Genomic DNA, 57,671 nt, shown 5'->3' with positions numbered 1-57,671 from the left:
CCGCACCCTCAAGCTCCCCACCGCGATTCTGGGCATTCGCGGCACGGCGGTCTATCTGGAGGTGGTCCCGGAGCGGGATTATGTCTGTCTCTGTTATGGACGGCTCGAGATCCGCATGCGCGATGCGCCGGAGATCACCGAAACCTACGAGGCGCGTCACCACTCGGCGCGCACCCTGACCGCCGGCTCGCCGATCCGCAAGGCGCCGGGCGTCAACCACACCGATGAGGAGCTGTTCATGCTCGAGGCCCTGGTCAACCGGCGTCCCCCCTTCGAGGAGGGAGCGTACGCGGACCATTGAGGTTGTTTCCTGCCGCGTTTTTCCTGATCCGTATCGTGGAACTCCCGCCAGGGAGGTCCACGGTCGAGGCGTTCTCCCCCCATCCTTTGGTCGTTTTCGGCCCATCCCCCACGCCGTCGCGATGATGGCTTGTCAAGCGGCAATCGTCCGTGCCAGAATCCACTTCGAAACAGGCGTACTTTCAGAGGCGGTTCGGTTTGTCGAGCCCTGCCTGTCTGGCGGGGACCGGCACGGGGTGGTTGACCGGCCTGCCTGTCTTGTGACTTATCGTAAGGAAATGGCCATGCGCAACACGCCCGACAGTGATTCCCACTGGAGATCCACGACCAGGGAGAGGATCGGAAAAACCAGAAAACCCACCAACAATCGCCGGCATGAGCGTTATGGCATGCGCTTTCCGGTCACGCTCCTGTTTGACGACGGGGAGGAGGTGAAAGGGTTTTCCGAGGATGTCAGCCTGAGCGGGTTCTTCGTGTCCACCGCTTATTCAACCAGCATGGTGCTGGATCGCCTCGGCAAGGGGACCATTCAGCTCGGTCAGGACTCCTACACCTTCCATTGCCGGGTCTCGCGGTTGATGCCCAACGGCATCGGCGTCACCCTCAATCAGGATTACGCCATGCTTGGCCTGGCGATCACCAACCATGTCTTCCAGGAGTTGGCGACGGTGAAGCTCGCGAAGTGAACATCACCGCGTCGGGTGGGGAGAGAGTCCTCATTCCGAGTCGATCCGCCGCGCCACCCTTTGACGCGGATACCCGCATCCGATACACTTGGTGACAGTTTTTGACTTGGAATGCTCGCCGGAGGGCTCCAAGGTCGGGGGTGCGGGGGGCTTTCCCCATCATGCACGGTTCTCAATTGTGATCGCGGACTCGGCACGGCACGCCGTTCAAAGAAATTCCGAGGGTGGAGAGATTCATGCGTGGCGCACGCAACATGCGGCTCATCGCCTTGGCGGGCTTTCTTGTGGCCGTGCTCCTGTTGGGATCTCTCACCCTGTTCCATCGACAGGTGATGGTTGCCCAGATACGGGATCTGGGTGAAAAAAATCATCAACTCCTCGCGCGACAACTCACCAACACCCTCTGGAACGAGCTGGCCCCGCTCATCGACCTGCGTCCGGGTCAAAACGCCGCCTTGCTCTCCAGTCCTGAAATCGTCCGTCTCTCCGGCCAGCTCCAACCGTACATCGCCGAACTGTCCGTCCTCGATTTCACCATCCACAATCGACACGGCGTCACCATCTTCTCCATCCATCGACCCAAGGTCGGCGAGGATCGTTCCTCGGATGCGAAAGTGCGCGCCGTGCTCTCCGGTGGTCAAAAGGAGAGTCAGATCCGCGAAGAGACGGGTCCGGTGCTGATGAAGCCGGATGAACCGGTCACCCGCACCGTTCTGGAAAGTCGTCTGCCCATGATCCACGGCGCGGAACGGCAGATCATGGGGGTGATGGAGATCCGTCAGGACATCTCCCTTTTCAAGCAACAGGTGGAGGGGGCCCAGTGGAAGCAGCTTCTCATCACCGTTCTGCTCGTGGGTGTCGTATCCGTGCTGTGCGCGCTGGTGATCCGACGCCTGTGGAGGGAGATCTGTACCTACGAGGAGGATCGCCACACGTTCATCCAGCAGATCCAGTTGGACAAGGAGGAGCTGGAAAAACGGATTCTGGAGCGTACCAGGGAGTTGACCCGCATCAACAACGCCCTGCAAATCGAGGTCGAGGTGCGGCGCCAGACCGATGTGGAGCTGTGCCTGGCGGCCAGTGTCTACCAGAACACCACCGAGGGGATCGTGGTCACCGATGCCCAGGGGATCATCGAATCGGTCAACCCGGCCTTCACCACCATCACCGGCTATTCCGAGGAGGATGCGATCCATAAGCCGATGCTGATGCTCTTCTCCTCCCAGCACGACGAGGCGTTCTATCGCCAGCTGGATCAGGAGTTGGTCACCCACGGGCGTTGGCGTGGCGAGATGTGGAGTCAGCGTCGGGATGGTTCGGTCTATCCGGAGTTCGCCAACATCAACGCCATCCGCGATGGCGATGGGGTGGTCCGTCAGTATGTGAAGGTCTTCTCCGATCTCTCCGGCATCAAGCGCTCCGAACAGCAGCTCCATTTTCTGGTCCATCACGACGCCCTGACCGGATTGCCCAACCGTTTGCTGCTCAAGGACCGCATGCGCCAGGCCTTCTCCTATGCGGCCCGTTTCAACCAGATCGTCGGCGTGTTGTTTCTGGGGATCGACCGTTTCACGGTGATCAACGACGCCCTGGGACGCGAGGTTGGGGATCGGTTGTTGCGCGATGTGGCGGTGCGCCTGGCCCACTGTCTGCGTGACGAGGATTCGTTGGCACGGGTCGGGGGGGACGAGTTCGTGGTGCTGGCCACCGGTCTCCAGCAGGGCGGCAACGCCGGACGCATTGCCCGCAAGCTCCTTTCCACCTTGAGCGAACCCTTTTCGGTGGAGTCGGAACGTTACTATCTCACCGCCAGCATCGGCATTACCCTCTATCCCCTGGACGAGGGGGACGAGGACGGCCATCTCAAGAAGGCCGAGTCGGCCATGCGGCGTGCCAAGGAGCAGGGTGGCAACGTCATCCATTTCTTCACCAAGGAGATCGACGCCGTTTCGGTGAAACGCATGACCATCGAGAATGGTTTGCGTCTGGCCCTGGAGCGGGATGAGCTGTTTCTGCTCTACCAGCCTCAGATGGATGTGGCCTCGGGTCGCCTGATGGGGGTCGAGGCGCTGATCCGTTGGAAGAGCCCGGAGATGGGATTGGTCTCTCCGGTCAACTTCATCCCCATCGCCGAGGAGAGCGATCTGATCGTCTCGATCGGCGAATGGGTGTTGCGCACCGCCTGCCGGCAGAATCGACAGTGGCAGGATCAGGGCTTCGACCCGATCCGCATGGCGGTGAATCTGTCGGCGCGCCAGTTTCAGAATCGCGATCTGCCCAACAAGGTGGCCCACATCCTGGAAGATACCGGCCTGGATGCCCGCTATCTGGAACTGGAGTTGACCGAGGGGATGTTCATGCGCGACGCCAACGAGACGGTCTCGACGTTGCAGACGTTGCGCACGATGAATCTGCAACTCTCCATCGACGATTTCGGGACCGGCTACTCTTCGTTGAGCTATCTGAAGCGCTTCCCGATCCATACCCTGAAGATCGACCGCGCGTTCGTGCGGGATGTGATCACCGATCCGGACGATGCCGCGATCACCAAGACGATCCTGTCGATGGCCAAGAACCTGAACCTCCAGGTGGTCGCCGAAGGGGTGTCCGATCCCGACCAGCTGGAGTTTCTGCGCTCCCTGGGGTGCGATCTGGTGCAGGGTTTTCTGTTCAGTCCACCCGTACCTCCCGAGGAGATCGCGCAATTTCTCGAGGAGGACCGGCTTTATCGCGAAAAGCCGGCCTTTGCCCCCAAGTTGCACTCCGGTGGCGGGTCGGTGATCATCTTTCCCGAGATCGATCGCTCCACCAGGAGCCTGCATCACCCCTGATCCCACGCAACGCCCGGAGAACGGACCGCGTCTTGGGGTGATCGTTCAGCATGGACCCCGAGTGAATGCGCCATCCCAATCCGACCCGCCTGGATCGCCATCCCGCCAGCAGAGTGGATTGTCGGGCAGACGTGGCGCGCGCCAATCGCGCGCGGACGGATGCGTGGGTCCGTTCCGCCAGCGCACTCGGCTGAGTCGCATGTTCAGCACATCGTCCAGTGGATTTCCCGCGTGCGAGTCGGGTTCGTATGGGCGGCAGGTCATCGGTTCGTCTCCGGGATGAAAGGGGCGTGGGATCCTCTTCACGCCGTGGGATGGGTGGGGTGGGTTTGTGCCTGCTGCATCCGCTCCAGGGTCATGATCACCACCTGATTGAAGGAGCGGCGTTCCTCTTCCGACTTGTCGTGGAGCCATTCGGCCAGGGGTTCGGGAAAGCGCAGCGATTTCTGAACCATGCGTATCTTTTTGTCGGTTTTCATGAGCGTTCTGTTCCATTGTTTGGGGTTGATCCTGGAAACGTATGATTCATGAATGTTGGGTGAATCTTAAGTTTGCAGTCCTTCAGCATATTTTTCTGTCCTGCAACTCCCGCAAGGGAGGGGCATGGTCGGGGGGTGAGGGGTTCTCTCCCCATCACGCACGTTTCCAAAGCGCATATGGGATTGGCGTGGGCATGGGATTGGGGGTAGAATATAAGGCCATGACCGATTGGTTTCGGAGTCTGCTCCGGGTCGCGTCGCTCGTGGTGGTGGCGGGTCTGAGCGGGTGCGGGGAGTGGCCCTATTATTATTGGCAGGCCACCACCGGGGAGATGGAGATCCTCATCCAGCGTCGCTCGGTCGAGTCGCTGCTGGCCGACGCGGAGACCCCGCCGGGACTGCGGAGCCGGTTGATGCTGGCCGACCGTCTGCGTCGCTTCGCCGAAGGGGAGTTGCGGCTTCCTTCGAGCGGGACGTTTCGGGATTATGCCGATCTGCGGCGCCCGTTCGTGACACGGGTGGTGTTCGCGACGCCGGAACTCTCCCTGGAACCGCGTCGCTGGTGTTTTCCGGTGGTGGGGTGTCTGGCCTATCGGGGTTATTTCGACGACCGCGAGGCCCGGCGTCAGGCCGAGAGCTTGCGGCGGGAAGGGTTGGATGTCCATCTGTCGGCTTCGCCGGCCCACTCCACCCTGGGGTGGTTTGCCGATCCGCTGCTCAACACCTTCATCGACTGGCCGGAGGGGCGTCTCGCCGGCTTGATGTTTCATGAACTGGCTCACGAAAAGTTCTATATACCGGATGATACGACCTTCAACGAATCGTTTGCCGAGGCGGTGAGCCGCATCGGCGTGGAGCGGTGGTTGGAGCGGACCGGGCAAGGGGAGGCGTTGTCGCGTCTGCGGCGTGACTGGATTGAGCGGGCCCGGTTTGTGGAACAGGTCGAGGCGGTCCGGGAACGGTTGACCACGTTGTATGCCGGCCCCTCGACCGAGGTGGAAAAGCGCGCGGGAAAGCGGGAGATCTTCGCGAACGCGGTCTTGGAGGCCGAGCGGTTGGATGGAAAATCGGGCGATCCGGAGCGCGAGGCCACGCGTCGCGCCCATGGTCGCTGGTGGCGCGACGGGATCAACAATGCCAAACTGGTCTCCGTGGGGCTCTATTCGGCGTGGGTGCCGGCCTTTCTGAGGATTCTGGAGGAGAACCAAGGCGATCTGGAGGGGTTCTATCGTTCGGTGCGGGCATTGGCCGAGTTGCCGATGGAGGCGAGGAACGAGCGTTTGCGAGGCGGGACGACGGTTGGGTCGGAGCGTCGGTGAGGCTGAGGCGAGGATGGCATGTCGGTGAGTGAGAGCGTGGTGTTGGTGCATGGCCTGTGGTTGGATGGCACGGAGTTCAAGTGGTTGGATTTGCATCTGCGGCGGGCAGGATTCCGGGTTTTGACCTTTCACTATCCCACCGTGCGGCGTGGGTTGGATCAGAACGCCGATGGGCTGTGGGAGTTCCTGGAATTGCGTTTTGGGACAGGCATGCGGAACGTCCGGCCCGGATCGGTCCATCTGATCTGCCACAGTCTCGGCGGGCTCGTGGGGCTGCGCATGCTCGAGCGCCATCCCGATGCGCCGATTGGACGCATGGTGGCGCTGGGAAGCCCGTTCCAAGGCTCCTTCTCCGCGCAACGTCTGGCCAGGTGGCCGGTGGGATCCTGGTTTCTGGGGGAGAGCATGCGCGGCGCCCTGGATGGGAAGTACGCCTGGCGGGTTCCCGAGGGGCGCAGCGTCGGCGTGTTGGCCGGTACCTTGCCGTTGGGGTTGAGTCATATGATCTGGGGGGTCGAGTCCCCCAACGACGGGGTGGTGGCGGTCTCCGAGACCTGCCTGCCGGGCGCGGTCCACGCCACCCTGTCGGTGATGCATGTGGGCTTGGTGTTTTCGCGCCGGGCGGCGCTTTGGGTACAACATTTCATCAGAACAGGGGAGTCGGCATGGTGAGTGGAACCTTCGACCGGTGGGTGGACGCATGAAACCGGGGGCGACGGGATTGACCCGGGTGATTCATGCCGCCGGATATTCCTGGCTGGGTTTTCAGGCTGCCTGGCGTCATGAGGCGGCTTTCCGGCAGGAGTTGATCGGCGTTTTGCTGTTGATGCCGATCGGCGCGTGGCTGGGGGGCAACGCGGTGGAACGGTCGCTTTTGATCGGCTCCCTGCTGGTGGTCCTGATCGTCGAGTTGCTCAACTCCGCAGTCGAGGCCGTGGTCGATCGGATCGGGCCGGAGCGCCATCCGTTATCCGGGCGGGCCAAGGATCTCGGCTCGTCGGCGGTGTTCGTGTCACTGGTGATGGCGGTGGTGGTCTGGGGATTGGTGGCCTGGGAGCGGTTCGGATCATTCTGAACCGCATGCCTGCTTCGTAACTTGCCTGATGGGGGGAGACCCCCTTTCCCCTCCGTACCGTGGACCTTCCTTAGGGAGGTCCACGGTAAGAGGGTGCAAAAGGCAAAAGAACGAGTTCCAAGGGCTTTGCCCTTGGATCCCATCAGGGGCCACTGGCCTGCGGATCCGGCCAAATGTCGGGGAGGTCTCAATCGTGAAACCGGTAGGAGAGGGCTGAACGGTCGGCATGTCGGAGAAGAGCTTCAAACGCATTTTGATCGTTCTGCTGGTGATCGCGCTCGCACTGCTGGGCGGGCGCATCGCCAAGAGTCTGCGCGATCCGGTGGAGACGCTGGTCGGTTCCCAGACGGCCCACGACCGTGAGATCGCCCTGCGGCTCGGGATCGCCACCAGCGTGGGTCCGGTGCCGCGCGCGGCGGCGACCCGTCTGGCCGAACGGCTCGCCGCGTTGAGTCAGGATGGCCTCAAACTCACCATCCACCCCTCTGCGGAGTTCGGCGGCGACGAGCGCATGTTGAAACTGGTCAGCCGTGGCGAGCTTTCCATGGTGCTGGTCACCAGCGACTTTCTGGCCAGGCGGATCGAGGCCATGCGTGTGTTCGATCTGCCGTTTCTTTTTTCATCGCGGGACGCCCTGCATCGGGCCCTGGATGGGGAGTTCGGTCGGGTGCTGTTGGACAAGGCGCGTCAACTCAACCTGGAGGGGCTCGCCTTTTGGGATGGGGGGTGTCGCCATCTGCTGGCGGACCGTCCGTTGTCCAGTCCGGAGGCTTTTGCCGATCTGCGCGTCGTGGAGCCGGACAATCGGGTGAACCGGGCCTATTTTGCCCGTCTGGGTGTCCGTTACGTCACCCCGGACGACACTTCGGCCCAGGCTTGGGAACAGCCGCTCTCCGGGTTGGAGAGTCACTCGGGTCGTCTGGCCTCCGCGCATCTGACCCTGAGCGGACATACCCATCTCGGCCACCTGCTGGCGATTGGTCGCGATGTTCAGGATTTGTTGACCGCCCGTCAACAGGAAATCCTGCTGGAAGCGGCGCGGGAGATCGCCTGGTGGACCCGCGTCGAGCAGCGCGATCGCGAGGTGGAGATCATGAAGCGATTGCGCGGCATGGGCATGGGGATCCAGGAGTTGCCCGCCGAGGCCAGGGAGCGGTTTCGGGCGCTTCTTTCCCCGATCGAGCATGGCTTCGAGGAGGATATCGGCGCCGATGTCATGGCCAAGCTGGCGGAATGGCAGATGTTGCATGAGAACGAGGCGACGCGCGTGGGTGAGATCCTGATCGGTCTGGACGCGCAGCTCTCCGGAGAAAGTGCGCGGGCGGGTCTGGAGCTGTCGCGCGGGATCCGTCTGGCCATCGAGTCGATCAACGACAGGGGGGGCGTGCTGGGACGTCGGATGCGTCTGGTGGCCCGTGACAATCATGGTCTGGCCACCCGTGGGTTGGAGAATCTGAAGTTCTTTGCCGGCCTCGAGGATCTGGTGGCCGTGGTGGGGGGACAGAAAAGTTCGGTGGTCGCCGCCGAGGTGGAACTCGTGCATGATCTGGAGCTGCCGATGCTGTTGCCCTGGTCGGCGGCGCGCCATCTGACCGAGAACGGTTTCAAACCCAATCAGGTGTTCCGGTTGAGTCTCAACGACCGCTGGACCGCCCCGTTTTTGGCGGATGCCGCCTTGCGGCGTGGCTCCAGGATTGCCCTGGTGCTCGAAAACTCCAGCTGGGGCGTGGAGTTCGAGAAGATCGTGTCGCGCCATCTGAACGCCAGGGGGGTCCGCCCGGTGGTGCTCCAGTGGGTGGACAACGGTCAGGAACGGTTCGACACGTTGATCTCCAGACTGGGCGAGACCGGTACCGAGGTGGTGATTCTGGTGGATACCCCGGATGAGAGCGTGCCGATCCTGATGGAGTTGCGGCGTCATCTCCCCAGCGTGGCCGTGGTCTCCCACTGGGGGTTGCTGGGCGGTGACATGACCGCCATGCAACGCAAGGCGATCGGTGGCATGGATCTGCGCTTTCCGCAAACCGGTTTCCCGAACGAGCCGAATCATCGCCTCGGTCAGGCCATGCTGGCCGCCTATCGCCGCCATCTGGGTCTGGATGAAAATGAACCGGTTCATGTCATGGTCGGTTTTGCCCACGCCTACGACCTGGTGGGGATGCTGGCCGAGGCGGTGCGTGGGGCCGGAAGCGTGGACAGGCGGATGGTGCGCGATGCGTTGGAACGGCTTCCGGTTTACGATGGGGTGATGAAGCGGTTGCGCCCCCCCTTCGACGAGCAGCGTCACGATGCGCTCGATGACCAGGATTACCGGCTCGGACGGCTGACCCCCGAGGGGGTGGTGGTGCCGGCGGGGAGGGACGGGGAATGAACCCTCAAGCCCCCTCCGTGCCCCATGGGCGGTTGCGACGTCGCTACATTCTGCAATTCTCTTCGTTCGTCGGCGCGGCGCTGGTGTTGGTGCTGGGGTTGTTGCAGGCCGACATGGTACATTCGTTGCGTGCCCGCTCGGTGACTTCGCTGGAAGCGCGGGGCGTGGAGCTGTTCGAGCGCGTGGAGACCCGGATTGGGTTCTTGCGGCAGAATCTCGAACAGTTTGCGCGCAATCCGCTGGTGATCAATGCCCTGGTGGAAGGGACCGCGCGGGATCCCCATTTGGCGCAACTGGTGCGCAATTTTGCCAGCGGACGTCACATCGTGGCCTTTTTCCTGGTCAATTTCGACGGCGCGCCGCTGCTGCTCCAGCGCGAGGATGCGCCGCTCAATCCGGACCCGGCGGTGATCCGTCACGCGCTCTCCTGGACGCGTCCGGCCCCCCTGATCGATCCGGGGGGGCGCTACCTGATTCTCAGTCACCCCCTGGAGTCCCATCATGCCATTCAAGGGGCGATGATCGTGCATGTGGATTTCGCCGGATTGCTCTCCGAGATCGTGCCTGGGGATCGCAGCGTGCGGCATGCGGTTTTGTTGGGGGATCGGGTGCTTTACCAGACCCAGGCGACCATTTCGATGGATCGCATCGAACTGACCCTGACCCCGCCGCCGGGTTCGGCGATCCTGATCCGTCTGGGACTGCGGCAACGTTTGACCGTGGACAAATCGGTGCTGCGGGCACCCATCTACGAAAGCATCGCCAATGCCACCTTGTTGGGGCTGGCGCTGGTGATCGTCTCCATGCTGCTGGCCTTTCGACTGGGGGCCAAGACCGCGGATCCGATCCTGATGCTCTGCCGTCGGGTGCGTTTGGCCACCGAGGATGGGACCACGGCCATCACCCCGGTCGGCACCGGCGATGAACTCGAGGAGCTGGCGGCGATCTTCGAGGAGCGGACCCGTGCCTTGTGGGCGATCCGCATGGAGCTGGAGAACCGGGTGTTGGAGCGGACCCAAACCCTGGAACGGCTCAACTCGGAGCTGGAAAAGGAGGTTCTGGAACGCACTCGGGTCGAGGTCGAGACCAGGCGACATCTGGAGTTGTTGGATCAGGCCCAGAGGATCGCCCATCTGGGTAGTTGGGAGTGGGATCTGCCGGCGGGGATGGTGCAGTGGTCAACGGAGCTGTTCCGGATCCTGGGGTTGCGCCCCCATGCCCTGCTGCCCAGTCACAAGCGTTTTTTGGCCGCCGTGCATGTCGATGACCGCAAGCGGGTCAACGATGTGATGGAGACGGCCATTCGTGGCGACGCCCTGGAGTTCGAACAGGAGTTCCGCATCGTTGGCGCCGATGGACAAGCCCGGTTCGTGTTTGGCAACGCACGGATCGATCGCGATGACAAAGGTGAACCGGTTCGCGTGACCGGCACGGTGCTCGACATCACCCCGCGCAAGATGCTCGAGGATGAGTTGCGCCGCGCCAAGGAACAGGCCGAGGAGGCCAGTCGCATCAAGGGGGAATTTTTGGCCAACATGAGCCACGAAATCCGCACCCCCATGAATGCGATCATCGGTTTTAGCCATCTCTGCCTGCGCACCGCGCTCACCACCCGACAGCGGGACTACCTGCAAAAGCTCTACCTGAGTGCCAACGGGATGCTGCGCATGATTAACGACATTCTGGACTTCTCCGATATCGAGGAAGGAAAGCTCCAGATCGAGCGCAACGGATTCGATCTGGAGGAGCTTCTGATGGGTCTGGACTCCCTGATGAGCGTCAAGGCCATGGAGAAATCCCTGGCTTTCAAGGTGGAATCGCGGGTAGGGCTTCCTTTGCATCTGGTGGGGGATGCGGTCCGGCTGCGCCAGGTGTTGTTGAATCTCACCAACAACGCCATCAAGTTCACCGATCAGGGCGAGGTGGTGGTCTCGGTGGAGGTGGCCGAGGAGGATGCCTCCGAGATGATGTTGCGTTTTGCGATCCGCGATACCGGGATCGGGATGCCTCCTGAACAGTTGTCGATCATCTTCGACAAGTTCCAGCAGGGGGATGCCAGCTCCACCCGTCGGCATGGGGGGACGGGATTGGGGTTGGCGATCTCCAGGAGTCTGGTCGAGCTGATGGGCGGGTCGGTCGGGGTGGAGAGTACGCCGGGGGTGGGCAGTCGCTTCGTGTTCACGGTTCGTTGCGGCAAACCGTTGCCCGTGGAGACGTTTCCGGAGGGGGGGGATCCGCTTTTGTTGTGCGATGGGTCCAGGCCCGCGGAGGAGGGGACGGCTTCGGAGGTCGAGGCGCGCGGCGGGACCTTGCCAACCCTGCCCGGCATCAACACCCGTGCCGGTTTGCGTGGCATGGGCGGGGATGTGACGTTGTATCGTCGCGTCATGAACAAGTTCGTGATCACCCAGTCGGATGCCGCCCGCTTGATGGGATCGCTTCTGGAGGCGCGCGAGTGGTTGGAATTGGAACGGGTCGCCCATACCTTGAAGGGAGGGGCAGCGACCATCGGCGCCATGGATCTCAGTCATGCCGCCTTGCAGATCGAGCATGGCGCGCGGGATCGAATGGGTCGAAAATCGTTGCGTCTGTTGTTGTCCGTGGCCGAGAGACATCTGGAAAAGGTGCTTTTGACCATCGGCGCCGCCTTTCCGGAGCCGCGACGGGAGGCGAAACCGGGTGACATCCCGGATCGGGCGTTCGACCCCGCCGAGTTGGTCGCGTTGTTGACGCAGGCACGGGAGCTGTTGCGCAATTTCGATGTCTCCTCCGAGGCGGTGATCCGGGCCTTGGAACCGTGGGCCAGAGACAAGGAAAGTCATGAGGGGTGGCAGGGAATGATCAGGCATCTGGAAGTGTACGATTACGACAAGTGTCTGGAGCTGTTGTCGCAGTGGGCCGCCCGGGTGGGCGTGACCTTGGAGCCGTGAGATGGAAAGCCAATCCGCAGGTATGCCTTTCGAAGGGGACGGCGAGGCTCGCAAGAGCATCGTGCTGCTGGTGGACGACCAGCCGGAGAACATCGACATCATCCGCAGCGCCCTGGACGAACATTTCCAGATCCTGGTGGCCACCCATGGGGTGAAGGCCCTGCAGGTGGTGCGGCGCGTGGTGCCGGATATCATCCTGCTCGACATCATGATGCCGGTCATGGATGGTTACGAGACCTGTCGGCGCCTCAAGGAAGATCCCCTGACCGCCGGGATTCCGGTGATCTTTTTGACGGCCAAGACCGAATTCGAGGATGAGGCCAAGGGGTTGGCCCTGGGTGCGATCGATTACATCCGCAAGCCGTCGAGTCCGCAGATCATTCTGGCGCGGGTCAAGAACATCGAGCATCTGCTGCTGGCCCGGCATGCGCTGGAGTTGAAGAATTTCGCCCTGGAGAACGCCCGTCTCAAGGCCGAGGAGGCCCTGGATCGTCTGGCGGAGAACGAACGGGACCTGCATGCCGCGATGTTGGCCGCGGAACGGGCCAGCATGGCCAAAAGCGAATTTCTGGCGGTGATGAGCCATGAGATCCGGACCCCCTTGAACGGCATTCTTGGCATGACCGAGTTGTTGATGGATCTGGAGATGAGCGACGAGTATCGGCTCTATGTGGAGACGATCCGGCGTTCGGGGGAGAATCTGCTGGTCATCATCAACGATATCCTGGATTTTTCCAAGATCGAGGCGGGTCGTCTGGAGTTGGAGGCGATTCCGTTCAGCCTGTGGGGTCTGCTCGACGAGTTGCAGTTCATCTTCGGCCAGGTGGCCAGCAGCAAGGAGTTGGCCTTCCGGGTCGATCATGACGGGTTGCTGCCTCGCGATCTGATCGGCGATCCGGTGCGCGTGCGGCAGGTTCTCACCAATTTGCTGTCCAATGCCTTGAAATTCACCGAATTTGGCGGTGTGTCGCTGCAGGCCGAACCTCTGAAGGTGTCGGCGGATCAGGCGCGCATCGCCTTTGTGGTGCGGGATACCGGCATTGGCATCAGCCCGGAGAATTTCGCCCGGCTGTTCGATGCCTTCTCCCAGGTGGACAGCTCGACGACCCGCAAGTTCGGCGGGACCGGATTGGGGTTGAGCATCACCAACCGTCTGGTGCGCATGATGGACGGTGAGATCACGGTTCAGAGTCAATTGGGGGTCGGCAGTACCTTCCGGGTCGAGATCCCTTTCAAGATGGCCCGTTCCGCGCTCCCCGAGGGTCTCAGCCGCCCACCCGGAGAGGGGGTTCCGGCAGAGATTCCCGCCAACACCTTGATTTTGCTGGTGGAGGATGATCCGATCAATCTGGCGGTGATCAAGGGGATGCTGCAACCCTATCGGGTACGGATCGAGGCGGCCCAGAACGGGCGGGTGGCCCTCGGCAAACTGGCCAGATCGAATTTTGATCTGGTGCTCATGGACTGCCTGATGCCGGAGATGGATGGCTATGCCGCCTGTCGGGAGTTTCGTGGCATGGAGATGAACTCCAATGCCACGCGACGCACTCCGGTGATCGCCCTGACCGCCAATGCCATGCAGGGGGATCGTGAGAAGTGTCTGGCCGCCGGCATGGATGACTATTTGAGCAAGCCCTTCAAGCGGCATGCCCTGGTGGAGATCATCGCGCTGTGGCTGGCCCGTGCCCGGAGTCAGGGTGGGTTGGAGATCCCGCTCCCCACGGAGACGCTCCGGGAGAGGGAACCAATCGATCGCGAAAAGATCCAAGAGTTGCAGGAGGATCTCGGCGAGGACTTCTTCAAGGTGTTGCGTACCTTCCAGGCCGGCTTGCCGGATCGGTCGGCGCGGGTCTGGGCGGCGATGCAGGCCAACGATGCCAATCAGGTACACATGGAGGTCCATTCGTTGAAAAGTCTCTCCGCGCAGTTCGGCCTGGGCCGTTTGCGCGAGGTGGTGGTGGGGTTGGACAACAAGGCCAGAGCCGGATCGTTGGAGGGGACATCCGAGCTGGCAGAGCGGTTGATGGAAGAGATCCGAACGGCGGATGCGGCCATTTCAGCCTATTTGGTGGGCAGGAGTTGATCGAGCCATGATCATGAACCACGATACCCGGGAGTTGGGCAGACTCTACAAGCAGGGCGAGATCATTTTTCGACAGGGTGAGTTCTCCGACAAGTTCTTCATGGTCCGGAAAGGACGGGTCGAGCTGACCCGTGACTCTTCGGCGGGGAAAAGCATGCGGGTGGAGATCGGCGATGGGGAGATCTTCGGAATCGCCTCGGCCTTCACGACCAACCACGAACGGTTCGCCACCGCCAGGGCCATGGAGGACTCCTACATTCTCGGCATCGACGAAAAGATGTTCGTGGCGCGGATGCATCAGGATCCCTCGATTGCCTTTCGTCTGATTCGCCATCTCTCCCAGCGACTTTTCGATCTCGAGCATGGCTCGACCAAGAGCGTGGAAAAGGGCAAGAAGTCCGCCGGTTCGTCGAAGAACGACAAAGGCGACAAGAACGACAAGAAATCCAGGACCGATCTTCTGTCACCGTGCCGGAAATTGCCGAATGTCCACGATTTCAGCGTCTGTTATCATTTTTTGATCGTCGAGGATGAGATCGAGTTCTTCACGGTGATCGAGAGTTGGCTGGCCAATTCGGTGGAAAACCGCGAGGATCCGAACGCGCCGTCGCTCTACAAACTCACCCATGCCGCCTCGTTCCAGGAGGCGGAACGACTGCTCGGGCAGGACAAATACGATTTGATTCTGTTGGATCTGAACCTGAGCGACAGTCAGGGGTATGAACAAACCTTCGTGCGCATGCAGGCCATGGCCTTCGACACCCCGATCATCGTTTTTACCGGCATGGACGATGACCACCAGGCCATTCAGGCGGTGGAGGATGGGGCGCAGGATTACCTGATCAAGGGTCAGGTGAACCGTCGTACCCTGGTGCGCGCCATCCAGCACGCCCTTTCGCGTCACAAGATGCAGCGCATGGCCATGGAGGAGTTCGAAAACCATAAGGAGGAGAACGGCAACAAATACGCCGTGATGCTGCGCGATTGGCTGCATCGCTGCATCGTGCCGAATCATGAACTGTCCAAAGCGTAAACCGGTTTATGGTGTGACCCACACACGGCAGTCGGGCGGCATGGCCCGGCTGCCGTTCTTGTTGTTTGGGGCGGTGGTGGTCTTCGTGGCCGGATTGTCGTTCGGCGGCGTCGGCGGGGGCATGGCCGGCCTCCGGGATTGGTTGATGGGCAACGGCGATCCCTTGTTTGGACGCATCGTTCTGGAGTTGCGACTGCCGCGCGTGGCTGGCGCCATGGCGGTCGGGGGGTTGCTGGCCCTGTCCGGGGTGCTGATGCAGGTGTTGATGCGCAATCCATTGGCCGATCCGTATGTGCTTGGTCTTTCCGGTGGCGCGGCCTGCGGGGCGATTCTGGCTTTGGCGGTCGGGGCTTCCGGGGTGTGGGTGGATGGTGGGGCATGGCTCGGCGCGTTGGTGTCGATGCTGGTGGTGTTGGGGTTGGCCGGGGGACCATCGGGTTGGGAAGGGGGTGCGCGACTGCTCCTGACTGGTGTCGTGGTGGCCTCGGGCTGGGGCGCCGGAGTGAGTTTCCTGTTGTATCTCCTGCCCGACGAGCGGTTGCGCGGCGCCCTGTTCTGGTTGATGGGGGATCTGGGACGGGGTGGGGATGTCTGGGTATTGGTTGGGATGTTGGGTGTGTTGTTGGCGGTCACCTGGCCGCTGGGGCGGGCGTTGAATCTGCTGGCCACCGGCGTGGAGCGTGCCGCGAGTCTTGGGGTGGCGGTGATGCCGCTCAAGATGGGGTTGTATCTGGTGGCTTCCCTGGCCGCAGCCACGGCGGTGGCGGCGGTCGGCAGCATCGGCTTTGTCGGACTGGTGACCCCGCATCTGTTGCGGTTGGCCGGATGCGTGGATCATCGCTGTCTGTTGCCGGCCTCGGTGTTGCTGGGCGGAATGCTGCTTACCCTGGCCGATCTGTTGGCGCGCACTCTGATCGCGCCCCAACAGATGCCTGCCGGGGTGTTGACCGCATTGTTGGGGGCGCCTTTGTTCGTGTGGCTGCTGCGTCGGAGCGGGCGGTGAGCGGCATGGATGAACCGGTTGACAAGCGAGCCATGACCGCTCTGTTGACCGTCGAGGGGCTCCGTTTGGGGTGCGGCGGACGCGACTTCTGCCGCGATCTGAACTGGTCGATCCAGCCGGGCGGACGCTGGGCGATCCTGGGGCCGAACGGCGCGGGCAAATCCACCCTCCTGCATGCCCTGGCCGGACTGCGCGGACCCGATGCCGGCTCGATCCGGTTGGCCGGACACCCCCTGGCGCGCCTCTCTCGCCGCGCCGTGGCCCGCGAGATCGGCATTCTCTTCCAACAGATCGATTACCCCTTTCCGGCCACCCTTTCAGAAACCGTCCTGGGCGGTCGTCATCCGCACCTCTCCTTCTGGTCACGAGAGAACGCCGAGGATCTCGAACGGGTCCGACACGCCCTGCGTCAGACCGGCCTGGATACCCTGGCCGACCGTCCGGTGGCGACCCTTTCCGGAGGGGAGCGGCGGCGCATGGAAGCGGCCACTCTCCTGGTTCAGGATCCGCGTCTGCTGTTGCTCGACGAACCGACCAACCATCTGGACCTCAACCACCAGATCACCCTGCTGGAGCTGTTCACGGAACGCGTTCAGGCCAGATCCGGGGCCTTGGTGCTGGTGACCCACGATATTCATATGGCGGCGCGCTATTGTGATCGATTTTTGCTGCTGTATGGGAACGGGGAGAGCGACCAGGGCCGTCGGGAGGAGATGCTGACCCCGGAACGGTTGAGTCGTCTGCTGAATCATCCGATGCGCATGGTGGCCGCGGAGGGGGAGCGTTTCTGGTTGCCCGCCTGAAAGCCCGGTGTCCGCGTGTATTTTTTTGTCTGACGCGACCATGAGCGGTTTCCAAGAAGAACAATTCACATTATCCTGCAACAGGCCATGTGAATGTCCGAACAGGCGGGCATGGCCTTGGGAATTGGGAATGTCGCGGTTGGGGGGAGGGGAATGCCGTGTTCGATCCGGTCATCATCGAGGAGATCATCGCGCTCTGGAAGCCGGATTCCGGCGCTCTGGAGGATCCGGTGCTGTTTCAGCAGGTGCGGACCATCATGGAGATGGTCTTTCTGGCCGGTCTGAAGCGCAACGAGGATCGTCCGGTGCGGGTGGGGGTCTCCCTGACCAACCCGGCACTGCTGCCGGACAAGGGACGTGCCGGCGAGAGCATCGTGCTGCGCATGAGTCCCAGGCAACCGATGACCGTCGATACCCTGGTGAAACTCGCCCCGGCCTTTGATCCGGATACCACGGTTCTGGCGGTCTGGGGGAGCGAGGAGGAGCCGGCGGAACTCGAAATCTGGAGCGCCATCTTCACCACCCATCGGGGTCGCAACCGTTTCGATGCCCTGCCCCTCGAACAGCCCTCTCCCAATTCGCTGGCGATCATCACCAAGCGAACCGGTTCCCTGTCGATCTACCAGGGGGATGAGCTGATCGCCCGGTTCAAATCAGGTCGTTTTCTCGAACCGGTTCACAATCATTTCACCTCGGGCCTGATGGGCTGGCGGTTCCTGGAGGTGGTGAAGCGTCACCCGGAGTTCCAGAAGCTCGGCATGAAATATTGGCATACCTATCGGGATTTCATCGATTATCTGTTGATGGAGACCGATCGGCGCGGTCATGGCGGCATCATCGTCTGGCTTCCCTCGGACTACATCGACCCCGAGTCGCACTGCATCATCCCCAAGCACAATCTCACCGAGAGCCCGGATGGGGCCACCCTCATCGGCGAGTTGTGCGACGTGGAACATCAGCAGGAGCTGTTCCGCAAGGATGCCGCCGAAAACTCCTCCCTGGCCACCATCTGCATCATCGGCGAGACCGTGCTCGAGTGCAAGCGCAAGGTGATCGAGCATGCCGAGATGCTGGCGCAGATGACCTGCGTGGATGGGGCGCTGATCATCTCCGACCGGCTGCGTCCGCTCTCGTTCGGGGCGTTTCTCTCCGCGCCGATCTGGCAGGAGCGGATCATTTATTGGAAGAACAACAAGGCCCAGCACCTGGACCGGGACGAATTGTTCTCCCGCTATGGTACCCGTCACAACGCCACGGTTAATTTCGTCGGCCATTATCCCGGTTCCGCCGCCTTCGTCATCTCCCAGGATGGTCCGATCAGCGGCCTGACCAAAAAGGATGATCACGTCATCCACTGGTGGCCGGACTGTCTGGGCAAGTATTGACATGGCCCCTCGCTGGCTTGGCGCGAACCTCCGAAGAGGGGTTCGTTTCAAGTCTGGCCTGTGATCGCCGCCCCTTGTTTGTTCCCCCTCGCCGACATTTTCGCTTCAGGCACCGATCGATGCGGTGCATCCTTGTTATTCATCAAGATTTTACTGTTTTTAAAATGCGTGAAAACTCCATGGTGCTGTGTGATTTAACACACCCACACACACGATTCATTCATCTAAATATCTGATTATATAGCAATCCTATTCTGGACTTTAACTTGCTCTTCATCCGGGATCGCCTACGTTTCCAAACGATTCTTGATCAGGAGAGAAGAGGATGAATGCAAAAGTCCGTTGTCTGACGTTGGCCGCGTTTTTTGCGTTGCCGGGATTGGCCATGGCCGCCGAGGGGGGGGAGTCCACCACGTCGGGCAAGGGTGAGGCGGTCCGGAAGGAGTCCGGAACCGTGCTCAAGGAGGTGCTGGTCACCGCGCCACGCATCGAGGAGAAAGAGATCTCCCAGGGCACGACCCTGGCCACGCCGGAACTGCTCCCCATGCGACCGGCGACCAGCGATGCCGCGTCCCTGTTGAAGGACATCCCCGGCGTGAGTCTCTATACCGGCGGTGGCGTCTCCTCGCTGCCGGTGGTGCATGGTCTCGGGGATGACCGTTTAAAGACCGAGGTGGATGGCATGAACCTCATCTCCGCCTGTCCCAACCACATGAATCCGACCCTCTCGTACATCGATCCGAACAACGTCGGCAGCGTGGAGGTGTTTTCGGGGGTGACGCCGGTCAGTGTGGGTGGGGACAGCATCGGCGGTACCATCCGGTTGAATGCCAGGCCGCCGGAGTTTGCCAAGGCGGGAGGGTCAACCCTGTTCAAGGGGCAGGCCGGCACCTTCTATCGCAGCAACGGCGATGCTCTGGGAGGCAATCTGGCCGCCACCGTGGCCGGAGAGAAGCTGAGCTTCTCCTACAACGGCTCGACCGCGAAAGCTGATAACTACGTTGCGGCCAAGGCGTTCCATGATACGGGTAAGATCTCGGCCACCTCAGATCGTGCTGGATTGCAGGGTGACGAGGTGGGTTCATCGCGCTACAAGACCGAAAATCACGAGGTCGGGCTGGCCATGAAACAGGATCATCATCTGGTGGAGCTGAAACTGGGATTGCAGCACATCCCCTATCAGGACTATCCGAATCAGCGCATGGACATGACGCTCAACGAGAGCGTACACGGCAATCTCCACTACACCGGCAAGTTCAACTGGGGCAATCTGGATGCACGCGTTTACGACGAGCATACCCGCCACCGCATGGATTTTGGACCGAACAAGCAGTTTACCTACGGTACGGCCATCAATGCGACCAGCCTTATCGCTCCCGGCATGCCCATGTTCACCGATGGCACCAACCTCGGCGCGGAGATCAAGGGTGAGATCACCCTGTCGGAGCGGGATACGTTGCGCCTGGGTATTGAGGGCTTGCGCCATCGTCTGGACGACTGGTGGCCGCCGTCTCCGGCGACGCTGCCGGCGATTTATACCAATACCTTCGGTGGTGGTAGTGCGACACCTTACGGCGGGATGTCGCCAGACACATTCTGGAATATCAACAATGGTCAAAGAGATCGGATCGATGTGTATGCGGAGTGGGAGGCCCGTTGGAATCCGCAATGGATGACGCAGTTGGGCGTCCGGAGCGACAATGTGATGATGGATACCGGAACGGTACACGGGTATAATAATGGTACCAAAGGGCCTGGATATGGCGACCCGGCTGATCCGAACAGTCCTCCTGGGAAATTCAATGCGGCGGATCGGCAGCGCACCGACAACAACATCGATCTGACCGCCTTGTTGCGGTACACCCCAGGTGTCTCTGGCAGCTACGAAGCCGGTTACGCACGCAAGTCACGCTCCCCGAATCTTTACGAACGCTATGCCTGGTCGCCGCACACCATGGCCATGGAGATGATCAACATGTTCGGGGATGGCAACTTCTACATCGGCAATCTCAATCTGAAGCCGGAGGTGGCCAACACGATCAGTGTGTCCGCAGATTGGCGCGGGGAAGGAGCGCATAAGTGGAACCTGAAATTGACGCCTTATTTCACCCACATCGAGGATTACATCGATGTGCGGCGTTGTCCGAGGGATGTTTGCACAACGGCGACCGGGGCTCTCGCGACAGCCGGAGGGGCGGTGGACAAGTCTCTGACCGCCACCACCGGTTATGTGTATTTGCAGTACATCAACCAGAGCGCGCAGTTGTATGGGATGGATGTTTCCGGCCAGGTGCTGCTGGCGGAATCCCCGGCCTATGGCGCTCTGACCCTTAACGGCATGGTGAATTATGTGGTGGGCGAGAATCGAACCACTGGGGATAACCTCTACAACATTATGCCGCTGAATGGGAAATTGGCATTGGTCCATCAACGCGACAAATGGACCGGCACCATCGAAGAACAGTTGGTGGCCCCGAAGGATGAGGTTTCCCGGACCCGCAACGAGGTCAAGACCGGCGGATATGGTCTGTTGAATCTCCGTGGCAGTTATGATTGGGAGTCGGTGCGCCTGGATCTGGGGGTGGAGAACGTGTTGGATCAGTTCTACAATCTGCCATTGGGTGGGGCCTATGTCGGGCAGGGGGCGACCATGACTTCGTCCGAGCCGCCCTGGGGCACTTCGGTTCCGGGCATGGGCCGGACCATTTATGGTGGCCTGACCGTGAAGTTCTGATCCGGGGATGGATCGGTACGCTTTTGATTCGGCATTGACACTGCGCATGGCTGAAGACTACGCTCCCGGGGCAGTCGGGAGCGTTTGTCTTTGAGTGATATAAGGGATCCTGGGGGGTATGATCAGCTCCGCGACAGCCGCGCATGTCGGGACCCTGGAAGGGGCAGGGAGAGTCTGGCGGGCTTTCGCGCTCTCCCTGATCGTGCATGGATTTCTGGTGGCGGGCTTTCTGGGCATGCCCGCCACCAAGCCACGCATGGATCGCTTCGAGCTGTTGTTTGAACTGCGGGAGGCCGCGCAACCGATCGTTCAGCCTGCGCCGCCACCACCCGAGGAGCCCCCGCCCAAACCCGAGGAACCGGTCGCCCCGCCACCGCCTCCCCCGCCCAAACCGGAGCTGGAACCGGAACCGGTGAAACCGACGCCGCCCAAGGAACCGCCGGTCCCGCGCAAGGTGGCCAAACCTGCGGTTGTCCAGCGGCCCGCGCCGACCCCGGTGGAATCCACCGAGGCCACCCCGCTCCCCGTCAGCGCGCCACCGCTGGTCTCCGCGCCGACGACCAGCGCGCCGGTCGAACCGGTCTATCGCGCCGTGGATCTGGGGGCGACGCTCGCCGGAAACCCCCGTCCCGACTATCCGCGTTCCGCCCGGCGGTTGGGACAGGAGGGGTTGGTGCTGGTGCGGGTCGAGGTTAGCGCCGATGGCCGCGCGGAGCAGGTCGCGCTGCACCAGAGTTCCGGTTTCGAGCTGTTGGATCGGGCTGCCCTGGAGGCGGTGGCCCGCTGGCGCTTCGTGGCCGCCAGCCGCGCGGGAGTCCCGGTGGCGGCCACCGTGACCGTTCCGATTCGCTTTGTGTTGCGGGAAGGGTAGGGTCGATGCCACAATGGGGGCCGGTTTTTGTGAACATCATCCGATCAAGGGGAAAACATTGAACGAATCCGTCTCCTGGCTGGCGTGGTGGGTCCACGCCGATGGGGTGGTCAAGGGGATCTTCCTGCTGCTGATCGCCCTGTCGATCGGTGGCTGGACCATCATCCTGCACAAATGGAATCGCTTCCAGGGGGCGCTCAAACGTGAGCGGCGCGTACGCCACGCCTTGGATGCCGGCGAGACGGTCGTTTCCTCCGAGGCGTTGCTCGGGGCCTATCTGCCCGACACCCGGACGGGCACGGCGCTCGGCGAGGCGCGGATCGCCGTAGCGGTGCGCGAGGAGCGCATCGAACTCGAAAGCGGCCTGACCTTCCTGGCTTCCATCGGGGTCTCGACCCCCTTCATCGGCCTGCTCGGCACGGTCTGGGGGATCATGCACGCCCTGGCCGGTCTGGGCCATGGCTCGGCCCTGTCGCTGGATCTGGTGGCCGGACCCGTGGCCGAGGCGCTCGTGGCCACGGCGGCGGGACTGTTCGCGGCGATTCCGGCGGCGGTCGGCTACAACATGCTGGTGCGGCGGTTGCGTCGCTTGATGACCCTGGCCGAGGGTAATTTATTGCGTTTGGCGGCGTTGCGCGCGGGAGATGGACGTGGCCGGCTGGCTCAGTGATGCGGAGGGCGAGGATCGCCCCCTGGCGGAGATCAACGTCACCCCCCTGGTGGACGTGATGCTGGTGTTGCTGGTGATCTTCATCATCCTGGCACCGGTGATGGCCAACTCCCTCAAGGTGGCCCTTCCCAAGGCGAACGGCGAAATGGCTGCCGCCCAGACCCCGGTGATCATCCTTTTGGAGGCCGATGGCACTTTGCGACTGGGTGAGAACGCCATCGACCGGGAGTCGCTTGTCGTCCATCTCAAGGAGGCCGCCGCGCGCGACCCGGAGTTGCTTTTGCGCATCGATGCCGATGGCGCCACCGCCTATCAAAAACTGGCTGAACTCCTCTCCCTGGTGCAGGAACAGGGGATCCGTCGCATCGCTTTCACCACCTTGCGTCCTTAGAGGCTGTTTGGCCATTGCCAAACAGCCGACGCGGGCCGTGATGGCCCTCCAAATTGCGCGGCAATTTGTTCAAGCACGGTTCGAAGCATCCAAGAGGCGGTCGTTTTTCCGGTTGCAATCGGATCGGATATCCTGGATAAAAGAATGACGTTCAAAACGACTGTTTCGTGAACCGGTTGATCTTTGTTGGGGGTTGGTCAGGATCCAGACCCATGCGGCGGTAACCAGGCAGATGGATGGCTGGTGGATCGGCTGGATCGGGGAGGTGTCCGGAGTCAATGCCCGGTGAGGCCTTGCTCGAATCCCGGGCCGTGACGCTCAAGGAGGCGTTGGCAGGGTTGGATTCGGACGTACGCCGCGGTGCATTGAATCGGCAGTTGGCAGAGATGTGGAGCAGGACATGAGCACTTTCTGGATTGTGGGCATCATCTTCAATATCGCCTTGACCGGTCTGGCCATCTGGTGGGTCTGGAGCAACCGCGCCAAGGACGATTCCAAGAAGTAACCGGGCTGAAGCGCGTGCCTCCCGACGCGCCATCGCCGGACCTTTCAAGCCGAGCCCAAAGGGCTGTTTCGACCCGACCGCCGTCTCCAATGGGAGTTTCGTGGATAACTTCTCCCTGCTGATCCCCCTGCTTCTGGCCTTCTCCAGCCTGCTGCACTGCCTGGGCATGTGCGGCGGCATCATCGGGGCGATGTCCTATCATCTCTCCGCGCGCTTCGGGAGCCAGAGGCGTCCTGTCTGGCCCTATCTCGTGGCGGCCAATCTCGGACGACTCACCAGCTATACCCTGGCCGGGGCCCTGGTGGCGACCTTTGGCAACACCCTCTTCGAAACCCTTTCACCCGAATACGGCCATACTCTCTTGCAGGCGTTCGCCGCCTTGGTGCTGATCGGGAATGGTCTGTTCCTGATGGGCCGCTTGCCGGCGATGCATCGACTGGAGCGGCTCGGCGGTTGGCTGTGGAACGGGCTGGAACCCTTGGCGCGGCGCTTCATGACCCCTCGGACCCTTGGCCATGCCTTCCTGTTCGGGGTGGTGTGGGGATGGTTTCCCTGCTCCCTGGTCTACGGCGCCCTGTTGTGGAGCAGCGGCACATGCTCCGGTCCGTCCGGGGCCGGGATGATGCTGCTTTTTGGTCTGGGCACCCTGCCGGTGATGCTCTCCGCGGGTTGGTTCGCCGGTTCCCTGGTGCGCTTCGGGGGGATCTCGCGCCTGGGGCGCATCATTGCCGCGCTTCTGCTCACGATCGGAATTTTGAACTTGTTTTTACTCGGCTGGAAAGTGCATAATCATCATGGGCATGAAATCTCAAACTTGATTAACGGTCTGCTGGCACCATGACACCTTCCCCCCGCATCGATCAATACGGCAATGCCCCGGCTTTCGTGGCCGTGCTGCGTGCCGCGCGCCTGGTGGCCATCACCCATGCCACGGTGTTGATTCATGGCGAATCCGGGGTCGGCAAGGAACTTCTGGCCCGCTCGCTCCACGATTCCAGCCCCAGATCCAAGGGACCGTTCGTGCCGGTCAACTGTGCCGCCCTCTCCGAATCCCTGGTGGAGAGCGAACTGTTCGGACACTCCAAGGGGGCCTTCACCGGCGCCCTCACCGATCGGGTCGGACGCATCGCCGCCGCCCATGGCGGTACGCTCTTCCTCGACGAAATCGGCGACATGCCCCTCGCCATTCAGGCAAAAATGTTGCGTTTTCTGGAAAATGGCGAGTGCCAGCCACTGGGAAGCGAGCAGCCCAAACAGGTCGATGTGCGCGTCGTTGCCGCCACCAATCGGGATCTGGCCGCCTTTGTCTCGGCGGGCAGATTTCGTCAGGATCTCTACTACCGCTTGCAGGTCGTTCCCTTGAGCCTGCCGCCGCTGCGCGAACGGGGCCAGGATATCGAACTGCTCGCCTCTGCCTTTCTCGACAGCTTTGCCAGGAAGCAGGGCGTCATGGCCCCGATTTTCACCCGATCGGCCCTGGAGTGGCTGCGCGCCTACCCGTGGCCGGGCAATATCCGCGAACTGCGCAATCTGTGCGAACGCGCGGTGATCTTTCAGGCCGGACAACGGTTGGACGAAAGCTTCGTCCAGGCCCAACTCCATCCCCACGCCATCCGTCCGAACCTCGGCGCGGTCGGTCAGACCGAGGGAGTTGCCGCCTCGGGCGAGGTCGCGTTGCCCCACGGTGGCATCAGCCTCGACACCCTGGAGCGCGACATGATCCGCGCCGCACTCCTCAAGACCAACGGCAACCGCACCCACGCGGCCCGTCTTCTCGATGTCAGCCGCGATACCCTGCTTTATCGGATGAAAAAGCACGCCTTGCGGTGAGACAACTGACCGCCGTCGTGCGTTCTTGCCGCCGTCGCGCATCCGCTACCAATCAAGATTCGACGTGATCGGTAGCGATGGTAAGGGCGTTCGAGCAGGTAGGGGAGGCGTGCGAATCAGAATCCGCCCGCCGGCCAGTTCTTGTCGGCGAGGATGGCGACGAACAGACCGCCCAGATAGCGCATCGAAGCCATGAAGTTCTTCCAGGCCAGGGGACGGTTATCCGGTTCTTTGAGCAGGGCGAGATTGAGGCGTATGAAATCGATGCCGAACAGCAGCGCGCCAATGACGTAGATCGCGCCAAGCTCATGCATGAACCACGGCAGAAGCGACACCCCCACCATCAGCAGCGTATTGCCCAGGATCACCCGCGCGGTCTTTGCCTCGCCGACCACGACCGGCAGCATCGGCACGCCCACGCGCTGATACTCCTCCTTGAGGTAGATGGCCAGGCTCCAGAAGTGGGAAGGGGTCCACAGGAACAGCACGAGCGACATCAACACCGGCAGGGTACACAGTTCCGGATTGACCGAGGTGGCGCCTGCCAGGACCGCGAAGCTCCCGGCGGAACCGCCGATGACGATGTTGAGCCAAGTGCGTCTTTTAAGCCAGATGGTGTAGACCACGCCATATAAAAACGTGCCCAATGCCAGATGGATCGCGGCCACATGGTTGAAGAACCAAGTGATGAGGGTGATGCCGGCCACGGTGAAGAAGAACGCCAGCCAGAGGATTTGGGCCGGATTCTGTCGGGATTCATCCTCCATGGCCAGGGGACGCCGCGCGGTACGCGGCATGATGCGGTCGATGTCCCGATCCCAGAAGTGGTTGATCACCGCCGAACCCGCCGAACCGCACATCATCGCGATGGCGAGGGCAAGAATCGCCGAGACGCGATATTGATCGGCCACTGCCATGTGCGAGACCACGGCGGTCAAGGCGATCATCAATCCGATCTTGGGCTTGCACAGCTCGATGTATTGATTCCAGGTCAGGGTCATGGCCGGATCCGCCTCGGGTGGAGGTATGGGTCGTCTCGAAAATGTGGGGATGCTGGCGCGCCACTCTGGCGTCCTTGTTCCTTGCCCAGGCGCTCAGGGCTGCTTGGGGGGAACGGGTATCGGTTGCGCTGGCGTGACAGCCGGTGCCGGATTCGCCTGCTGCTGAGCGGCTTGGGCTTCGGCGAACTTCTTGGCTTCGGCGGCCTTCTTGGCGGCCTTGATCTCCAGGGCCTCCTTGTCCTTGATGGCGCGGTGGGCCGGATCATACTCCTTGGAGAAATTGTGGGTCAGAAAGGCAATCAAGAGCAATGCAAGAATAAAGAAAACAATCCCCGCAAGGTTCATCTTGCGGCGCAGATCGGGTGTGATGACACGCGGTTCCAAATTGGGGGCCTTGAACATTTTGACACGTTTAGAAAAGGATGTGAAAAAGGAGGGGGCCGGGGAGGCGAGGTCAACAACCTCCCCGGAGATGAGACTTATTTGTAGTTGTACGGCGTCCAGTTGGCATCCACCGTGACCGGGGTCGGGAAGTTGCCCGGGCCCGGAGGCGTGGCGGTGTGGGTCCATTCCAGGGAGTTGGAGCCCCACGGATTGCTCGGAGCCTTTTCACCCTTGATGGCGCTGATGATCCAGTTGCTGATGGTCAGGATCATGCCGATGGCGACGATGAAGGCACCGATGGTGGCCACCTTGTGATAGGCGCCGAAGTGGGCCGGGAACTGGGCATAGTCCCAATAGCGGCGCGGCATGCCTTCGACGCCGATGATGAACAGCGGCCAGAAGGTGATGTTGACGCCGATGAAGTTGAACCAGAAGCCCAACTTGCCCTGCTTCTCGTTGAGCATCTTGCCGGCGATCTTCGGGAACCAGAAGTCCACGGCGGCAAAGACCGAGAAGGTGGCGAAGATGCCCATGATGAAGTGGAAGTGGGCATGGGTGAAGGAGGTTTCGCCCAGATGGACCGCCATGACGGTCATGGCGAGCGGGATGCCGGTCAGTCCACCGATCAGCAACAGATAGAGCGCCGCGGTGCCATAGTACATCGGCACGTTGAAGGTGATGGCCCCTTTGTAGAGCGTGCCGAACAGGGAGATGGTCATCAAACCGACCGGCACGGAGATCATCAGGGTGGTGACCATCTGGCCGATACGCAGCCAGTCCGGCATGCCGGAGTAGTAGAGATGGTGGACCCACACTTCGCCGGAGATCACCACGATCATGCACATGCCACCATAAACCGCGGCCTTGTAGTTGAAGATCGGGTTCTTGGACATGGTGGAGAAGATTTCGTAGAAGATGCCCATGGCCGGCAGGAAGATGACATACACCGCCGGGTGGGAGTAGAACCAGAAGAGGTTCTGATAGAGCAGGACGTCACCGCCATTGGCCGGATCGAAGAAGTGGGTGCCCAGATAGCGGTCGAACAGCAGCAGGGTGACGGCAGCGGCCAGCACCGGCACGAAGACCAGCTGGATGATCAGCGCGGTGAAGCAGGACCAGACGAACATGTTGAGCTGGTTCCAACCCATGCCAGGCGCACGCATGTAGATGATGGTCACCAGGAAGTTCACGGCGGCCAGAATCGAGGAGAAACCCATCAGATGCACGGTGAAGACATACAGGGCGGTGTTGCCGGCGGTGGTGACGGAGTAGGGCGGATAGCCAGTCCACATCACGTCCGGCTTGTCTGGCACGATGAAGGTCAGCAGAGCCACGACGATGCCGGCCCAGAACAGCCATACCGACAGGGCGTTGATGCGCGGGAAGGCCACATCCTTGGCGCCGATCATCAGCGGCAACAGGTAGTTGGCCGCGAACCCCGTGAGACCGGGAATCAGAAAGCCCAGGATCATGGCCGCGCCATGGAAATAGAGCCAGACATTGTACTGATCGCCCCCCGTGAAGGCATCCGACACGATCGTCGGACCGGGTGACGACTGCTCGATACGAATCAGCAGGGCCATGAGACCGGCTACCGCGAAGGCCGCGATCGAGCCGATCAGATAGAGAACCCCAATGCGTTTGTGGTCCGTGGTAAAGATCCACTCACCCAACTTGAAACCAGATGATGCGCTGCTCATCGCTTCAATCCCCTTTTTCCTTCCTTATGATATCCGTTGAAGGCCAACCGATCGTGCGATCAGGCGCCCTGTTTCTTTTGCGCGACCCAGGCATCGAACTCGGCCTGCGGCACCATCTTGACCTTGGTCCACATGAAGGAGTGGCGGTTGCCGCAATACTCGGCGCAGGTGGCGATGGTCTCTCCCGCCTTGACCGGGTTGAACCAGAGATAGGTGACGCGACCCGGCATCAGGTCTTCCTTGACGCGATAGTCCGGCAGGAAGAAGGAGTGCACCACGTCGGTGGAGGTCATGCGCAGCACCACCGGCTTGCCAACCGGAACCACCAGACCATCGCCTTCCTTGGAATCGACCACGAACGAGGTGGAGACGCCGTTGTCGTATTCGAAGTTCCAGCTCCACATGCTGCCGGTGACTTTGACTTCCATGGCGTTGCGCGGCACGTCGCGGTATTCGTTCCAGACCGTCCAACCCTTGGCGGCCAGGTAGAAGTCGTCGGCCATGAACAGGAATGACGGAACGACCGCGAGACCGATCAGGGTGATCCTGTCGAATTTCGGGGCGGTGCCGACCTGATTCGGACGATCGGCGCGATACTTCCAGACCCAGTAGAGACCCGCAGTCAGAAAGATGATGCCGATGATGAAGAGATCCAGCAGCACATCGTGCCAAAGGTGATTCCAGCTGGCGGCTGGATCCGGAATCCCACCCTTCGCCCCTGCCTCGGCCAGCGCGGCTGCCGACCCGAGGCCCATCAGGACCATCGCGGAAACTGCCCGTTTCATGAATGTTCTCCTCATTTTCTAATGTTTTTGCGATGATGTATCAAACGATAAATACCCAGTGAAGCAAACAACAATCCGATACCCAGCAGAAATGACCCCAGTCCCACGAAGACCGGTATGCTCAACGTGTAGCGGCCTTCCTTGAAATTGTAGCTGTAGCAGAGGCTGACCAAATAATCCAAGGTCTCGGACGGCTTGAATTGGTTGGATTTGGCCTCCAGCAGCGCCAGTTCCACATCCTTGGGGGTCACGTTCAGGACGTTGAGGTAACGCGCCACCCGACCTTCCGGGGAGAGGATCAACACCAGCGTCGGGTGAAAGAAGGTCCGGTCGCGCGGGGACCAGAAGAACTTGTACCCGATCTTGTCCATCTCCCGTTTGATCTCATCCGGCTGTTCGAAGCGGGTGAAACGCCAGCCGCGAATCGGATCGTCCGGGAGATCGAGTTGTTGGACGAACTTGGTCACCCCTTCCGTGGTATCGTTCTTGTCGAAGGAGACGAACACCACGTTGAAGCCCTTGCCGGCTTGCAGAGACTTCACATCCTTGAGCAACTCCTTCAACGAGATGCCGATGTTGAAACAGGCTCCGTCGCAGGTGTAGTAGGCCGGAACGAGCACGAAGGGCAGATTGGGAAGCTCCGCGAACTGGAGCGGTTTCCCCTGTTCATCGAGCAGCGTGACCTCGTTGCCGAATTTGACGCCGAGAAATTTCTGCTCATCCACGCGAAAGAGGGAAGGGTCGATGTCGGAGTTTTCCGTGGGCTTGGAAAAGGCCCAACCATCTCCCAGCAACAGCACCCAGAGCGTCATGGCCATCAGCCATGCAATCTTCCGCATTCTCATTACACTCCTGGTCGGAGATGCATTCAACGAAGGTCGCGCGATGCTTGTCACCGCGCGACCCGAATCGGATGTCCCTCGATTTACCAGTAATAGACCTGGGAAACCACGAAGAACCACACCACATCCACGAAGTGCCAGTACAGCCCGACGCAGAAGGTGAGGGACTTGTTGGTTTTGCCGGCCAGGGCGGCGATCAGGACCGTGAGGAAGGATCCCAATCCGACCACGACGTGGGAGGCATGGAAGCCGGTGATCGAATAGAAGGCCGTGCTGTAGGCGTTGGTGGAGGGGAGGAAATTCGCATGGATCAGATGGTTGTACTCATAGGCGGTGCAGCCCAGGAAGATCGCGCCCAGGACGATGGAGAGGAACAGCCAGAGGCGGAAACCCCCCATGTCGTTCTTTTCGCTTTTGATCTCGGCGATGTGATAGGTGAAGCTGGAAGCCACCAGGATCACGGTCATGATGATCGGCAGAACGAGGTTCATGTCCGTTGGGGTGCCGGCTGGGGGCCAGTTGGGTCCGGCGGAGAGGCGCATGGTCCAGTAGGAGACGAACAGGCCCATGAAGATGAAGACTTCCGAGACGATGAAGATCGGCAGGGCGACGGGGGTCAGACCCTCCATGACCGGCTTTTGGGTGAGGGCCTCGGCGGTCCATTTGGCGATGCCGGCCAGCAGCAGGGGGGTTCCGATGCCTGCGCAGACGATGGCCAACATTTTGTTGTTGTAGGTGATCCATTCAACAAAACAGAAGACCACGGCAAAAAGAACCCCCAGAACCACGAGCAGGGGTGCGGCACTGGTTTCCCAGTGATGCGCTTGGGCATGGTTGTGACCGCTTGTGGAATTCGACATCGGACTCCCTCCTTAAAGATCAAGATTATCAATGAATCGAATGGATGATAGACACGTTTTTCAAGGGGAAACTGGATTGTCAAGCCTGCATTTTTATCGCCGAAAGTTAACATTGATGGGTGTGGGTGTCAAATCATTTTTTGACATTTGTCAAAAATGTGTGAAGAAAAAATGAGTTTGCGTTAATTATCTTTTGTGAACTTTTTGGCCTGTGCCGCGTCTGAAAAATCAGTGGACCCGAGCGCGGAAAGTGCCGTATCCTGAGGTGATTCATGGCTGTTTGGTTTGATCACGGTAATGTTTTGGCAGGTGGGATCATCGTTCATGAACGGTTCGAATCATGTTGGATTCAAACAGGCGGATGGATCGGAAGAGGAGTGTCCCGATTCCCATGAGGTGGCCTGTGTCCAGTGCAAGTTGCACGGTTTTCTGAAGTTTTTCGAAGAGTCTGATCTGACAGCCCTGAATATCTTTCTCTCCAGACGTATTCCGGTGGCCAAGGGGGCGATTCTCTTCGATGCGCTCGCTTCTTTCCGAGGAATTTACGCAGTCAAAAGTGGTAGTTTCAAAAGTTTATCGCAACTGGATCCGTCTGGCGAGCAGATCCTTGGCTTCTTTCTGCCTGGAGAGTTGATCGGATTGGACTCCATCCACTCCAGCCATTACGGTTATTCTGCGGTTGCCCTGGAAACCAGTTCCGTGTGCTGGTTGCCGTTCGAGCATCTGGATGCCTTGGGTGAGCGGAAGAGCTTTTTTCAGGAGCAGGTGATCCGGATCCTGGTGGATCAGGTTCGACACGATCACCATCAGACCCTTCTGGTGGGACGACGCACCGCCGAGGAGCGGTTGGGCGCATTCTTGTTGAATCTATCCGAACGCTACGGTCGCCATGGCTTCAATGGTGAGGCCTTTCGCCTGCCCATGCTCCAGAACGATATCGCCAACTATCTCGGACTCTCCATGGAGACCGTCAGCCGCCTCTTGCGGGGATTTCGCGAGCAGGGGGTGTTGTCGATTCAGGGGAAGCGGTTGCGGATTTTGAATGCGGATTGTTTGCGTTCGATCGCGCACCTGTGCTGACCGGGGCGTGAAGCGCGGATCCGGGGTGAACCCTTCGATCATCGTACGGACCAGGTTCAAACGGGGCGTGAAGCGCGGATCCGGGGTGAACCCTTCGATCATCGTACGGACCAGGTTCAAACGGGGCGTGAAGCGCCGATCCGGGGTGAACCCGCGTTCCACCTGATCGGGTGGGGCGGTGATGGCTTGGCGGGATGGGGGCGAACCCCCTTGGCCTCGCGGTCGCGGCTTTGCCGGATACGGGGGAGGCACAAAAAAAGGTCCGGGAATCGCTTCCCGGACCTTTTTGGGTAGACCTGGTGAAGATCAAAGATTAAAGCTTACTGCCCGCCACCCAGGCTGTGGACGTAGATGGTCAGTTTCTTGATGTCCAGCGCGCCCAACTGACGACCGGACTCCTTGGTGCCCGCACCCCAGGCCGGCATCTCGCCCATGCGACCCTTGGCGATCGATTCGCGCACGGTTTTTGGATCCCCACCATACAGCCAGATGCCGTCGGTCAGGTTCGGAGCGCCGATCTGCGGCAACTTCTCGCCGTTGACCGTCCCCTTGAGCGAACCGTTGCCCTTGTCGCCATGACAGTTCGTGCAACCCGCTTCGCCGCGGAACAGCGCATCGCCACGCATGATCGCCGCCTTGTCCGTGGACTTGCCGGACAGGGAGAGGACATACGTCGTCAGATCGTCCACCTGCGCATCCGTGAAATTGCCGCCCGCCGTGTTCAGATGCGCCGGCATCTGACCATTCCGACCGTTGGTGATGGTCTCGTGGATGGTGTCCAGATCCCCGCCGAACAGCCAGTCGTCGTCCGCCAGGGTCGGGAAACCACCCGCCTTGACGCCGATCCCCGCCGGTCCGTGACACGGGGCGCAGTTGTCACCGAACAGCGCCTTGCCGCCGGAGATCGAGAACTGCAAAAGCTGGTTGTCCTTGCTGATCTCCTTGAGCGACAGCTTGTCCAGCTTGTCGTTGAAGACCTTCTGCTTGGCCTTGGCCTCGTCCATCTCTTTCTGATACTCGCCACGCATGGTCGTGCCCAGCGTGCCGGGGGTGAATCCGTCCGGCAGAGGCCAGGCCGGATAGAGCACCCAGTAGACCACCGACCAGATGATGGTCGCGTAAAAGCTGTTCAACCACCATTTGGGCAGGGGATTGTTGTATTCCTGGAGGGGAAACCCCTCTTCGTCATCCCACTTGTGGCCCGTGGTATCCAAATCTTTGTTGTCCGCCATGGTTTGGGTCTCCTTCTCCTTTTAGCGGGCCTTGGCCGGTTGGCCGGAAAAATCCACGAGCGTGCCCAACATTTGCAGATAGGCCAGCAAGGCATCCAGTTCGGTGAGCTTTTCGGGCTTGCCGTCGAAGTCCGCTTTCGGAACCTTCTTGCCATAACGGGCGGTCAAACCGGCGCCATCGGCGGTCGGAGAGGCCTGGGCGGTCAGATCCTGCTTGGCGTTGGCCATCTGCTCCGGGGTGTAGGGAACGCCCACCATCGACAACACCTTCATGCGCTTCTCGATGTCGTCGAATTTGAGTTCGTTCTCCTGCAACCAGGGATAGGCCGGCATCACCGACTCGCGCACCACGTTCTGGGGTTTGAGCATGTGGGCGCGGTGCCACTCGTTGGAGTACTTGCCGCCGATGCGCGCCAAGTCCGGACCGGTACGCTTGGATCCCCACTGGAACGGATGATCGTACATGCTCTCCGCAGCCAGGGAGTAGTGTCCGTAACGTTCGGTTTCGTCGCGGAACGGACGGATCATCTGGGAGTGACAGTTGTAGCACCCCTCGCGGATGTAGATGTCGCGGCCTTTCAGCTCCAGGGGGGTGTAGGGACGCATCCCTTCCACCTTTTCGATGGTGCTCTTGATGAAAAAGAGCGGAACGATTTCGACCAGACCACCGATGGAGACCATGATCAAGGTCAGAACGGCCATCAGTGGAATGCTTTTTTCGATGGTACTGTGTTGCATCGTGGTCCTCCTTGTCAGACGGCCTTGGCCGGGGTTTGGTTGGCGCCAGCGATGGTCTTGGCGATGTTGTAGACCATCACCAGAGCACCGACCAGGAAGACGATACCGCCTATGGCGCGGAACAGATAGTACGGATGCATGGCGCCCACGGTTTCGGCGAACGAGTAGCTCAGGTTGCCGAAGGAGTCATAGGCGCGCCACATCAGGCCTTGCATGATCCCCGAGATCCACATCGGCACGATGTAGATCACCACGCCGATGGTGGCGAGCCAGAAGTGGACGTTGACCAGGCGCAGGGAGTACAGCTGGGTGTTCCACAGACGCGGCATCATGTGATACAGGCAGGCGAAGGAGACCATGGCCACCCAACCCAGGGCGCCCGAATGGACGTGACCGACGGTCCAGTCGGTATAGTGGGAGAGGGCGTTGACCGCCTTGATCGACATCATCGGTCCTTCGAAGGTGGACATGCCGTAGAAGGAGAGGGAGACGATGAAGAAGCGCAGGATCGGATCGGTGCGCAGTTTATGCCAGGCGCCCGACAGGGTCATGATGCCGTTGATCATGCCACCCCAGGAGGGGAGAAGCAGCATGATCGAGAAGGTGGCGCCCAGGGTGCTGGCCCAGTCCGGCAGGGCGGTGTAGTGCAGATGGTGCGGGCCGGCCCAGATGTACATGAAACAGAGCGCCCAGAAGTGGACGATGGAGAGACGGTAGGAGTAGACCGGACGTTCGGCCTGCTTGGGCACGAAATAGTACATCAGGCCCAGGAACGCGGCGGTCAGGAAGAAGCCCACGGCGTTGTGGCCATACCACCACTGGATCATCGCATCCTGGACGCCGGCCCAGACCGGATAGGAGTCGGTGAGGCTGACCGGAATGGCCAGGTTGTTGGTGATGTGCAGGATGGCGACGGTGATGATGAACGACAGGAGGAACCAGTTGGCCACGTAGATGTGGGGTTCCTTGCGACGGGCCAGGGTGCCGACGAAGTTGATGAAGTAGGCAACCCAGACCACGGTGATCAGAAGGTCGATGGGCCAGATCGGTTCCGCGTATTCCTTACCCTGGGTGATGCCCAGCGGATAGGTGATCACCACCAGCACCACCACCAGGTTCCAGCCCCAGAAGGTGAAGTTGGAGAGGAAGTCGGAGAACAGACGCGCCTTGCAGGTCCGTTGCACGATGTAGTAGCTGCAGGCGAAGAGCACCGATCCGCCGAAGGCGAAGATCACCGCCGAGGTGTGCAGGGGACGCAGGCGGCCAAAGGTGATGTAGGGGATGTTGGCGTTCAGTTCCGGGAAGGTGAGTTCCAGGGCGATGATCACGCCGACCAAAAAGCCCACCACCGCATAAATCACGGCGGCGATGGAGAACTTTTTGATCACTTCATAGTCATACGTTCGTGCGAGGTTTTGGTCCACTTCCGTCCTCCTTACTAATGAGAATTCGAAAACATAATTTTTTGTTTGGGTTTGGATTGGGTTTTCCGTGACATTGTTTGGGAACCGTTATATATACATTTCCAAGTGTGTGCAATGAAATATTCGAAAAAAACGCAGAATTGACCAATGTCAAGAAGGTGTGTGATTCAGACCATGGAAACGACCTCGTTGTATGCGGAATGGAAAAAAATTTATCCGCGCTATCAGTCCGGATTCTTCCGTACTTTCCGGCTGTGGCTCTTTGCCGGGGAGTTGAGCTTCTTTTTTTTGCTCCCCTGGCTGCGTTGGGAGCGTCCCGGAGGGTTGCCGAATCAAGCGATTCTGTTCGATTTGCCAGGTCGGAAATTTTATATCTTTGATTGGATGATATGGCCTCAGGATATCATTCTTCTAGCCTTTTTGTTGGTTGCCGCGGCGATCGGGCTGTTCTTCATCACCGCGCTCGCGGGGCGGGTCTTTTGCGGCTACATGTGCCAGCAGACCATCTGGACCGATCTGTTCCTGTTGATCGAGAAATTTTTCGAAGGGAACCGCAATGCCCGGATGAAGCTCGATCGCGCGCCTTGGAGCCTGGCGAAGCTGAAAATCAAGGTCGCCAAACACGGTGTCTGGGGGTTGGTCAGCCTGTTGACCGGGTTGTCGTTCGTGCTCTACTTCGCGGACGCGCCGACCCTGCTCAAGCAGTTCCTGGATGGCTCGGCCCCCTCTCCGGCCTGGTTCACCCTCGCCTTCCTCACCGTTACCACCTACGTGATGGCCGGCTTCGCCCGCGAACAGGCCTGCATCTACATGTGTCCCTACGCCCGCTTCCAGGGGGTGATGTTCGACGAGGACACCCTGATCGTCGCCTATCATCCGGAGTACGGCGAACCCCGCGAATCCAACCGCCGCAAGCGCACCGAGCTGGGTGACGCGGTTGGATCCTGCATCGATTGCAACTCCTGCGTCACCGTCTGTCCGACCGGCATCGACATCCGCAACGGTCAGCAGTACGAGTGCATCACCTGTGGGGCCTGCATCGACGCCTGCGACGAGGTGAAACTGAAAACCGGCATGCCGCGGCGTCTGATCCGCTATACCTCCCTGCGCGAGATGCGCGAGGGCAAAACCCGCTGGATCCGTGGTCGCACCATCGTCTATGCGCTGTTGTTGTCCATCTTCCTCGGTGGTATCGTGGTCTACATGGAGCGTCACGATGCCGTGGAGTTCACGGCCATCGGCCATCGGCAGCCGCTCTACATCACCCAGTCCGATGGCAGCATCCAGAACAACTTCACCGTGCGCGTGCTCAACATGACCACCACCGCCCAAACCTACGCCCTGGGGATCACCGGTCTGCCCGGTGCGAACCTGGTGGTGGGCGCGGTGAACGAGCGGGATGCCGAGGGGCGTCCCCTGCTGTCGGTGACCCCCGGATCGGTGACCACCTTCTCGGCCTATGTGCGGCAGGCCTGTGCCAGCGTGGAGTCGGGGAGCCTGGATTTCCACTTCACCCTGGACGCCCAGTCTCCGTCTGGCGGTTCGTCAACCTACAAGAGCGTGTTCATGAGGCCGTGATGGAAACAACGACCGAGGATGGAACCAGGAAGCGAGGATTTCGGCTTGAGCCATGGCCGACTGCCATTGTATTGTTCTTTGTGGTGGTGTTCGTGGTCAACGCCATTTTCGTCCGCTTGAGCCTTGACTCCTGGACCGGATTGGTGACCGACAAGGCCTATGACAAGGGGTTGGCCTACAATCAGGTGCTCAAGGCCCAACACGAACAGGATGCCATGGGTTGGCGCGTCACCCTCGACGACGGAGCCCTCAAGGTCGGTTCCGAAGCCCCCTTGCTTCTGACGGTCCTGGACAGGCAGGGAGCCCCGCTGGTGGGGGCGAACGTCGAAGGAACTCTGGTGCGTCCGGTGCAACAGGGGTATGATCGGGATTTCGTCATGAAAGAGATCGCTCCGGGTCGCTACGAGGCGGGGTTGATGGTGCCTCTGTCCGGAGTCTGGGAGTTGAAGGTGCGCGTGAGCGGCACGGGCGGGGAGTATCGTCTGGCGCGTCGGATTCAGGTGTCTGCCTCGGTTCAGGGAGGGTGAGATGGATTTCGATACCTTGGTTTCGTTCACGCGGCAGTTCGCATTGGTTTGGTTCTTCGTGCTGTTCGTGGCGATCATCGCCTGGGCCTACTGGCCCGGACACAAGAAACGTTACGAGCAGGAGGGGCAAAAGATCCTGGAGGAGGGGGATGAGTAGCGGGATCCGTTACAGGTGGAGATGGACCGGATTGGTGATGATCGCATGGGTGCTGGTGTCGTTGGCTACCATGCGGGTGGAGGGATTCGTTCCGCGAGCTGTCGAGACGCTTCTGGTCGGCGAGGCCGTGGCGGATGCCACGTTGCCGGCTGGCGCGGTGCCGATGGGGACCGTGAACGCCGAGGCCGCCGCCCAGGGGCGCGCCATCGAGGAACAGGCTCAGATGGACAGCGCCGTGCGGCGTTTCAAGGAGTTCCGGAACTTCCTGATCATCTGGGTCGTGATGATGCTGGTGGGCTTCATGGCCTGGAAGCTGCGACCGCGCGCGAAATGGGCCTCTCCCGAGACGGCCAAGCCCGAGGAACCGGTCGTCGAGGTGGAGGTCGAGGAGGTGGCTCCGGGTGCCACGGTGGGTGGAACTTCGATTGCCGGTGCGATCCCTTCCGACGAACAGCGACGGCGCACCCGTGACAATCTGGTTTCCCTGGCCCTGGAGTGGGAGGAGCGCTATGGTCTCCTGCCGCTGCAAGCGTCCGTGATCGCGGCCCGTGATGCGGCGTTGCTGGTGGGCATGTCGGACGAACGCTACTCCCTGCACATGCAGGATCGGGTGGTTCCAGCCCCGAGCGACGTGGATTTCATCTACAACAAGCAGCGTTACATCGTGCGTTGCGCCCGGCGGGGGCCCGGTTCGGAGAAGGTCTACGTCTCCAAGGCCCACCAGGGTGGCTGGAATTTTCTGGTGTTCATCCTCTACGACGCCAAATTCTCCATCCTCGGCGCCTGGCAGATGCCGAGCGATCAGTATCAGGTGCAGTGCGGGGAGAAGGAACGCCTGGTTCCCGAGGATCACCAGGTGGGCAAGAACCTGTTGAGCGGCGCCGGGATCACGATGAATTGACCCGCCACGGGAGCGCATCGGAGCGGTGCGCGTGAGCTGTCCGGCTCCTGCTCACCCTCCGCGTTTGACCAGTTGCATCAGATAGGCCCCAACCAGATGGTCGAGCACCATGTGGGCATCCTCGGCTGGGCCGTACTCCTTGGGATCCGTGGGGACGTGAATCCCCTCGTCGGCCATGGCGCGCATCGCCCCGCCATCAAAGGCGGTGAGCGCCACGCTCTTGATTCCCATCTCCTTGGCCGCCTCGAACGCCCGGAGCAGATTCGGCGAGTTCCCGGAGGCCGAAATCCCCACCACGACATCCCCAGCCCGACCCAAGACCCGCAACTGCCGTTCGAACACCCCTTCGTAGCCGTAATCGTTGGCGATCGCGGTCAAGACCGAGAGGTTGTCGGTGATGGCCAGGGCGCGGAAGGGTTTGTGATGCGCGCGGGTGCCGATGGCCAGGTCGTTGGCGAAATGGCTGGCCGTGGCCGCGCTTCCGCCGTTGCCCATGAAGAAGATCGTCGCCCCGCGCTCCCGCGCATCGAGCAGGGTGGCGATGAAGCCGGCGATCCGTTTGGGATCAATGCGTTGCAACACCGTGCACAGATAGCCGATGTAGGCGCTGGCGAAGCGTGCCGGATCCGGGTCATGGAGGGATTCGAGGGTGTTCATCGGCACCATGGTTTTGAAGGGAGTGGATCACAAGATGACCAGAAAGATCACCAGACCGAGCACGATCCGATAGATGGCGAACGGCACCAGGCTCTGGTGACGCAGCCAGGCCATCAGCCAATGGATCACCGCGAACGCCGAGATCCCGGAGACCATCAGTCCCATGCCCATGAACAGCCATTCGGAGAGGGTCGGGGACAGGCTGAGCAGATCCCGGAACTCCAGGATCGCCGCCAGGACCCCCACCGGGATGGCCATCAGAAACGAGAAACGGGCTGCCGACTCGCGGGTGAAGCCCATGAAGAGTGCCGCAGTCATGGTGACCCCGGATCGCGAGGTGCCCGGAATCAGGGCGAACATCTGCGCCACGCCGATCAGCACCGCATCTCTCCAGGTCAACGACTCGATCCCCCTCAACCGGCGACCACGCCGATCCGCCACCCACAGCAGGACGCCGAAGAAGAGCGTCGTGGTGCCGATCACCGTCGGATCGCGCGCCAGGGTTTCGATGTGGTGCTTGAAGGTCAACCCGGCCAGACCGATCGGGATCGTCGCCCAACCCACCGCCCAGGCCAGCAGGCCATCCGGATTGTCGGTGAATCCACCCGGTCGCAAGGTATGCGCGAACCCCACGGTCAAACGCACCACATCGCGCCAGAAATAGGCCAACACCGCCACCAGGCTGCCGGTGTTGGCGGCGATGTCGAACATCAACCCCTGATCCTCCCATCCCAGCAGTTTGGGCACCAGGATCAGATGGGCCGAGGAGCTGATCGGCAGGAACTCGGTGAGTCCCTGCACGATCCCGAGAATGATTGAATGAAACAGTTCCATGTGTTTTCACGCGTCATGTGTGGATTGTTCGTGTCGCGCCTGGATGAGGATCCGTTTGACCGCGCGGATCCGTTCCTGACGCAACGCCTCGCCGAGCTGTTTGCCCTGTTTTCCGTTCGCCGCCAGAACTCCGGCATCGATCCCCTGGCAGGCCCGCGACGCGGCTCGCAGCAGTTCGCCGGCGGGATGGTGGCCCAGGGTTGGACTCTCGCGGGAGTCCGCGGCACAGGCGAGTAGCACCTTGTCGAGCTGTTCGGGACGGCGCAAGGCATCCAGCCGTTCCAACAGATCGACCACCTTGCCGGGTCGCATCTCGGCAACCCGATGGCAGCGCATGTGTTCCCCCGCCACCAGCCGCGCCAGGGCGCCGAACGCCTTGGGGATGCGCAGGCGCGTCCGCAGACCTTCCACCACCGTCACGCCGCGTTTTTCATGGGCGATGTGGCGCGGCAGTTCCGCCTCGGGCGTCAACCCCTTGCCCAGATCGTGACAGAGCGCGGCAAAGCGGATCGTCGCATCCGAAGTCAGGCGCGTGGCCCGTGCCAGCACCCACAAGGTGTGTTCGAAGGCATCTCCTTCGGGATGATGCTCCTGGGAGTGGCTTTTACCCTTGAGCGCGGCCAACTCGGGAAACAGTTCCGCCAGCGCGCCACTTGCATCCAGAACCTGGAAATAGGCCACCGGCGCGTCGCTGGACAGGGCCTTTTCGGTTTCGCGCCAGATCCGTTCGGCGCTCAAGGCATGCAGCTCCCCGGAGGCGACCAGATCGGACATCATCGCCAGGGTATCCGGTTGGATGCCAAAGCCGAAACGGTCCAGGGTGGCCCGAAAGCGCGCCACCCGCAACACCCGCAGGGGATCCTCGCCAAAGGCCGCCGAAACATGCCGCAAACGCCGTGCCTTGAGATCCGCGAGCCCGCCATGCGGATCGATCAGGCGACCCGCGTCATCGAGCGCCATGGCGTTGATGGTCAGATCCCGACGCGCCAGATCCGCCTCCAGGGTGATTTCCGGCGTGAAATCGACCGCGAATCCGGTATGCCCGCGTCCGGCCTTGCGTTCGGTGCGGGCCAGGGCATGCTCTTCGCCGCTCAGCGGATGCAAGAAGACCGGAAACGATTGGCCCACCTGTCGGAATCCACGCGCACGCATCATCTCGGGGGTCGCGCCGACCACCACCCAGTCGCGCTCCTTGAACGGCACCCCCAGCAGACCATCCCGCACGCAGCCGCCGACCCGATAGCGCATCAGTCCCAGAGCGGGATCCCCCTGATAAGCGGATGTGCCGGAGTTGCCCATCACCCTTTGACGCAGACGGCGGGCAGAAGTTCATGCACCGCCTCGGCCAGATCCTCCTGATGGCGCATCACCGCGTCGATCGCCTTGTAGGCGCCGGGAATTTCGTCCAGCACCGAACGGTCTTTCGGACAGGCGATCCCCTGGGTTTGTTGGGCCAGATCCGCCACCGTGAAGCGGCGCATCGCCTCGTTGCGTCCCATGCGTCGTCCCGCGCCGTGGGCCGAGGAGTGGAACGCGACCTCGTTGCCCTTGCCGCGCACGATGTACGAGGGGGTGCCCATCGAGCCCGGCAGGATGCCCATGTCGCCACGGCGCGCCCGGATCGCCCCCTTGCGGGTGATCCACACCTCGGTGCCGAAATGGCGTTCCTTGACTACATAGTTGTGGTGACAGTCGATCGGGGGTTCGACCATCCGGATCGGACGGTTGAGCGCTTCTCCCAGAGACTCGATCACCGCCCCGAGCATGAAGGCGCGATTGGCCTTGGCGAATCCCTGGGCCCATTCCGCAGCGCGCACATAGTCGGCAAAATCGGTGGAGCCCTCCTTGAAGAAGGCCAGATCCGGATCGGGCAGGGTTTTGAGTTCGTGGCCGGCGGTATCCTTGGCGCGCTGGATGAAGTAGGTGCCGATGCGGTTGCCGATGCCGCGCGAACCGGAGTGGATCAGGATCCAGACCCGGTTTTGCGAATCGGTGCGCAGTTCCACGAAGTGGTTGCCGGTGCCGAGCGTTCCCAGATGACGGACCGTGTTGGTGCGGGAGGTGAGCAGCTTGGGATGGCGTGCCAGGAGGTCGCCCAGTTGGCGCTGGATGGCGCCGTGCGTCCACCAGGTTTCGATCGTTTCGGGCACCCGGGACCAGGCGCCGCGATCGTTCGGGCCGCCATCATCGGTGCGACCGTGGGGAATGGCTTTTTCAATGGCCGCGCGCAGCCGTTCGCCGTTGTCGCCCAGTGCCGCCGGGGTGAGATCGAGGGGGACCGCGCACATGCCGCAACCAATGTCCACTCCCACTGCCGCGGGGATCAATGCCCCCACGGTCGGGATCACCGAACCGATGGTGGCCCCCATGCCGGCATGCACATCCGGCATGGCCGCCACATGATGGAACACAAAGGGCAGATTGGCGACATTGGCCAGTTGACGGCGCGACAGATCATCCACCTCGTCGGTGAAGATCTTCACCGGGACGCGCCCGCGCTCCATGCTCTCCCTGACCGGCATGTCACACCTCTTGGCAACCACGCATGGTTCCAGACCCGGCGACCGGGTGGACCACGGTTGTTCATGAACGAGAGATCTTTGTCCGACGACCCAGCGTTCGCGAGCGGGATCAACCCTTCTTGAACAACGCTTCCGCCGCCGCCCATGCCGCGCTGTTGTTGGCTTGTCCGCGGGTGGTGGTCGTGTTGGACTGGGTACGATTTCTGCTGTTGTCGTGGGAACTGCCGCCGCCATTGGCGCCGCGACCGGAAGAGGAACGTCCGTTTTCGTTGCGTGGCAACGCTCCCTTGGGCATGAAATCCTCGCAGAAGTTGTTTTTCTCCTTGTCCACCACCCGTTCGGCCACGGTTTCCCGGCACTCGTTGTAGCTTCCCGGATCGTGGAAACGACAGTTCAGGCAGACCCGTGCATCCTTTGAACAACTGGGACAGACATCCGAACGGCCAAAGCCGTTGGCCGGCAGCATGGACCCGCAACTCCAACAGTGCGACGCTTTTCCAACCGTCATGTAAGGCATCTCCCGAATTGGAACATCTCCATTGCAGAGACAAGCAAACCCCAAAAAATCGGTACGACAGGCGTCGATTTTTTGTCGATTTTTGTCTCACCACCATCGGTCCAGCAAGGAATAGACCGATTTACCAAACTTTGAACCATTAAACAAACTTTACCATAGGAACTCCCGAAGGGAGGTCCTATGGTAAGGGGGGTGAGGGGGTTCTCCCCCCATCATGCAAGTTACCATGGAACTCCCGAAGGGAGGTCCTATGGTAAGGGGGGTGAGGGGGGCTCCCCCCATCATGCAAGTTACCATGGAACTCCCGAAGGGAGGTCCTATGGTAAGGGGGGTGAGGGGGGCTCCCCCCATCATGCAAGTTACCATGGAACTTCCGAAACGGAATTCCATGGTCGAGGGGGCTTCCCCCATCTTGTCGGGTTGACCGGTCATTCTCTTCCGGAGATTCGCCGGCGGAAGGGCGGGCAACCAGGCCGATCATCGGAACGATTGTAAGTCGGGTTGGTTTCAAGTATATTAACGGAAATCAAAAAAGGGTCGCCCGCTTCACATCCCGTGCCGCTTACAAGGAGCTTCATCACCATGAAACCACCCGCATTCATCCGGGGGATCGGTTATCTTCTGACCGGATTGCAACTTCTGACCACGCCGACTCTGCGCCGTTTCGTGTTGGCGCCGCTGCTGGTCAGCACCCTGCTGTTCGTCTCGGGCAGCTGGTTTGCCCTGGGTCACATCCTGGCCTGGTCCGCCTGGTTGAACGCTTTTCTGCCGAGCTGGTTGCAGTGGATGGAGTGGATCCTGGTGCCTTTGCTGTTCGGTTCGGTCGGCATTCTTTTCTTCACCAGCCTGGGCATCGTCGCCAACCTCATCGGTGCCCCGTTCAATGCCCTTTTGGCCCAGCAGGTCGAAATCCACCTGGCCGGCACCTTCGATACCGCTCACCACCCGCAACCCCAGGGATTGTGGCAGAGCGTCTTTCCCACCGTGCACAGCGAAATCCAGAAGATCCTCTACTACATCATTCGGGCGATTCCTCTGCTGCTGCTTTTCGTGCTGCCGGTGGTCAACGTGGCGGCGCCGTTCATCTGGATGTTCTTCACCAGCTGGATGAACGCCTTCCAGTATGCCGATTTTCCCATGGGCAATCATCAGCTCAACGACAAGCAGATCCTGGCCAGGCTGCGCGAGGAGCGGTTGCTCTCCCTGGGCTTCGGCGCCGCGACCCTGCTTCTGACCCTGGTGCCGGTCGTGAACGTGCTTGCCATGCCTGCCGCCGTGGCCGGGGCCACGGCCATGTGGGTCAAGGAGTGGCGCGGCAAGTGATTTATGCGTGGCCGTCCCGCGTTCGGGGGAGGCTGAGAAAATCTGGCACGTTTTTCCCTTACGCGGGTTGAACAAGAGCCGGATGTGATCCTGTTTGACACATTCCGGCTTGTCCGTTCACCCGTCAAGGCTCGTGGAACGAAACCAGGAAAGCATCAACCATGAAGAACCTACTGATCAAGACCAACTCACCCTTCAAGCCGGGACTCATGGAGTGCCCGGTGTGCGGCAACCACCCCATGCACATCTACCGTTGCGCCAAGTGTGGCGAGGTGCGTTGCGGCAGCGATCAGTGCATCGGCAGCATGGGTACCCAGTACAAACGCTGGGCGCGCAGCGGCACGATCTGCCGCAACTGCGGCGAGGCGACCTATCGTCTGCTGGTCAGCGACTCGGAGGAGATGCTCCAGTTCCTGGCCGAGTATCGCCGTCCGGGACGGCCACGTTAGGCTTGTCATCCGGGGCGGTCTCTTTCGTCTGGCCATCCGGGGCGGTCTCTTTCGTCTGGCCGTCCGGGACGGCCTTGACCGTCTTGCCCACGGTGACGGTCTGGAGCCGGTCGAGATTCAGGATTCTTCGGGCTACGCGCTGGACATCCGCCTGGGTGACGGCGCGGATTTTGTCCGGCCAGGTGTCCAGGTAATCCAATCCGCGTCGGTAGAAGCCGATGCGACACCAGGTTTCGGCCAGCTTGTCCAGGCCATCCAGATGGAGCGGGAAGGAGCCGGTCAGATAGCGTTGCACGTCGCGCAGCTCCTCTGTCGTGATCGTCTCATCCATCATGCGCTTGAGTTCGGCGCGGATCAGGGCGATCGCCTCCCGAGCCGATTCGGTCTTGGTTTCGGTGCTGATCGTGAATGGTCCGCGCCCGGCCAGGGGCGAAAATCCGGAGAAGATCCCATAGGCCAGGCCGCGCTCCTCCCGTACCACCTGGTTGAGCCGACTGGTCAATCCGCCACCGCCCAACATCTGATTCATCACCGTCAGGGCGTGGAAATCGGCATCCTCGCGATCGATGGCCACCACCCCCATGCGCACCGTGGTCTGGGGCTGATCCATTTCGATGTGGGTCTCCGCCCCTTTTTCAACCGGTTTGGCCTTGGGAGGGGGGGCGAAAGGGCCTGGTTCGCGGGTGAGTTTTCCCAGGTGCTGGTTCAGATGCGCCTCGAGGCGTTCGCGGGTGATGTCGCCGGCCACGGCCATCACCATCCCCGGCGCGCGGAAGGTGGCGGCGTGATGTCGGCGGATGTCGGCCAGTTCGATTCGTTTGACGCTCTCCAGCGTCCCCTTGGTGGGACGGGCATACGGGTGGGCGCCGTAGACCATGGGGGTGAGCGCACGCGAGGCGCGATAGGCGGGATCCTCCTCGCTCTTGATCAGCTCGGCGCTCCGTTCACGCAAGGCGCGTTCGAAATCGGCCCGGTCGAATCGGGGACGCAACAGCGCATCCCCCAGACGGGCGAAGGCCTCGTCGAGATGTTCGCTCAGACTGGTCAGATGGACTTCGATGGTGTCGGAACCCACATCCGCGGCCATGGAGATGCCGTAGTAGTGCAACCGCTCCTGAAAGACGCTCGAATCGAGTTCGCCGCCCCCCTCGTTGAACATCCAGGCGGTGAGCGACGCCAACCCCTCGCGTCCTTCCGGGTCGTGGACCGACCCGCCGCGCGCCAGAATACGCACCTCGGCCATCGGATTGACGTGATTTTCGATGAGAATCACCTGCAAGCCGCTCTCCGCGACCCAGGTTTGGATCTTTTCCCGTTCCCGCGCCGGGGCGGCTTCGCCCACGGTCATCCATCCGAGCCAGAGAAGGACGATCCAGAGCCACGGGTGAAATCGACGCGCGTTCATGGCGTGAGGATCCCCACGGTGAGCCGTTCCGGCTGGAGATGGCGCGTGGCCACCCGTTGCAGATCGGCGCTGGTGACGGCGCGTACCCGTGCCGGGTAGTCATCGAACATGGTGCGCCAATCCAGGCCGTTCAGGCTCATGCGTCCGATCACCCAGGCGATGTGGTCGATGGAATCCATGGTGAACACCCGCTCGGCGATCAGGCCGTTCTGGGCTTTTTCCAGCTCGCGGACCGGGACCGGCTCCTTTTGCAGCCGTTCCACCTCGGCGAACATGGCCTTTTCGATCTCCTTGAGATCCGCGCCGGCCTTGGGCATGGCCGAGAGCGAGAACTGCTCCCAACTCATGGCATGGCCGCCGTAGGAGGACGAAGCGGAGACCGCCAGGGCCTCTTCGCGGATCAGACGGTTGTGCAGACGGCTGGTGCCTCCGCCGCCGAGCACGGCGGCCAGGATGTCGAGGGCCATGGCGTCGTTGGAGTCCCGTGTCATGGCAAGGGAGGGGACGGTGTAGGCGGCCATCCAGACCGGCAGCCTGGCCGCCTTGTCGATCACCTCCAGCCGGGCCGGCGTCTCCCGACGCGGCGGATCCGGCAGGCGCGGTTTGGGGATCTCCGGTTGCGCTGGCAGGGGGGTGAAATGTTTTTTCACCAGGTTTTCCGTGGCTTCGGGATCCACGTCGCCCACCACCACCAGGGTGGCGTTGTTGGGGGCGTAGTAGATCTGATACCAGGCCGAAAGATCCGCCAGCGTCAACCCCTCGATCTCCTGCATCGCGCCGATCACCGGACGACCATAGGGATGGTCGCCGAACACCAGCGCTCGATAGCGTTCCAGCATGCGTTGATTCGGATCCGCATCGGTGCGCATGCGTCGCTCCTCGCGCACCACCAGGTTTTCGGACTTGAACTCCTTTTCGGAGAGCTTCAGGCCGCGCATCCGGTCCGCTTCGAGTCTGAGCGCCAGCTCGAGCCGATCCGAGGCGAGTTTCACGTAATACATGGTGTAATCGGTGGTGGTCGAGGCATTGTCCTCGCCCCCCTCGCGGGCGATGATCCGGCTGAACTGTTCGGGTGGAACGCTTTCGGTCCCCTGGAACATCATGTGTTCGAGCATGTGGGAGAGCCCGGTTTTGCCCGGCTTTTCGTCCGCCGATCCGACCCGATACCACACCTGCACGATCACCACCGGGGCCTTGGTCTCCCGCACCACGATCCCTTTCAGACCGTTGTCCAGGGTGAATTCACGCGAGTCGAGCGCCGAGGCGCGAAGCGGGGCCAGAACGGCGAGAATCCCCAGGAGCAGTCCGACCGCGCGGATCCGTGCGGGCAGGAGAGATTCGAACCGGGCTCGCCTGTCGTTTTTTGTGCCGTGCGGGCAGGACATGCGATCCGGCGAATCGGGCGCGCCAGTCACTTCTTGCTCCGTGTGGCCCCATCGCCGAGCCAGCCGGGCAGACGCTCCTGCTCGTCGCGTCCCAGGGGCTTGGCTTCGCGCGCGGGTTCCTGGCCTTTGAAGAGGATCGACCGGGCCGAAGCCGGCGCGGAGTCATCCCTGCCGGCGCGGCGGTCGCCGACTCTTCCGGCGGGTTCCTCGGGGGGGTCGTTGGTGGGCAGGGTGTCGAGATCCGGTGGGATTTCCAGCGGTTCGCGGGTGGCGATGCGGCTGGGATCGAGCATGTTCTGCTCCCATGGCATGGTGAAGTTGCTCGAACAGCCGGAGAGCAGCATCAAAAGCGCCGCCAGTGCGACGGATGGAAAAGACCGAGAGCTGTCGTTCATCGTTTTCCTCACGGATCGGAAGGGTCCGGCGCCAGCCAATGGTCGAGGAGCAAAAGCCCCACGCCCACCGTGATGGCGCAGTCAGCCAGATTGAAGACCGGAAAAGAGAGATCATGCCAGTGGACATAAAAAAAGTCCACCACCCATCCGAAGCGCACCCGGTCCACCAGATTGCCGAGCGCGCCGCCCAGCAGAATGCCCAATCCGAACACCAGCATGCCGCTGCGGGCCGATTTGAGCATCCAGAGAATCACGAGCGCCGCCACGCTCGCCACGCCGACCAGAAAGATCACCCGGTAGGAGGCCGGCAGGTTGGTGAAGAGTCCGAAGGCCGCGCCAACATTGTGCACCAGCAGCAGATCGAAGAAGCCTGGTATCAGGACGATGCTCGTATCCAGCAGTTCTCGTGAGGCGATCGCCTTGGTCCACTGATCCAGGATGAACACCACGACAGCCAGCACCAGGCCCCAGAGAATCGGTCGGCCCACCCCGGAGGAGTCCATGGTCATGGGGCGACACGCATGGAAAAGGGCGCGACCGAAAGGCGCACGGGGATTTTGAAATCCATGTCCTTGAGACTCCTTGAGAATCCTGACACGACCGGAATGGGGGTCCGCCATGGGGGGGTGGTCGGGTACAGGCGGGCACGCCTTAGCGTTGCAAGCGCGGAAGTTTAACACAAACCACGTTGCCCGCAAGAGTCTTCTCGTCGGCGCCATGACATCCGACCGGTTGGGTGGCGGATATCCCGGACGCGTCGGGGGTCATGCTTCGTTCTTTTTTCCGGCGGTCTCCAGGTAGAGTCCGTCGAGCAGGGCGAACAACTCCCGCCGCAGTTCGTTGAACCGATCCATGGAGGCGACCGCCTCCTGGTCCCGTTTTTCGTTGACCAGTCGCACGGTTTCGCGGGCCGCCTCATGCACTGCCATGTGCACCTTGCCGAGCATCTGAAAGGTCTCGCGCCTGCCATGCCGGGCGGCGCCGTCCGTGTCGTACCACTTGCCGAAGTCGCATTCGTGACCGCTGGCGACTTCGCTCGCCTGCATCAGGGTGCGACCGCGGATGACGTTTTCGAGCTTGCCGAGCCACTTGAGATGGGCGCGCTTGATCGATTCGCTGTCGAAGGGTTTGTCGCCGAGCTGAATCAGACTGGTGGCCGCGGTCAGATCCCCGGTCGAGTTGTGGATCACATCCACCAGCACCGAAGTGTGGTGCGCGGTCCCCTCGATGTATCCCATGCGCTCCACGGTTTCGCTTACCTTGGCGGAGTTGTTTTCGAGGGTGAGCAGGGAGGCATCCGCGGCTTCCAGCGTCGAGCCGGAGAGGGTCTGCACCTCGTGGCTGTTCCGGGTCAACTCCTCGGCGGCACGGGCTGCCTCGGTGGCGGCATGGGCGATGTTCTCTGCGCTTGTGGCCGAATCCTCGGCGGAACGGGCCACCTCGGTAGCGGCGGCGGCCAATTCCTGGGCGTTGCGGGTCACATCGTCGGCGGCGGTCGAGACCGCGCCCATGGATCGGGAGATCTCCATCGTCATGCCCGCCTGTTCGCCCACCGCCTGGGTGATCTCGTCGTTGGTGACCACCAGGGTCTCCACCATGGTGGCGATGCGACGCACCGACTCCGCGGCCTGGTTGGAGAGATCCTGGATCTCCTGCACCCGGTTGGCGATGGCCAGGGTGGCTTCGCCGGTCTGTCGGGCCAGATCCTTCACCTCGTTGGCCACCACCGCGAATCCCTTGCCGGCCTGCCCCGCGCCGGCGGCCTCGATGGCGGCGTTCAGGGCGAGCATGTTGGTCTGTTCGGCGATGCTGTTGATGATCGTGGTGACGTTGCTGATTTCGCGGGCCGATTCGGCCAGCTTCTCCACCACGGCCAACCCTTCGTCGGCGAGTTTGTCGGCCTGGCTGGATTCGCGGCTGGCCGCCTCGCAGCGCTGCCGCACGGCGTTGATGGAGACGCTCATCCGGTCCACGGAGTTGGCCACGGTGTTCACCGACTGGTTCACCTGAATCAGGCTTTCGTTCACCCCGGAGAGGTTGGCGGTCATCTCCTCGGAGGCGGCGGCGATGGTGCTGGCGGTGGAGGATGCCTGTCGAGAGGCTTGCGCCATGCCGTTGATGGCATGCGAAAGTTGGGTGATGGCCGCGGCGACCGTGTTGATGCGCGCGTCGGTGTTGAGCGCGTTTTCGCGGATCATGCCGACGTTTTCCGCCATGTGCGCGTTGGCCTTGGCCACCGAATGCACCAGGCGTCCACCGTCACCGGCGTCGGTGTCGAGCATTTTCTTGGATTCCAGCAGTTCCGTGACGCAGGCTTTCAGGGTATCGCTCTGCAAGTGGATCTGGTGGACGATTTGGCGGATGTTTTCCACCATGCGCGCCGCCGAGCCGTAGATGCCGGTTTTTTCCGCGTGTCCGCCGTTGAAGGAGACGGTCAGATCCCCGGTGGCCACCCGTTCCATGATGTGCATCACCTCGGAGGGTTCGCCACCGACCAGATTCAGGATGTCGCGGGCGAAATGAAACCCGAGCGTGGCCGTCAGGAGGAGCAGGAGGGTCACGAGCAGAACATCGGTGATCAGTCCCCGCATGGCGAGGGATTGCATCGCTTCCGAACGCTGATCCAGATCGGCGGAGAGACGGTCCTCCACCTCCTTCATCTGGTTGATTTTCTCGGTGATCACCGTGAACCAGGCTCCGGCATCCACCCCGAATTGACCGGCGCCGGCCTTTTCGAAAGCGATCTGGCGGAATTTCTCCACCTCCCCGATGGTTTGGGTCGTGACCTTCTCTTTGTGGAAGGCAATCTGCTCGGGCTCGGCCAGGGCGTTGAAACCGTTGAGAAAGGTCTCCTGCTCGCCGACCAGGCGACCGAACTGGCGCAGCATGCCCGGCCCGAAGGCGTTCTGGTTGAAGGTGTTGGTGAGGGTGGCCCGTTCCAGGCCCATGCGCTCCTTGGCGTTCAGAAAGTTCACATAGGCGCGGGTGATCGAACTGAGCTGGGGATCCGTCGCGAATCTGGTGACCGCTTCGATGTTGCCGAGCAGGGAGGTGATGGTCGAGGTGTAGGAACCGAGCGCCTCGGGAGCGGCGATGGAGAGGTTGGTGACCTGTTTGCGCGTGGCCTCGAGCGCCTGGAGTTTTTGCAGCGATTGATCGAGATTTTTGGAAAAATCCCCGGTCACCCGTTTCGAGTCGAACTGGCGGATAAAAGTTTTGAGGGTTTCCAGCGCCGGGTCGGTCTCCCTGGCGCGTTGGGTCGGCAGTTCGGTCTTGAATTTTTCCCCCTTGCTGCCCAGAAAGCCTGCGGTCATGCCGCGTTCCTTCTGGAGTTCATGCACCGTGGTGCTGATTTTGACCGCCAGTCGCATCAGTTGATTCATGGCGCGCATCTGCTGATAGTTTTCCAGCTTGTCCACAATCAGGATTCCGCCGAATCCCAGGATGCCGACAAGTGGAATCAGCAGCATGATCATGAATTTGGTGCGCAGTTTGATCTCATGGAGCCATGACATGGCCGATTTCCTTGGTAAACGTGCATGCTGGGAGCAGAGATCCCTCACCCTCCCGACCGTGGCCTTCCTGACGGGAGTTCCACGGTCAAGGAAAATGGCAAGGGTGCATCATCTTTTTCAGAGGCGGTTTGGCAAAGGCCAAACCGTCGACGCGGGCCATTCAGGGCCCGCCAAATTGCGCGGTCATTTGAAAAGCACGAATCGATTTTTTCGATTCGTGCCGGTTTGGTGATGCCATGCATGGAATCACCAAACAGCCTCTTAAACCGAACTCATCACGGAATGCATAGTTCAGTCATCAAGGGTCCAGGGGGATTATCCCCCTGGTGGGATCCAAGGGCAAAGCCCCTGGGACGTTGTTTTTGACTTGAGCGCGCTCTTCTCAAAGAAGCATTTTTCGCCTCTTTTGCGAAAAATGCGCCGCGCGCAGCCTTCGCGAGCTTCGTTTCCGCTTTAATTACTGTGGAACTCCCGTAAGGGAGGTCCACGGTTGGGGGTGAGGGGATTCTCCCCCCATCCTGCAGGTTTGGAAACGAAGCTCGTATTTTGCACCATGGCCTTGCGAGAAACCACGCATCCCGTGATGGGTGCGGTTCAGAGCACGGCATCCAACTCGCGGTAATTTAATGGAAGGATGCTCGGAATTCAACGGATCATCGCCACGTAAAACCTCCATTTTTAAAAGGAGTCCGTGCGTCGGGCATGCACCCGTTCGTGGCCGAACAGTTTGCGGACCCCTTCGAGCAGGTTGGCGTCGGGCGTGATCTTGAAGTTTTCGCCAAGAACGAATGTTCCGATGCAATCCTCCAGGCGCAGGGCGACAAGGATTCGGCAGGTGGTTCCCGGATGGCGCGACACCCACTCGTGGAGCCGCTCGATGGCGCTCTCCGTGAGGGTTGGGGCATCGACCTCGATGAGGATCTCCCGACACCAGTCCCGGCGCAGGGTGTTGAGATCCACGATCCGCTCGGCGGTGATTTTTGGCTCTTCGTCGCCCAGTTCCAGGTTTCCCTCGACGACCAGCAGACCCTCCCCCTCGAGCAACTCGCGTGCCTCCTGGTGGACATCGGAGAAGACCACGACCTCGATCTGATCCTCCTGATCCTCCAGGGTGATGAAGGCCATGCGATCCCCTTTCTTGGTGCGGTGGATCTTTTTTTCCACGATCACCCCGGCCACCCGCGCCTTGGGGTTGGCGTCGAGGCGAAGTCGGGCCTTGTGTTTGACCCGTGCGATCGAATCGATGCCGTAGGCCTGCAACTCCTCGGCGTCGCGTTGCGCCGGATGACCGGTGATGTAGAAGCCGATCGCCTCCTTTTCGAAGGCGAGTTGCTCCTCGAAGCCCCACTCCGGGGTCTCCGGCAGAGGTGGGGGCTCCTCATCGTCGCCGAAGAGGTCCATGAACCCCTTGCCGCGATCGGTTTTCTTTTTCAAGGCCAGGGCCAGGGTTTCGGGAAGGGCGGCCATGAGCGCCGCGCGATGGCCTCCGAGCCCGTCACAGGCCCCGGACTTGATCAGGTTCTCCATCACCCGGCGGTTGACCCCGGCCTCGGCGATGCGTTGACAGAGATCGTGCAGCGACTGGAACGGTCCACCGTCGGTCCGCGCCTTGACCAGCGCTTCCATGGCCCCCTCGCCGACGTTTTTGATTGCCGCCAGACCATAACGCACCGCGCCGTTTTCCACCGAAAAGATGGTCTGGGAGTGGTTCACGTCCGGAGCCAGGACCGCCACCTTCATGGCGCGGCACTCGCGGATGAAGGCGGCCAGTTTGTCGGTGTTGATGATGTCGCAGGTGAGGGTGGCGGCCATGAACTCGACCGGATGGTGCGCCTTGAGCCAGGCGGTCTGGTAGGAGATCAGGGCATAGGCCGCGGAGTGGGATTTGTTGAACCCGTAGCCGGCGAACTTCTCCATCAGATCGAAGATGTATTCGGCCCGTTCCTTGGGAACCTGGTTGGCCAGCGAGCCGCGCACGAAGATGTCGCGCTGGGAGAGCATCTCCGAGAGTTTCTTTTTGCCCATGGCGCGGCGCAACAGGTCCGCTCCGCCGAGGGTGTAGCCGGCCAGAACCTGGGCGATCTTCATCACCTGCTCCTGGTAGAGGATCACCCCGTAGGTCTCTTTGAGGATCGGTTCCAGTTGCGGCAGGGGATAGACCACCTCTACCCGGCCATGTTTGCAGTTGATGAAATCCTCCACCATGCCCGACCCCAACGGACCGGGTCGATAGAGGGCCACCAGGGCGATGATGTCCTCGAAGGTGTCGGGGGCCAGTTTTTTCAGGATATCCCGCATGCCCGAGGATTCGAGCTGGAATACCCCCCGTGTCTGCCCTCCCTGGAGAAGCCGGAAGGTTTCCGGATCGGTCATGTCGATGCCGGCGATGTCGATGGGGGGCAGGTTGTCGCGGGCGTGCTGGGCATTGACCAGTTTCACCACGTCGTCGATCACGGTCAGGGTCTTGAGCCCCAGAAAGTCGAACTTGACCAGCCCCACCTTCTCCACGTCCACCATGTTGAACTGGGTGACCGGCATGTCGGAGCGCGGATCCAGATAAAGCGGCACCATGTCGGTCAGGGGACCGTTGGCCATCACCACGCCGGCGGCGTGGGTGCCGGCGGAACGGGGCAGACCCTCCAGGGCCAGGGCCAGATCGATCAGTTCCTGGACTTCCGGCTCCTCCTGCAACAGCACCAGGAAACGATCCTCCTGCTCCATGGCCTCCTTCAGGGTGATGCCGAGGATGTTGGGGATCAGCTTGGCGATGCGATCCACCTGGCCGTAAGGGAGTTGCAGCACCCGACCCACATCGCGCAGGGCCATGCGTGCCTGGAGCGTGCCGAAGGTGATGATCTGGGCCACCCGGTCCGCGCCGTATTTGTGCTGCACGTAGTGGATCACCTTTTCGCGCTGATCCATGCAGAAGTCCACGTCGAAGTCGGGCATGGAGACCCGTTCCGGATTCAGGAAACGCTCGAAAAGGAGTTGATAGCGCAACGGATCGAGGTCGGTGATGTCGAGGGCCCAGGCTGCCACCGAACCGGCTCCGGAGCCGCGTCCCGGACCCACCGGGATATCGTGCTCCTTGGCCCAGCGGATGAAGTCGGAGACGATCAGGAAATAGCCGGGAAACCCCATCTGCACGATGACATCGAGTTCATAGTCGAGCCGTTCCCGGTAATGGCGGAAGGTCTCTTTCAACAGTTTGGGATCGGTGATCGGGGTGACGGACTGCTCCAGGCGTCGTTCGAGCCCCTTTTCGGCCTGGCTTTTGAGCCACGAGGCCAGATCCTGTCCCTCGGGAACCTGAAACTCCGGCAGCACGGTCTTGCCGAGTTGCAGCCGGAAGTTGCACCGCCTGGCGATCTGGACGGTGTTGGCCAGCGCTTCGGGCAGATCGGCAAACAGGGTGGCCATCTCCTCGGGGGGGGCGAAATGGTAGCGGTCGTTGATGCGCGGGCGTTTGTCGTCGAGCAGGGTGAACCCGGCGCCGATGCACATCAAGGCGTCGTGGGCGCGGTGATCGGAGGGGTCGAGGAAGTGGACATCGTTGGTGGCCACGAGGGGCAGGTCGATGGCCAGCGCCAGGCGGGCCGTCTCCTCGACCAGATACGCCTCGTCCGGATTTCCGTGGCGCTGCACCTCCAGATAGAATCCCGGTGCGCCGCTCTCCGAGTCGCCGAAGATCCTGGCCAGCTCCAGGGCGACCCCCTTGGCCTGTTCCCGTTGCCCGGCGGAAAGCAGTCGGCCCACCGCCCCCTTGGGGCCGGCGGAGAGGGCGATCAGACCATCGCGGTGCTGGCGCAGAAGGGCCAGGTCGAGGCGGGGTTTGTCGTGGCTCCCCTCGAGATGGCCCGCCGAGACCAGACGGGTGAGGCTTCGCCAGCCGGTGGCATCGCGGCAGAGCAGAATCAGTTGATCGCGGGTTTCCAGGTCCGGGCGTTGGTTTTTGTCGTGGCGATCCGGGACCAGGTACACCTGCGCGCCGATGATCGGTTTGATGCCGGCCTTGAGACAGGCCATGTAGAACTGCACGGTGGCGAACAGATTGCCCTGATCGGTCAGGGCCAGTGCCGGCATGTGCAGCGCCTTGGCGCGCGCCACCAGGGACTCCAGACGGACCGTGGAGGTCAGAAGCGAGTAGCACGAGTGGACATGCAGGTGGATGAAGGGGGCCATTCCGGTTCCGGGTCAGGGCGGACGGTTGCGGGTGGCGTGTGCGGGAGGGAGTTTCACGGGGTGGTCTTCTCCTTGACCGGCGCCGTGAGTTTCTCCATGGCCGGCGGTATCCAGCGATCGGCCAGCTCCTTGGCCTTGGCGATCTGGTCCGGGGTCATGGACTCCAAAAGGGGTGCCCGTTTCCTGACTGCGGTCGGATCCCCCTGGGTCACCGCCAGGTTCAACCACATGAGCGCCTGGACCGGATCCTTCGTCACGCCGTTGCCTGAGGCCAGCAGCATGCCGAGGGCGGTTTGCGCCTTGGGGAACTCCTGTTCCGCGGCTTTTTTCAACCAGACCAGCGCCTGTTCGTCGTCGCGCACCGGGGTGGACGGATCGGAGAGCAGCACTCCGAGCGCATGCTGGGCATCCGCCAGCCCCCCTTCCGCCCCTTTCTGCAACCATTTCACCGCTTCGCGGGCGCTCTCCGGATTGGTTTTGTCCTGACGGTAGAGGAGTCCCAGGGAGAGGTAGGCATCGGCAAAGTTTTTCCCGGCGGCCTGGAGATACCATTTCTTGGCTTCGTCCAGATCCTTCTTGACCCCCTTGCCGTCGCGATACATGTCGGCCAGATGGTATTGCGCCTCGGGATGGCCCTTGTCGGCGGCCATTCGATACCATTTGAGGGCCTCGGCGTAGTCGCGCGGCACTCCCAGGCCATCGCGATGGATCATGCCCAGGCTGTTCTGGGCCTCCACCGAGCCCTGTTTGGCGGCGCGCTGGGTCTCCTTGAGGGAGCCGACCGCTTCGTACTCTCCGGCCTGGACGGGGGAGAAGGGGGCGAGGACCACCAGGCCCGACACGAGGAGCCAGAACGGGATGAAGACGCGCGTCTTGGACATGCGACGGAATTCCTGGTGAACGGGGCCGGGACAAACTTTGTCAATCAAAAAATCATCTTTATCCAGCATGACGCATTTGCTCGGGAAAAGACAGGCCGAATGATCGATTCAGTCCGTTTTTCCCTCTTTCAGACGGTTCAACACCAGCCCGAAGAAGGTTGTCGCGCTATCATGGCGGAACCGCCAGCCAAGATGGATCCAGCAGCGCGAGCAGCCGGCCAGGCTCCAGCCGTGGTCCTTGAACCAGGTGAATTCGCGGGACTCGGGACCACGGGTGATGCAGCCGGGAGCGCGGGCGAAGCAACCGATGTGAAAGACCACCCCGTGCGGGTTGAACAGCGTGTGTTCGTGACCGGCGGCCACGCGGATGCGCCAGGCGTGGTTGGTGATGCGCATCCCGCAACGGGCGCAGAGCAGATGGCGGCGCGGGTCCAGGTCCAGGAGGTGGTCCCGTGTCGCGTCATCCGGCAGGCTGTCCTCTCCGCGCTGGTTCGGGGTGCGCAGCCACAGGCCGGACACGGGCCGCGAGGAACCGGGATCGGAACGGGCGTCGGGCAGGGAGCGCGGGTCGCCTGGGCCGTTCATGGCGGATACAACGGGGGCAGGGGATCGGGTTCGGCCCGATTCCGGGCCGAACGTGGCTGGTTGAGCGCGGCCCGGGTCGCGCGCCAAAGTGGTTCGCCGTGCCACGGGGTGGGGTCGGGACTGTAAAGGGCGGCTTGCAGCCGGGCGACCTCCTCGGCCAGGATCTTCGCGTGCGCCATGCCGGATTGCAACAGGGCGGCGTGGGCCGTCCTGGGATCGTTGGCCGCGCAGGCACGCTTGAGGGCGTCCAGGGCATCCGTCAGGGGATCGGAGGCGGATCGAGGGGGAGCGCACGCAGGAGCGTTCCGTCGGGTCGCTCTGGCACGATACCACCAGGCCCCGGCGGTTCCCAGCCAGCCGCAGCCCAGAACGAATGCCAGCCAGGGCCAGAAGGGGGCGGGCGTCGCCACCGTGGTCGCGGGGCTGGCCGGGCCGGACGCGGCGGGTGCCGGTTTCTCGCTGGCCGGGCCGGACGCGGCGGGTGCCGGTTTCTCGCTGGCCGGGCCGGACGCG

At 61.5% G+C, this 57,671-nt stretch carries 50 protein-coding genes (1 of these 50 cut by a window edge); 26 read left to right on the top strand and 24 right to left on the bottom strand.

What is annotated here, in order from left to right; translation table 11 throughout:
- The 3 genes from ACV4UY_RS03320 to ACV4UY_RS03310 all read left to right on the top strand — a co-directional run.
- Positions 1-301: the final stretch of a FecR family protein gene (locus ACV4UY_RS03320; RefSeq protein WP_491606233.1), read on the top strand. 401 nt of this gene lie to the left of the window's left edge; only the last 301 of its 702 coding nucleotides appear in the window; its start codon lies beyond the left edge, outside the window; it ends in the stop codon at positions 299-301.
- A gap of 283 nt (positions 302-584) precedes the next feature.
- Positions 585-986: a PilZ domain-containing protein gene (locus ACV4UY_RS03315; RefSeq protein WP_491606232.1), complete on the top strand. Its 402-nt coding sequence runs from the start codon at positions 585-587 to the stop codon at positions 984-986.
- Positions 987-1,222: 236 nt separating this feature from the next.
- Entirely contained in the window at positions 1,223-3,817 is a 2,595-nt protein-coding gene (locus ACV4UY_RS03310; protein WP_491606231.1) for a putative bifunctional diguanylate cyclase/phosphodiesterase, read from the top strand.
- A gap of 302 nt (positions 3,818-4,119) precedes the next feature.
- On the opposite strand, the gene ACV4UY_RS03305 is transcribed toward ACV4UY_RS03310, so the two are convergent.
- Positions 4,120-4,296: a hypothetical protein gene (locus ACV4UY_RS03305; RefSeq protein ID WP_491606230.1), complete on the bottom strand. Its 177-nt coding sequence runs from the start codon at positions 4,294-4,296 to the stop codon at positions 4,120-4,122.
- Positions 4,297-4,517: 221 nt separating this feature from the next.
- Here ACV4UY_RS03305 and ACV4UY_RS03300 point away from each other — a divergent pair, with 221 nt between their 5' ends.
- The 16 genes from ACV4UY_RS03300 to ACV4UY_RS03225 all read left to right on the top strand — a co-directional run bounded on the left by ACV4UY_RS03300 (position 4,518) and on the right by ACV4UY_RS03225 (position 25,299).
- Positions 4,518-5,615 (top strand): aminopeptidase, encoded by a 1,098-nt coding sequence (locus tag ACV4UY_RS03300; protein ID WP_491606229.1) that lies wholly within the window; start codon positions 4,518-4,520, stop codon positions 5,613-5,615.
- Between the two features lie 18 nt (positions 5,616-5,633).
- Complete coding sequence (locus ACV4UY_RS03295; protein ID WP_491606228.1) at positions 5,634-6,287, top strand: esterase/lipase family protein; 654 nt, start codon at positions 5,634-5,636, stop codon at positions 6,285-6,287.
- A gap of 28 nt (positions 6,288-6,315) precedes the next feature.
- Positions 6,316-6,690 carry a diacylglycerol kinase gene (locus ACV4UY_RS03290; RefSeq protein WP_491606227.1) on the top strand — a complete coding sequence of 125 codons (375 nt, stop codon included), beginning with the start codon at positions 6,316-6,318 and terminating at the stop codon, positions 6,688-6,690.
- A 226-nt stretch (positions 6,691-6,916) separates the two neighbouring features.
- Positions 6,917-9,061: a TRAP transporter substrate-binding protein DctP gene (dctP, locus tag ACV4UY_RS03285; RefSeq protein ID WP_491606226.1), complete on the top strand. Its 2,145-nt coding sequence runs from the start codon at positions 6,917-6,919 to the stop codon at positions 9,059-9,061.
- Positions 9,058-11,991 (top strand): ATP-binding protein, encoded by a 2,934-nt coding sequence (locus ACV4UY_RS03280; protein ID WP_491606225.1) that lies wholly within the window; start codon positions 9,058-9,060, stop codon positions 11,989-11,991. The genes dctP and ACV4UY_RS03280 overlap by 4 nt, the downstream gene beginning before the upstream one ends.
- A gap of 1 nt (position 11,992) precedes the next feature.
- The gene (locus ACV4UY_RS03275; RefSeq protein ID WP_491606224.1) at positions 11,993-14,074 is read left to right on the top strand and encodes a response regulator; all 2,082 of its coding nucleotides are present in this window, start codon (positions 11,993-11,995) and stop codon (positions 14,072-14,074) included.
- A gap of 13 nt (positions 14,075-14,087) precedes the next feature.
- Positions 14,088-15,107, top strand: a complete 1,020-nt coding sequence (locus ACV4UY_RS03270; RefSeq protein ID WP_491606223.1) for a Crp/Fnr family transcriptional regulator — start codon at positions 14,088-14,090, stop codon at positions 15,105-15,107.
- 13 nt (positions 15,108-15,120) lie between these two features.
- On the top strand, positions 15,121-16,110 hold the full coding sequence (locus ACV4UY_RS03265) for a FecCD family ABC transporter permease (RefSeq protein ID WP_491606222.1): 990 nt from the start codon (positions 15,121-15,123) through the stop codon (positions 16,108-16,110).
- A 5-nt stretch (positions 16,111-16,115) separates the two neighbouring features.
- Positions 16,116-16,913: an ABC transporter ATP-binding protein gene (locus ACV4UY_RS03260; protein ID WP_491606221.1), complete on the top strand. Its 798-nt coding sequence runs from the start codon at positions 16,116-16,118 to the stop codon at positions 16,911-16,913.
- Between the two features lie 158 nt (positions 16,914-17,071).
- On the top strand, positions 17,072-18,298 hold the full coding sequence (locus ACV4UY_RS03255; RefSeq protein ID WP_420904355.1) for a putative sensor domain DACNV-containing protein: 1,227 nt from the start codon (positions 17,072-17,074) through the stop codon (positions 18,296-18,298).
- Between the two features lie 325 nt (positions 18,299-18,623).
- On the top strand, positions 18,624-21,032 hold the full coding sequence (locus ACV4UY_RS03250; protein ID WP_491606220.1) for a TonB-dependent receptor: 2,409 nt from the start codon (positions 18,624-18,626) through the stop codon (positions 21,030-21,032).
- A gap of 118 nt (positions 21,033-21,150) precedes the next feature.
- A complete protein-coding gene (locus ACV4UY_RS03245; protein WP_491606219.1) occupies positions 21,151-21,903 on the top strand; it encodes an energy transducer TonB in 753 nt (250 codons plus the stop codon).
- A 58-nt stretch (positions 21,904-21,961) separates the two neighbouring features.
- A complete protein-coding gene (locus ACV4UY_RS03240) occupies positions 21,962-22,573 on the top strand; it encodes a MotA/TolQ/ExbB proton channel family protein (protein WP_491606218.1) in 612 nt (203 codons plus the stop codon).
- Positions 22,554-22,964 carry an ExbD/TolR family protein gene (locus ACV4UY_RS03235; RefSeq protein ID WP_491606217.1) on the top strand — a complete coding sequence of 137 codons (411 nt, stop codon included), beginning with the start codon at positions 22,554-22,556 and terminating at the stop codon, positions 22,962-22,964. Before ACV4UY_RS03240 ends, ACV4UY_RS03235 begins: the two co-directional genes overlap by 20 nt.
- Before the next feature lie 605 nt (positions 22,965-23,569).
- Complete coding sequence (locus ACV4UY_RS03230) at positions 23,570-24,310, top strand: sulfite exporter TauE/SafE family protein (RefSeq protein ID WP_491606216.1); 741 nt, start codon at positions 23,570-23,572, stop codon at positions 24,308-24,310.
- Positions 24,307-25,299: a sigma-54 interaction domain-containing protein gene (locus ACV4UY_RS03225; RefSeq protein WP_491606215.1), complete on the top strand. Its 993-nt coding sequence runs from the start codon at positions 24,307-24,309 to the stop codon at positions 25,297-25,299. Before ACV4UY_RS03230 ends, ACV4UY_RS03225 begins: the two co-directional genes overlap by 4 nt.
- 116 nt (positions 25,300-25,415) lie before the next feature.
- Here ACV4UY_RS03225 and cyoE read toward each other — a convergent pair whose 3' ends face one another.
- The 6 genes from cyoE to ACV4UY_RS03195 form a co-directional block, all read right to left on the bottom strand.
- A complete protein-coding gene (gene cyoE, locus ACV4UY_RS03220) occupies positions 25,416-26,300 on the bottom strand; it encodes a heme o synthase (RefSeq protein WP_491606214.1) in 885 nt (294 codons plus the stop codon).
- Between the two features lie 93 nt (positions 26,301-26,393).
- Positions 26,394-26,702 carry a hypothetical protein gene (locus tag ACV4UY_RS03215; protein WP_491606213.1) on the bottom strand — a complete coding sequence of 103 codons (309 nt, stop codon included), beginning with the start codon at positions 26,700-26,702 and terminating at the stop codon, positions 26,394-26,396.
- A 77-nt stretch (positions 26,703-26,779) separates the two neighbouring features.
- Positions 26,780-28,384: a cytochrome c oxidase subunit I gene (locus ACV4UY_RS03210; protein WP_491606212.1), complete on the bottom strand. Its 1,605-nt coding sequence runs from the start codon at positions 28,382-28,384 to the stop codon at positions 26,780-26,782.
- Between the two features lie 59 nt (positions 28,385-28,443).
- Complete coding sequence (locus ACV4UY_RS03205) at positions 28,444-29,169, bottom strand: cytochrome c oxidase subunit II (RefSeq protein WP_491606211.1); 726 nt, start codon at positions 29,167-29,169, stop codon at positions 28,444-28,446.
- An 11-nt stretch (positions 29,170-29,180) separates the two neighbouring features.
- Positions 29,181-30,008: a thioredoxin domain-containing protein gene (locus tag ACV4UY_RS03200; RefSeq protein ID WP_491606210.1), complete on the bottom strand. Its 828-nt coding sequence runs from the start codon at positions 30,006-30,008 to the stop codon at positions 29,181-29,183.
- 86 nt (positions 30,009-30,094) lie between these two features.
- Positions 30,095-30,871: a cytochrome c oxidase subunit 3 gene (locus ACV4UY_RS03195; RefSeq protein WP_491606209.1), complete on the bottom strand. Its 777-nt coding sequence runs from the start codon at positions 30,869-30,871 to the stop codon at positions 30,095-30,097.
- Positions 30,872-31,195: 324 nt separating this feature from the next.
- Here ACV4UY_RS03195 and ACV4UY_RS03190 point away from each other — a divergent pair, with 324 nt between their 5' ends.
- Positions 31,196-31,951 carry a helix-turn-helix domain-containing protein gene (locus tag ACV4UY_RS03190; protein WP_491606208.1) on the top strand — a complete coding sequence of 252 codons (756 nt, stop codon included), beginning with the start codon at positions 31,196-31,198 and terminating at the stop codon, positions 31,949-31,951.
- Between the two features lie 320 nt (positions 31,952-32,271).
- On the opposite strand, the gene ccoP is transcribed toward ACV4UY_RS03190, so the two are convergent.
- The 3 genes from ccoP to ccoN are packed head-to-tail and all read right to left on the bottom strand — an operon-like array spanning position 32,272 to position 35,345.
- Entirely contained in the window at positions 32,272-33,183 is a 912-nt protein-coding gene (ccoP, locus tag ACV4UY_RS03185; protein ID WP_491606207.1) for a cytochrome-c oxidase, cbb3-type subunit III, read from the bottom strand.
- A 21-nt stretch (positions 33,184-33,204) separates the two neighbouring features.
- Complete coding sequence (gene ccoO / locus ACV4UY_RS03180; RefSeq protein ID WP_491606206.1) at positions 33,205-33,921, bottom strand: cytochrome-c oxidase, cbb3-type subunit II; 717 nt, start codon at positions 33,919-33,921, stop codon at positions 33,205-33,207.
- 14 nt (positions 33,922-33,935) lie between these two features.
- The gene (gene ccoN / locus ACV4UY_RS03175) at positions 33,936-35,345 is read right to left on the bottom strand and encodes a cytochrome-c oxidase, cbb3-type subunit I (protein WP_491606205.1); all 1,410 of its coding nucleotides are present in this window, start codon (positions 35,343-35,345) and stop codon (positions 33,936-33,938) included.
- 174 nt (positions 35,346-35,519) lie between these two features.
- Here ccoN and ccoG point away from each other — a divergent pair, with 174 nt between their 5' ends.
- Genes ccoG through ACV4UY_RS03155 form a run of 4 tightly spaced genes read left to right on the top strand, consistent with a single transcriptional unit; the run spans position 35,520 to position 38,508 of the window.
- A complete protein-coding gene (ccoG, locus tag ACV4UY_RS03170; RefSeq protein ID WP_491606204.1) occupies positions 35,520-36,923 on the top strand; it encodes a cytochrome c oxidase accessory protein CcoG in 1,404 nt (467 codons plus the stop codon).
- Positions 36,923-37,450 (top strand): FixH family protein, encoded by a 528-nt coding sequence (locus ACV4UY_RS03165; protein WP_491606203.1) that lies wholly within the window; start codon positions 36,923-36,925, stop codon positions 37,448-37,450. Before ccoG ends, ACV4UY_RS03165 begins: the two co-directional genes overlap by 1 nt.
- A 1-nt stretch (position 37,451) precedes the next feature.
- Positions 37,452-37,607, top strand: coding sequence for a cbb3-type cytochrome oxidase subunit 3 (locus tag ACV4UY_RS03160; RefSeq protein WP_491606202.1), 156 nt, complete (start codon positions 37,452-37,454; stop codon positions 37,605-37,607).
- 37 nt (positions 37,608-37,644) lie between these two features.
- The gene (locus ACV4UY_RS03155; protein WP_491606201.1) at positions 37,645-38,508 is read left to right on the top strand and encodes a hypothetical protein; all 864 of its coding nucleotides are present in this window, start codon (positions 37,645-37,647) and stop codon (positions 38,506-38,508) included.
- 51 nt (positions 38,509-38,559) lie between these two features.
- Here ACV4UY_RS03155 and ACV4UY_RS03150 read toward each other — a convergent pair whose 3' ends face one another.
- The 5 genes from ACV4UY_RS03150 to ACV4UY_RS03130 form a co-directional block, all read right to left on the bottom strand.
- Entirely contained in the window at positions 38,560-39,165 is a 606-nt protein-coding gene (locus ACV4UY_RS03150; protein WP_491606200.1) for a D-sedoheptulose-7-phosphate isomerase, read from the bottom strand.
- Between the two features lie 27 nt (positions 39,166-39,192).
- Positions 39,193-39,999, bottom strand: a complete 807-nt coding sequence (locus ACV4UY_RS03145; RefSeq protein WP_491606199.1) for an undecaprenyl-diphosphate phosphatase — start codon at positions 39,997-39,999, stop codon at positions 39,193-39,195.
- Between the two features lie 6 nt (positions 40,000-40,005).
- Positions 40,006-41,250, bottom strand: a complete 1,245-nt coding sequence (locus ACV4UY_RS03140; RefSeq protein ID WP_491606238.1) for a multifunctional CCA addition/repair protein — start codon at positions 41,248-41,250, stop codon at positions 40,006-40,008.
- Positions 41,251-41,297: 47 nt separating this feature from the next.
- A complete protein-coding gene (locus ACV4UY_RS03135; protein WP_491606198.1) occupies positions 41,298-42,521 on the bottom strand; it encodes an RtcB family protein in 1,224 nt (407 codons plus the stop codon).
- Between the two features lie 109 nt (positions 42,522-42,630).
- Positions 42,631-42,987 (bottom strand): hypothetical protein, encoded by a 357-nt coding sequence (locus tag ACV4UY_RS03130; protein WP_491606197.1) that lies wholly within the window; start codon positions 42,985-42,987, stop codon positions 42,631-42,633.
- A gap of 633 nt (positions 42,988-43,620) precedes the next feature.
- Here ACV4UY_RS03130 and cysZ point away from each other — a divergent pair.
- Together cysZ and ACV4UY_RS03120 are read left to right on the top strand one after the other, a co-directional pair.
- The gene (cysZ, locus tag ACV4UY_RS03125) at positions 43,621-44,361 is read left to right on the top strand and encodes a sulfate transporter CysZ (RefSeq protein ID WP_491606196.1); all 741 of its coding nucleotides are present in this window, start codon (positions 43,621-43,623) and stop codon (positions 44,359-44,361) included.
- A gap of 161 nt (positions 44,362-44,522) precedes the next feature.
- Complete coding sequence (locus ACV4UY_RS03120; RefSeq protein WP_491606195.1) at positions 44,523-44,810, top strand: hypothetical protein; 288 nt, start codon at positions 44,523-44,525, stop codon at positions 44,808-44,810.
- Here ACV4UY_RS03120 and ACV4UY_RS03115 read toward each other — a convergent pair.
- From ACV4UY_RS03115 to ACV4UY_RS03075, 9 genes are all read right to left on the bottom strand, one after another.
- On the bottom strand, positions 44,746-46,215 hold the full coding sequence (locus ACV4UY_RS03115) for a M16 family metallopeptidase (RefSeq protein WP_491606194.1): 1,470 nt from the start codon (positions 46,213-46,215) through the stop codon (positions 44,746-44,748). The two genes, ACV4UY_RS03120 and ACV4UY_RS03115, sit on opposite strands and share 65 nt — an antisense overlap.
- Positions 46,212-47,630 (bottom strand): M16 family metallopeptidase, encoded by a 1,419-nt coding sequence (locus ACV4UY_RS03110; RefSeq protein WP_491606193.1) that lies wholly within the window; start codon positions 47,628-47,630, stop codon positions 46,212-46,214. The genes ACV4UY_RS03115 and ACV4UY_RS03110 overlap by 4 nt, the downstream gene beginning before the upstream one ends.
- Entirely contained in the window at positions 47,627-47,995 is a 369-nt protein-coding gene (locus ACV4UY_RS03105) for a hypothetical protein (protein ID WP_491606192.1), read from the bottom strand. Before ACV4UY_RS03105 ends, ACV4UY_RS03110 begins: the two co-directional genes overlap by 4 nt.
- Before the next feature lie 8 nt (positions 47,996-48,003).
- Complete coding sequence (gene lspA / locus ACV4UY_RS03100; RefSeq protein ID WP_491606191.1) at positions 48,004-48,504, bottom strand: signal peptidase II; 501 nt, start codon at positions 48,502-48,504, stop codon at positions 48,004-48,006.
- A gap of 255 nt (positions 48,505-48,759) precedes the next feature.
- Entirely contained in the window at positions 48,760-51,510 is a 2,751-nt protein-coding gene (locus ACV4UY_RS03095; RefSeq protein WP_491606190.1) for a methyl-accepting chemotaxis protein, read from the bottom strand.
- A 678-nt stretch (positions 51,511-52,188) separates the two neighbouring features.
- The gene (dnaE, locus tag ACV4UY_RS03090) at positions 52,189-55,692 is read right to left on the bottom strand and encodes a DNA polymerase III subunit alpha (RefSeq protein WP_491606189.1); all 3,504 of its coding nucleotides are present in this window, start codon (positions 55,690-55,692) and stop codon (positions 52,189-52,191) included.
- 53 nt (positions 55,693-55,745) lie between these two features.
- Positions 55,746-56,573 (bottom strand): tetratricopeptide repeat protein, encoded by an 828-nt coding sequence (locus ACV4UY_RS03085; protein ID WP_491606188.1) that lies wholly within the window; start codon positions 56,571-56,573, stop codon positions 55,746-55,748.
- Between the two features lie 108 nt (positions 56,574-56,681).
- Positions 56,682-57,158 carry a cereblon family protein gene (locus ACV4UY_RS03080; protein WP_491606187.1) on the bottom strand — a complete coding sequence of 159 codons (477 nt, stop codon included), beginning with the start codon at positions 57,156-57,158 and terminating at the stop codon, positions 56,682-56,684.
- The coding region (locus tag ACV4UY_RS03075) for a BatD family protein (protein WP_491606186.1) at positions 57,155-57,671 on the bottom strand (517 nt) is incomplete at its 5' end. The genes ACV4UY_RS03075 and ACV4UY_RS03080, both read right to left, overlap by 4 nt.

The organism is Candidatus Magnetaquiglobus sp. (assembly GCF_058402785.1).
Note: the sequence above shows the minus strand (reverse complement) of the source record. Positions and strands in the feature narration are given on the sequence as shown.

Coding starts and splice junctions, on each gene's coding strand:
- ACV4UY_RS03315 (WP_491606232.1), top strand. CDS start 585: ATGCGCAACACGCCCGACAGTGATTCCCACTGGAGATCCACGACCAGG.
- ACV4UY_RS03310 (WP_491606231.1), top strand. CDS start 1,223: ATGCGTGGCGCACGCAACATGCGGCTCATCGCCTTGGCGGGCTTTCTT.
- ACV4UY_RS03305 (WP_491606230.1), bottom strand. CDS start 4,296: ATGAAAACCGACAAAAAGATACGCATGGTTCAGAAATCGCTGCGCTTT.
- ACV4UY_RS03300 (WP_491606229.1), top strand. CDS start 4,518: ATGACCGATTGGTTTCGGAGTCTGCTCCGGGTCGCGTCGCTCGTGGTG.
- ACV4UY_RS03295 (WP_491606228.1), top strand. CDS start 5,634: ATGTCGGTGAGTGAGAGCGTGGTGTTGGTGCATGGCCTGTGGTTGGAT.
- ACV4UY_RS03290 (WP_491606227.1), top strand. CDS start 6,316: ATGAAACCGGGGGCGACGGGATTGACCCGGGTGATTCATGCCGCCGGA.
- dctP (WP_491606226.1), top strand. CDS start 6,917: ATGTCGGAGAAGAGCTTCAAACGCATTTTGATCGTTCTGCTGGTGATC.
- ACV4UY_RS03280 (WP_491606225.1), top strand. CDS start 9,058: ATGAACCCTCAAGCCCCCTCCGTGCCCCATGGGCGGTTGCGACGTCGC.
- ACV4UY_RS03275 (WP_491606224.1), top strand. CDS start 11,993: ATGGAAAGCCAATCCGCAGGTATGCCTTTCGAAGGGGACGGCGAGGCT.
- ACV4UY_RS03270 (WP_491606223.1), top strand. CDS start 14,088: ATGAACCACGATACCCGGGAGTTGGGCAGACTCTACAAGCAGGGCGAG.
- ACV4UY_RS03260 (WP_491606221.1), top strand. CDS start 16,116: ATGGATGAACCGGTTGACAAGCGAGCCATGACCGCTCTGTTGACCGTC.
- ACV4UY_RS03250 (WP_491606220.1), top strand. CDS start 18,624: ATGAATGCAAAAGTCCGTTGTCTGACGTTGGCCGCGTTTTTTGCGTTG.
- ACV4UY_RS03245 (WP_491606219.1), top strand. CDS start 21,151: ATGATCAGCTCCGCGACAGCCGCGCATGTCGGGACCCTGGAAGGGGCA.
- ACV4UY_RS03225 (WP_491606215.1), top strand. CDS start 24,307: ATGACACCTTCCCCCCGCATCGATCAATACGGCAATGCCCCGGCTTTC.
- cyoE (WP_491606214.1), bottom strand. CDS start 26,300: ATGACCCTGACCTGGAATCAATACATCGAGCTGTGCAAGCCCAAGATC.
- ACV4UY_RS03215 (WP_491606213.1), bottom strand. CDS start 26,702: ATGTTCAAGGCCCCCAATTTGGAACCGCGTGTCATCACACCCGATCTG.
- ACV4UY_RS03210 (WP_491606212.1), bottom strand. CDS start 28,384: ATGAGCAGCGCATCATCTGGTTTCAAGTTGGGTGAGTGGATCTTTACC.
- ACV4UY_RS03205 (WP_491606211.1), bottom strand. CDS start 29,169: ATGAAACGGGCAGTTTCCGCGATGGTCCTGATGGGCCTCGGGTCGGCA.
- ACV4UY_RS03200 (WP_491606210.1), bottom strand. CDS start 30,008: ATGCGGAAGATTGCATGGCTGATGGCCATGACGCTCTGGGTGCTGTTG.
- ACV4UY_RS03195 (WP_491606209.1), bottom strand. CDS start 30,871: ATGTCGAATTCCACAAGCGGTCACAACCATGCCCAAGCGCATCACTGG.
- ACV4UY_RS03190 (WP_491606208.1), top strand. CDS start 31,196: ATGAACGGTTCGAATCATGTTGGATTCAAACAGGCGGATGGATCGGAA.
- ccoP (WP_491606207.1), bottom strand. CDS start 33,183: ATGGCGGACAACAAAGATTTGGATACCACGGGCCACAAGTGGGATGAC.
- ccoO (WP_491606206.1), bottom strand. CDS start 33,921: ATGCAACACAGTACCATCGAAAAAAGCATTCCACTGATGGCCGTTCTG.
- ccoG (WP_491606204.1), top strand. CDS start 35,520: ATGGAAACGACCTCGTTGTATGCGGAATGGAAAAAAATTTATCCGCGC.
- ACV4UY_RS03165 (WP_491606203.1), top strand. CDS start 36,923: ATGGAAACAACGACCGAGGATGGAACCAGGAAGCGAGGATTTCGGCTT.
- ACV4UY_RS03160 (WP_491606202.1), top strand. CDS start 37,452: ATGGATTTCGATACCTTGGTTTCGTTCACGCGGCAGTTCGCATTGGTT.
- ACV4UY_RS03155 (WP_491606201.1), top strand. CDS start 37,645: ATGATCGCATGGGTGCTGGTGTCGTTGGCTACCATGCGGGTGGAGGGA.
- ACV4UY_RS03150 (WP_491606200.1), bottom strand. CDS start 39,165: ATGAACACCCTCGAATCCCTCCATGACCCGGATCCGGCACGCTTCGCC.
- ACV4UY_RS03145 (WP_491606199.1), bottom strand. CDS start 39,999: ATGGAACTGTTTCATTCAATCATTCTCGGGATCGTGCAGGGACTCACC.
- ACV4UY_RS03135 (WP_491606198.1), bottom strand. CDS start 42,521: ATGCCGGTCAGGGAGAGCATGGAGCGCGGGCGCGTCCCGGTGAAGATC.
- ACV4UY_RS03130 (WP_491606197.1), bottom strand. CDS start 42,987: ATGCTGCCGGCCAACGGCTTTGGCCGTTCGGATGTCTGTCCCAGTTGT.
- cysZ (WP_491606196.1), top strand. CDS start 43,621: ATGAAACCACCCGCATTCATCCGGGGGATCGGTTATCTTCTGACCGGA.
- ACV4UY_RS03120 (WP_491606195.1), top strand. CDS start 44,523: ATGAAGAACCTACTGATCAAGACCAACTCACCCTTCAAGCCGGGACTC.
- ACV4UY_RS03115 (WP_491606194.1), bottom strand. CDS start 46,215: ATGAACGCGCGTCGATTTCACCCGTGGCTCTGGATCGTCCTTCTCTGG.
- ACV4UY_RS03105 (WP_491606192.1), bottom strand. CDS start 47,995: ATGAACGACAGCTCTCGGTCTTTTCCATCCGTCGCACTGGCGGCGCTT.
- lspA (WP_491606191.1), bottom strand. CDS start 48,504: ATGACCATGGACTCCTCCGGGGTGGGCCGACCGATTCTCTGGGGCCTG.
- ACV4UY_RS03095 (WP_491606190.1), bottom strand. CDS start 51,510: ATGTCATGGCTCCATGAGATCAAACTGCGCACCAAATTCATGATCATG.
- dnaE (WP_491606189.1), bottom strand. CDS start 55,692: ATGGCCCCCTTCATCCACCTGCATGTCCACTCGTGCTACTCGCTTCTG.
- ACV4UY_RS03085 (WP_491606188.1), bottom strand. CDS start 56,573: ATGTCCAAGACGCGCGTCTTCATCCCGTTCTGGCTCCTCGTGTCGGGC.
- ACV4UY_RS03080 (WP_491606187.1), bottom strand. CDS start 57,158: ATGAACGGCCCAGGCGACCCGCGCTCCCTGCCCGACGCCCGTTCCGAT.